Annotated in this window: 45 protein-coding genes and 1 other annotated feature (1 of these 46 running past the window's edge); of the genes, 12 read left to right on the forward strand and 33 right to left on the reverse strand. The window is 46.7% G+C overall.

All coding sequences use genetic code 11. The annotated features are described in order from the left end of the window. Positions 1 to 72: 72 nt before the first annotated feature. Together OCV77_RS00005 and OCV77_RS00010 are read right to left on the reverse strand one after the other, a co-directional pair. A complete protein-coding gene (locus OCV77_RS00005; protein WP_262572174.1) occupies positions 73 to 1398 on the reverse strand; it encodes an ATP-binding protein in 1326 nt (441 codons plus the stop codon). Positions 1399 to 1400: 2 nt separating this feature from the next. After that, on the reverse strand, positions 1401 to 2171 hold the full coding sequence (locus OCV77_RS00010) for a LytR/AlgR family response regulator transcription factor (protein WP_317246606.1): 771 nt from the start codon (positions 2169 to 2171) through the stop codon (positions 1401 to 1403). A 156-nt stretch (positions 2172 to 2327) separates the two neighbouring features. Here OCV77_RS00010 and OCV77_RS00015 point away from each other — a divergent pair, with 156 nt between their 5' ends. Then, the gene (locus tag OCV77_RS00015) at positions 2328 to 3656 is read left to right on the forward strand and encodes an MATE family efflux transporter (protein WP_262572176.1); all 1329 of its coding nucleotides are present in this window, start codon (positions 2328 to 2330) and stop codon (positions 3654 to 3656) included. A gap of 9 nt (positions 3657 to 3665) precedes the next feature. On the opposite strand, the gene OCV77_RS00020 is transcribed toward OCV77_RS00015, so the two are convergent. Genes OCV77_RS00020 through OCV77_RS00030 form a run of 3 tightly spaced genes read right to left on the reverse strand, consistent with a single transcriptional unit; the run spans position 3666 to position 5384 of the window. Further along, positions 3666 to 4664 carry a CPBP family intramembrane glutamic endopeptidase gene (locus OCV77_RS00020; protein ID WP_262572177.1) on the reverse strand — a complete coding sequence of 333 codons (999 nt, stop codon included), beginning with the start codon at positions 4662 to 4664 and terminating at the stop codon, positions 3666 to 3668. Further along, on the reverse strand, positions 4657 to 5169 hold the full coding sequence (locus tag OCV77_RS00025; RefSeq protein ID WP_262572178.1) for a DUF6773 family protein: 513 nt from the start codon (positions 5167 to 5169) through the stop codon (positions 4657 to 4659). Before OCV77_RS00025 ends, OCV77_RS00020 begins: the two co-directional genes overlap by 8 nt. A 5-nt stretch (positions 5170 to 5174) precedes the next feature. Beyond that, complete coding sequence (locus tag OCV77_RS00030; protein WP_118798403.1) at positions 5175 to 5384, reverse strand: helix-turn-helix transcriptional regulator; 210 nt, start codon at positions 5382 to 5384, stop codon at positions 5175 to 5177. Between the two features lie 208 nt (positions 5385 to 5592). Between OCV77_RS00030 and OCV77_RS00035 the strand changes: the two genes are divergently transcribed. Beyond that, the gene (locus OCV77_RS00035) at positions 5593 to 6348 is read left to right on the forward strand and encodes an exodeoxyribonuclease III (RefSeq protein WP_262572181.1); all 756 of its coding nucleotides are present in this window, start codon (positions 5593 to 5595) and stop codon (positions 6346 to 6348) included. A 2-nt stretch (positions 6349 to 6350) separates the two neighbouring features. Here OCV77_RS00035 and rsmH read toward each other — a convergent pair whose 3' ends face one another. Both rsmH and OCV77_RS00045 read right to left on the reverse strand, forming a co-directional pair. Next, entirely contained in the window at positions 6351 to 7418 is a 1068-nt protein-coding gene (gene rsmH, locus OCV77_RS00040; RefSeq protein WP_262572182.1) for a 16S rRNA (cytosine(1402)-N(4))-methyltransferase RsmH, read from the reverse strand. A gap of 15 nt (positions 7419 to 7433) precedes the next feature. Further along, positions 7434 to 9848 carry a Tex family protein gene (locus OCV77_RS00045; RefSeq protein WP_262572184.1) on the reverse strand — a complete coding sequence of 805 codons (2415 nt, stop codon included), beginning with the start codon at positions 9846 to 9848 and terminating at the stop codon, positions 7434 to 7436. A gap of 194 nt (positions 9849 to 10042) precedes the next feature. On the opposite strand from OCV77_RS00045, the gene OCV77_RS00050 reads away from it, so the two are divergent. The 3 genes from OCV77_RS00050 to OCV77_RS00060 all read left to right on the forward strand — a co-directional run bounded on the left by OCV77_RS00050 (position 10043) and on the right by OCV77_RS00060 (position 11845). Next, positions 10043 to 10480 (forward strand): hypothetical protein, encoded by a 438-nt coding sequence (locus OCV77_RS00050; RefSeq protein WP_262572186.1) that lies wholly within the window; start codon positions 10043 to 10045, stop codon positions 10478 to 10480. Positions 10481 to 10571: 91 nt separating this feature from the next. Continuing rightward, positions 10572 to 11111 (forward strand): hypothetical protein, encoded by a 540-nt coding sequence (locus tag OCV77_RS00055; RefSeq protein WP_262572187.1) that lies wholly within the window; start codon positions 10572 to 10574, stop codon positions 11109 to 11111. 17 nt (positions 11112 to 11128) lie between these two features. After that, complete coding sequence (locus tag OCV77_RS00060; RefSeq protein ID WP_262572189.1) at positions 11129 to 11845, forward strand: DUF975 family protein; 717 nt, start codon at positions 11129 to 11131, stop codon at positions 11843 to 11845. Between the two features lie 59 nt (positions 11846 to 11904). On the opposite strand, the gene prfB is transcribed toward OCV77_RS00060, so the two are convergent. Together prfB and secA are read right to left on the reverse strand one after the other, a co-directional pair. Next, positions 11905 to 13027 (reverse strand): peptide chain release factor 2 gene (prfB, locus tag OCV77_RS00065; protein WP_262572191.1). Its coding sequence is split into 2 segments (ribosomal slippage): positions 11905 to 12951 and positions 12953 to 13027, totalling 1122 coding nucleotides; the frame shifts between segments, so codons are not numbered across the junction. Between the two features lie 47 nt (positions 13028 to 13074). Then, positions 13075 to 15642, reverse strand: a complete 2568-nt coding sequence (gene secA / locus OCV77_RS00070) for a preprotein translocase subunit SecA (RefSeq protein WP_262572735.1) — start codon at positions 15640 to 15642, stop codon at positions 13075 to 13077. A 468-nt stretch (positions 15643 to 16110) separates the two neighbouring features. Here secA and OCV77_RS00075 point away from each other — a divergent pair, with 468 nt between their 5' ends. Next, entirely contained in the window at positions 16111 to 17211 is a 1101-nt protein-coding gene (locus tag OCV77_RS00075; protein WP_262572194.1) for a PD-(D/E)XK nuclease family transposase, read from the forward strand. Positions 17212 to 17341: 130 nt separating this feature from the next. Here the strand turns inward: OCV77_RS00075 and OCV77_RS00080 are convergent, their stop codons facing one another. The 7 genes from OCV77_RS00080 to aspS form a co-directional block, all read right to left on the reverse strand. After that, a complete protein-coding gene (locus OCV77_RS00080) occupies positions 17342 to 18730 on the reverse strand; it encodes a TrpB-like pyridoxal phosphate-dependent enzyme (protein ID WP_262572198.1) in 1389 nt (462 codons plus the stop codon). 105 nt (positions 18731 to 18835) lie between these two features. Beyond that, on the reverse strand, positions 18836 to 19891 hold the full coding sequence (locus OCV77_RS00085) for a threonine aldolase family protein (protein WP_262572201.1): 1056 nt from the start codon (positions 19889 to 19891) through the stop codon (positions 18836 to 18838). Between the two features lie 102 nt (positions 19892 to 19993). Then, complete coding sequence (gene buk, locus OCV77_RS00090; protein ID WP_118798384.1) at positions 19994 to 21061, reverse strand: butyrate kinase; 1068 nt, start codon at positions 21059 to 21061, stop codon at positions 19994 to 19996. Positions 21062 to 21070: 9 nt separating this feature from the next. Then, positions 21071 to 21991, reverse strand: a complete 921-nt coding sequence (gene ptb, locus OCV77_RS00095) for a phosphate butyryltransferase (protein WP_118798383.1) — start codon at positions 21989 to 21991, stop codon at positions 21071 to 21073. 111 nt (positions 21992 to 22102) lie between these two features. Beyond that, positions 22103 to 23542: a TrkH family potassium uptake protein gene (locus OCV77_RS00100; RefSeq protein ID WP_262572206.1), complete on the reverse strand. Its 1440-nt coding sequence runs from the start codon at positions 23540 to 23542 to the stop codon at positions 22103 to 22105. Between the two features lie 10 nt (positions 23543 to 23552). Next, entirely contained in the window at positions 23553 to 24935 is a 1383-nt protein-coding gene (trkA, locus tag OCV77_RS00105; RefSeq protein WP_118798381.1) for a Trk system potassium transporter TrkA, read from the reverse strand. 22 nt (positions 24936 to 24957) lie between these two features. Next, entirely contained in the window at positions 24958 to 26709 is a 1752-nt protein-coding gene (aspS, locus tag OCV77_RS00110) for an aspartate--tRNA ligase (protein ID WP_262572210.1), read from the reverse strand. A 109-nt stretch (positions 26710 to 26818) separates the two neighbouring features. Next, positions 26819 to 27111, reverse strand: a binding site (T-box leader). 311 nt (positions 27112 to 27422) lie between these two features. Here aspS and OCV77_RS00115 point away from each other — a divergent pair. After that, entirely contained in the window at positions 27423 to 28559 is a 1137-nt protein-coding gene (locus OCV77_RS00115) for a sodium ion-translocating decarboxylase subunit beta (protein WP_118798379.1), read from the forward strand. 36 nt (positions 28560 to 28595) lie between these two features. Beyond that, a complete protein-coding gene (locus OCV77_RS00120; protein WP_262572213.1) occupies positions 28596 to 28724 on the forward strand; it encodes a hypothetical protein in 129 nt (42 codons plus the stop codon). A 2-nt stretch (positions 28725 to 28726) separates the two neighbouring features. Here the strand turns inward: OCV77_RS00120 and OCV77_RS00125 are convergent, their stop codons facing one another. The 3 genes from OCV77_RS00125 to OCV77_RS00135 all read right to left on the reverse strand — a co-directional run bounded on the left by OCV77_RS00125 (position 28727) and on the right by OCV77_RS00135 (position 30944). Then, the gene (locus OCV77_RS00125; protein WP_262572737.1) at positions 28727 to 29230 is read right to left on the reverse strand and encodes an NUDIX hydrolase; all 504 of its coding nucleotides are present in this window, start codon (positions 29228 to 29230) and stop codon (positions 28727 to 28729) included. Positions 29231 to 29269: 39 nt separating this feature from the next. Next, positions 29270 to 30310 carry a GGDEF domain-containing protein gene (locus OCV77_RS00130; protein WP_262572214.1) on the reverse strand — a complete coding sequence of 347 codons (1041 nt, stop codon included), beginning with the start codon at positions 30308 to 30310 and terminating at the stop codon, positions 29270 to 29272. A gap of 79 nt (positions 30311 to 30389) precedes the next feature. After that, a complete protein-coding gene (locus OCV77_RS00135; protein ID WP_262572215.1) occupies positions 30390 to 30944 on the reverse strand; it encodes a TetR/AcrR family transcriptional regulator in 555 nt (184 codons plus the stop codon). Between the two features lie 141 nt (positions 30945 to 31085). On the opposite strand from OCV77_RS00135, the gene OCV77_RS00140 reads away from it, so the two are divergent. Further along, positions 31086 to 31463, forward strand: a complete 378-nt coding sequence (locus OCV77_RS00140; protein WP_262572216.1) for a CidA/LrgA family protein — start codon at positions 31086 to 31088, stop codon at positions 31461 to 31463. Next, positions 31460 to 32152, forward strand: coding sequence for an LrgB family protein (locus OCV77_RS00145; protein ID WP_118798376.1), 693 nt, complete (start codon positions 31460 to 31462; stop codon positions 32150 to 32152). The genes OCV77_RS00140 and OCV77_RS00145 overlap by 4 nt, the downstream gene beginning before the upstream one ends. On the opposite strand, the gene OCV77_RS00150 is transcribed toward OCV77_RS00145, so the two are convergent. The 9 genes from OCV77_RS00150 to OCV77_RS00190 form a co-directional block, all read right to left on the reverse strand. Continuing rightward, positions 32145 to 33914, reverse strand: coding sequence for a methyl-accepting chemotaxis protein (locus OCV77_RS00150; protein WP_262572217.1), 1770 nt, complete (start codon positions 33912 to 33914; stop codon positions 32145 to 32147). The genes OCV77_RS00145 and OCV77_RS00150 overlap by 8 nt on opposite strands. Positions 33915 to 34020: 106 nt before the next feature. After that, positions 34021 to 35211, reverse strand: coding sequence for a multiple monosaccharide ABC transporter permease (gene mmsB / locus OCV77_RS00155; RefSeq protein ID WP_262572218.1), 1191 nt, complete (start codon positions 35209 to 35211; stop codon positions 34021 to 34023). After that, positions 35208 to 36752: a multiple monosaccharide ABC transporter ATP-binding protein gene (gene mmsA / locus OCV77_RS00160; RefSeq protein WP_262572219.1), complete on the reverse strand. Its 1545-nt coding sequence runs from the start codon at positions 36750 to 36752 to the stop codon at positions 35208 to 35210. The genes mmsB and mmsA overlap by 4 nt, the downstream gene beginning before the upstream one ends. Before the next feature lie 174 nt (positions 36753 to 36926). Next, entirely contained in the window at positions 36927 to 38099 is a 1173-nt protein-coding gene (gene chvE, locus OCV77_RS00165) for a multiple monosaccharide ABC transporter substrate-binding protein (protein WP_262572220.1), read from the reverse strand. Between the two features lie 207 nt (positions 38100 to 38306). Further along, complete coding sequence (locus OCV77_RS00170) at positions 38307 to 39356, reverse strand: sugar ABC transporter substrate-binding protein (RefSeq protein ID WP_262572221.1); 1050 nt, start codon at positions 39354 to 39356, stop codon at positions 38307 to 38309. Further along, on the reverse strand, positions 39353 to 40957 hold the full coding sequence (locus tag OCV77_RS00175) for a helix-turn-helix domain-containing protein (protein WP_262572222.1): 1605 nt from the start codon (positions 40955 to 40957) through the stop codon (positions 39353 to 39355). Before OCV77_RS00175 ends, OCV77_RS00170 begins: the two co-directional genes overlap by 4 nt. Then, positions 40935 to 42452, reverse strand: coding sequence for a sensor histidine kinase (locus OCV77_RS00180; RefSeq protein WP_262572223.1), 1518 nt, complete (start codon positions 42450 to 42452; stop codon positions 40935 to 40937). The genes OCV77_RS00175 and OCV77_RS00180 overlap by 23 nt, the downstream gene beginning before the upstream one ends. Beyond that, entirely contained in the window at positions 42436 to 43488 is a 1053-nt protein-coding gene (locus OCV77_RS00185; protein ID WP_262572224.1) for a substrate-binding domain-containing protein, read from the reverse strand. Before OCV77_RS00185 ends, OCV77_RS00180 begins: the two co-directional genes overlap by 17 nt. A gap of 264 nt (positions 43489 to 43752) precedes the next feature. Then, positions 43753 to 44550 (reverse strand): polysaccharide deacetylase family protein, encoded by a 798-nt coding sequence (locus OCV77_RS00190; RefSeq protein ID WP_262572225.1) that lies wholly within the window; start codon positions 44548 to 44550, stop codon positions 43753 to 43755. 410 nt (positions 44551 to 44960) lie between these two features. Here OCV77_RS00190 and OCV77_RS00195 point away from each other — a divergent pair, with 410 nt between their 5' ends. After that, positions 44961 to 46823, forward strand: a complete 1863-nt coding sequence (locus OCV77_RS00195; RefSeq protein ID WP_262572226.1) for a glycoside hydrolase family 2 protein — start codon at positions 44961 to 44963, stop codon at positions 46821 to 46823. A gap of 150 nt (positions 46824 to 46973) precedes the next feature. Further along, on the forward strand, positions 46974 to 47681 hold the full coding sequence (locus OCV77_RS00200; RefSeq protein WP_262572227.1) for a LytR/AlgR family response regulator transcription factor: 708 nt from the start codon (positions 46974 to 46976) through the stop codon (positions 47679 to 47681). Positions 47682 to 47796: 115 nt separating this feature from the next. Here the strand turns inward: OCV77_RS00200 and OCV77_RS00205 are convergent, their stop codons facing one another. From OCV77_RS00205 to OCV77_RS00225, 5 genes are all read right to left on the reverse strand, one after another. Further along, a complete protein-coding gene (locus tag OCV77_RS00205) occupies positions 47797 to 48498 on the reverse strand; it encodes a hypothetical protein (RefSeq protein WP_262572228.1) in 702 nt (233 codons plus the stop codon). Between the two features lie 155 nt (positions 48499 to 48653). After that, on the reverse strand, positions 48654 to 50831 hold the full coding sequence (locus tag OCV77_RS00210; protein ID WP_262572230.1) for a clostripain-related cysteine peptidase: 2178 nt from the start codon (positions 50829 to 50831) through the stop codon (positions 48654 to 48656). A 222-nt stretch (positions 50832 to 51053) separates the two neighbouring features. After that, complete coding sequence (locus OCV77_RS00215; protein ID WP_118798361.1) at positions 51054 to 51653, reverse strand: 50S ribosomal protein L25; 600 nt, start codon at positions 51651 to 51653, stop codon at positions 51054 to 51056. Positions 51654 to 51805: 152 nt separating this feature from the next. Then, positions 51806 to 57229: a hypothetical protein gene (locus tag OCV77_RS00220; protein WP_262572233.1), complete on the reverse strand. Its 5424-nt coding sequence runs from the start codon at positions 57227 to 57229 to the stop codon at positions 51806 to 51808. A gap of 240 nt (positions 57230 to 57469) precedes the next feature. Then, positions 57470 to 57671: the 3' end of a GGDEF domain-containing protein gene (locus OCV77_RS00225; RefSeq protein WP_262572235.1), read on the reverse strand. It continues 986 nt past the right edge of the window; 202 of the gene's 1188 nt are visible here — the last part of the coding sequence; its start codon lies off the right edge, out of view — the gene reads right to left on this strand; its stop codon occupies positions 57470 to 57472.

Here is a 57671-nt window from a genome sequence, read left to right on the forward strand (position 1 = left end):
GCATTTGTATCGTCACTTTCACTGCTGTAATTTATTCTGTTTGTAATCAACTTTCCCCCTCACACGGGAATTTCAAAAAACTATTGAGGTTGGTATCAGGATCCGCATGGAAAAGAAGTGATCCTTTACTCCAAACTGTATGGTTCCTCCATACTTTTTCACTGTATAGCTGATACTTTTAATTCCAAATCCATGATTGGCAGCATCCTGCTTTGTTGTTACTGGAAAGCCATTCTTTATCTTTACCTCCCCGTTACAATAATTACGGACCTCTGCATAAATAAACTGTTTCCGCAAAGACACCTCCATGTGAATAATCCTTTTTTCCGGATCCGGAACCTGGATCACATGCTCAATGGCATTGTCCAGCGCATTACCAAAAATCGTACAGATATCCGTCACATGCATGAACTTCAGAAGCTCTCCATCTGCCACACAGGTAAAAGTGATCTGATGACTGTGGATCAGCGGCATCTTTCCATCTAACACCCCATCCAGTACCTGATTGCCGGTCTGCCGCTCCGGCTGGTATGCTGAAAGCTCTCCTTCCATCTGGTCGATCCACTGTGACCGTTTCTCCGGATCCTGTTCTGCCCGAAGTCCCGCAATCTGATGCTTCAGGTCGTGGTATTTCATATTGATCAGGTCGGTAACCTCCTGATAATTCCGGTAGCTGTCATACTGGGCGGTCAGCATGCTCTGGATCTTTGACAGTTCCTTTTCCGCGCTCACCTCATAACGAAGACTCTGATAGGCATAAAGGATCGCCAGTCCTCCAAAGTCCACCAGCGTCCTTATCGTGAAAATATCGGATGCAATGGTTCCGCTGAAAGGGGTATTGCGGTACACAAAGCTTAAGTTGCTGAGCATAAAAGCACTGAGTACGATCAGCAGGGTACTGCTAAGCTCCCTGACACTGATCTCCAGTTCTACCTCATCCCGTTTCATCCTGGATTCTATGATAAAGAGCACCAGTGCCACTGCGCCATAAACAAAAATTAGCGCCAGTACATTGAAAATCCCTCTCTCTTCCCTGCCACTGTGCACAAAGTATTCCAGCTGCCACTCCAGGGAGGCCATAAATTCCGCCGCCAGAAATGCTTTCATACAGCAGTAAGCCACCATTTTCCAGGTAATATCCATGATCAGCCAGAGAAATAGAAGCATGATTAAAATGGCGATTACCATACAAGGGATCCAGAGAAGTGTCGGAACCTCTCCCGTAAGCATCAGCCAGCCTGTCAGCAGCAGAAGCACTGCAGCCGCAATCCCTGTAAAAACAACCGGTTTTACTTTTCTTCTGTAGAAAAAGCAGAACAGCATACAGCACAGCCATTCTGCGATCGCCGTATAATATCTTGGTATATCCTGATAGGCACCTGTCAGTATTTCTTCCATGATTAATGTTCTCCCATATATTCTGCCAGTGCTGCCATGAAATCATTTTTTCTTGCCCGGCTGATCAGAAGCGCCTCTCCCAGGATCATACAGCAGCCATCCCTGACGCCGTCCACATATTCCAGATTCACAAGATACCCTTTATTGCTGCGGAAAAACCCAAGCGGCACAAACCTTTCCTCCGCATCCTGCATTCTGGCTCTCTCCTTCAGGTCTCCGTTTTCTGTATGATAGATCAGATTGTGGCCTTCGCTTTCGATATAATAAATAGAAGTGGCATCCAGCCTTACGACTCCCTCCTGTGTATTCACCTTCACCGGCCAGCCAGTCTTCTGTGGGATCCTGCTGATCGCACGCTCTAACTTTCTTGCAAAGGAAAAATAGGTCACTGGCTTCAGCACATAGTCCATGGCATCCACCTCGTAGCCACGGATCGCATAGTTTGTCATGTTGGTGATAAACATGATCACAACCTTAGTATCAAGCTTCCGTATTTCCTCTGCTGCTGTCATGCCATCCATAAACTGCATCTGGATATCCATCAGGATGATGTCATATTCTCCGGTATACTTTTCCACGATCTCATCCCCGTCTGTGAAGCGGATCACCCTAAACCGTCTGCCGGATTCCTGCTGATATTTCTCAATATATTCAGTAAGCTGCTTTGCGTAAGTTTCTTCATCTTCTACAATGGCAATGGTGATCATATCCTGACACCCTCCTGTCTGATTTTCGTACGCATCATTATAGCAGAACTTCTCCTTACTTTCCACCTTTCTTGACAGTCCCGGGAACATATGTTATAGTAAGCCGCATAAAACCCTGCGGGGTGTGGATTTTTCAAGAGTGATCTTCTTTTCGCCACACAGTAGCCTATACTGTATGGCTTTTTTTGTGGAAAAAATTGGAAATTACAGGAGTGAAAGAAAATGGATCAGAATTTTATGAAAGAAAAGAAAATATTGCCGCTTGTGATCTCCATGGCGCTGCCCATGGTACTCTCCATGGCGGTCAATTCCCTGTACAACATCGTGGACAGCTACTTTGTAGCCAGAATCAGTGAAAATGCCATGACAGCCCTTTCTCTGGTATATCCCGTCCAAAACCTGATGACAGCCATTGCGGTGGGCTTTGGTATCGGTATGAATGCAAGGATCGCCTTCTGTCTTGGTGCACAGGATCAGAAGCAGGCCGATCAGGCTGCTGCAACCGGTATGGTACTCAGCATTATCCACGGCCTTATATTAATGGTCATCTGTCTTCTTGGCATGCCAAAATTCCTGTCTCTGTTTACTGACAATGAAGAGATCCTTTCCATGGGGCTGACCTATGCGAACCGCGCCTTCCTGTTCTCCGTCATCATCATGCTTGGCATTTCTCTGGAAAAGGTATTTCAGGCTGTTGGACGCATGAAGGTATCCATGATCAGTATGATGTGCGGCTTTATCGCCAATATTATACTGGATCCGCTGATGATCTTCGGGATCGGTCCTTTCCCCCAAATGGGAATGGCAGGTGCTGCCTATGCTACCGGAATCGGCCAGTTCATCACACTGCTTGTTTATGTTGTGTTCTGCATTTTCCGGCCACTGCCGGTTTCCTTTGCAAGGGAAAATATTGTATGGAACAGAGCACTGCTGCAAAAGCTATATGCCGTTGGTATCCCGGCTTCCCTGAATATGGCCCTGCCGTCCCTCCTGATCTCTTCCCTGAACGGCATCCTGTCTGCTTTCTCTGGAACCTATGTCCTGGTGCTCGGCGCCTATTACAAGCTGCAGACCTTTATTTACCTGTCTGCTAACGGTATCATCCAGGGCATCCGTCCACTGATCAGCTTTAATTACGGTGCCGGGGAAAAGAAACGGATTCAGCAGATTTTTGGTACCACCCTTGCCCTGACAGCAGGTGTCATGGCTGTTGGTACCCTGCTTTCCTTCCTGATCCCCGGTCAGATGATCGGCCTTTTCACGGAAAATCAGGAAACTATCCAGATCGGTATCAAAGCCCTTCATATCATCAGCCTTGGCTTTATCGTATCAGCGGTGTCAGTCACCTGCTGCGGCGCGCTGGAGGCTCTTGGCAAGGGAATGGCTTCTCTGCTCATTTCCCTGTCAAGATATGCTGTGATCATCATTCCGGCTGCTTTCCTGTTCAGCCGCCTGTACGGAGCCGAAGGTGTATTTGCCGCCTTCCCCGCAACTGAGCTGCTGACTGCTGTCTTTGCATGGATTGTCTATAAAAGAAATCAAAGGTGCTGAAAAAATAGCTTATTTTTCCTCTTTATACTCTTTTGTAAAGAGGAATGGCAGATACACAATCCCGTTTACAATAAGAACCATCAGAAGATCCTTCCAGCTGTAAATGCGGCCTCCAAAGTCTGCACTGCCCGTCAGTACGGCGATCACGTTGTTATTGATGTAATGAAGCACTACTGCAGTCCAGATATTCCCGGTTCTGCTATAGGCAAAGCCAAAGAATACAGAATAGCAGATACAGGCAATGATCTGGATCAGGATGCTCTGCAGCCACGTATCCGGACTGTAATAAAACAGATTGATCGGCAGATGCCACAGTCCCCAGATCACACCAAGCAGAAGGACACCGCCCTTTAATCCGAACCGTTTCTGCAGAACGGGCTGCAGGAAATAACGCCAGCCATACTCTTCTCCGAAAAAGATGATATAACTCAGGAAGTAATTGATCACAAGCACCGGAAGCATGATGTAAAGAGACGGGTCTGCAAAAAGAGAACCGAATTCCCTGATCTGCCCCTCCAGAAGATAACTGAGCAGCAGTCTTACCACATAAAGCAGCAGAAACAGCAGCATGATCAGGAAGGAAGCCTTCACCTGATGTCCTCTAAAATTCAACCCTGCCGCTTCTTTTATTTCCCTCTTTTCCAGAAGGAGAAGGACAAGCGCAGCTACACCTCCAACGATAAACACGTAGTTCTGGATCACATACCAGCCTTCCCCTACGCCTATCACATTGCCAAGCGGAATAATTATGCTGAGTACAGCGCAGATCACGGTAAGTGCCAGCACCACAAAATATGTCACAAAAAACTTCATCGGCAGCTTCTGCTCTTTTTCTCTTGCTGCAAGCAGCACTGCCATAACTCCCGCTGCCGGATACAGCATCTGTGCCGCCGGAAAGCTGCTGATATCCCTTCCAAGGAAATAACCGATCCCCATCAGTACTCCCATTACCAGTGTCAGACCGAAATTAACACCAAAGAACAGTTTCACCTGTTTATTCTCATTCATCCTCGTCATCTCCCAGCATTTCATTTTCTATTTTCTGCTCCCTGAGCTTTGTCACCTTTCCCACGATCAGAAAAGCCACAAAACAGAGCACAAAAATGATGCCTCCATCACACGCCCCTGCGATCAGTCCGACCATCACTTTGTCAGACACCTTTTCCACATAAGGGTTCTGCGCCGCCGTGCAGACACCAAACAGGATCCCCCCAAGGACAGCGCCTGTCAGACTGTACAGCAGATATGCCTTCACACCCGGCACTTTCCTGTGCTGGAAATTCCAGACACCCTTCCACATACAGCCAACCACCACGCAGATAGACGCTATCATAAATGTGATCCATTCCCCCTGGATCTGCTCAAAGGGCATCCCTTTGATATTTCTCTGATAAATAATACTGATCAGCAAAAGCCAGTAGGTGATCCAGAAGCACGTATGCTCTACTCTGTATATTTCCTGCTGCTGTCTTTCATCAGCCTGCTTCGCAAATAATTTCTTCCAAAGTTTCATTTCACTTACTCCTCTCTCTCCTCATCTTCCCAGAAAAGTCCATCCAGCGTTCTGTCAAGTGCCCTGCAGATCGCAATACAGAGTTGCAGGGACGGATTAAATTTCCCTGCCTCAATCATTCCGATCGTCTGCCTGGTCACTCCTACCTTCTCTGCAAGCTGCTCCTGGGACAGATCCTTTTCAATCCTCGCAATTTTCATCCGTTTATTCTTCATATCATTATCTCTCTCCTCTTCCGGATGTTGTAATCTGACGTTACAAACCGAACAGGCAATTTTTTCTGTATCCGTCATAGATATAGTAATATTTCTTTTTCTTTTTGTCAACTATATTTTACATTTTGTAAACTACCATCCTGTTCCCATTGACCACCAGCCTGTTTTTGTGCATAATTTCATTATCATGCTGTGAGGTGACATTATTATGAAATTTATTTCCTGGAACGTAAATGGTCTTCGTGCCTGTGTGCAGAAAGGCTTTCTTGATTATTTTCACTCTGTGGATGCGGATTTTTTCTGCATTCAGGAATCAAAGCTGCAGGAGGGGCAGATTGCTCTTGACCTCCCCGGCTACCATCAGTACTGGAATTATGCAGAGAAAAAAGGCTACTCCGGTACAGCCATTTTTGCAAAGAAGGAGCCCTTTTCTGTCTCTTATGGGATCGGCATCGATGAGCATGACAAGGAAGGCCGTGTGATCACACTGGAATATGACAACTTCTATCTGGTGACCTGCTATACACCTAATTCCCAGAATGAGCTGGCAAGACTTCCCTACCGTATGACATGGGAGGATGATTTCCTCGCCTATTTAAAATCTCTGGATGTGAAAAAGCCTGTGATCCTCTGCGGTGACCTGAATGTGGCCCATGAAGAGATTGACTTAAAGAACCCCAAAAGCAACCGCCAGAATGCTGGCTTTTCAGATGAGGAACGGGCGAAAATGACAACCCTTTTGCAGGCCGGCTTCACTGATACCTTCCGTTATTTTTATCCTGCTGCCGAGGGGATCTACTCCTGGTGGTCTTATCGTTTCAAAGCACGTGAAAAGAATGCCGGATGGCGTATTGACTACTTTATTACCTCAGAGCGCCTTGCTCCGCAATTAAAAAAGGCAGCCATCCATACCGAGGTTTTCGGTTCGGATCACTGCCCTGTTGAGCTGGATATTGATTTATAAACTCATTCTTCTGCCAGGACCGCCCAGCGCATCTTGGTGGATTTCGCCCTTGGGTTCTTTGCGCATTCCTCGCTGGAAGGCCGGATCACATCTTCAGCGACCTCGCTGTAGATCCCTGCTTTCTTCCCTTCCTTGAAGGCACGCTTCACCAGCCTGTCTTCCCCGGAATGGAAGGTCAGGATAGCGATCCTTCCACCAGGTGCCATACAGGAAGGGAGCTTTGTCAGAAAGGCTTCCAGTACTTCAAACTCACTGTTTACATCTATACGGAGTGCCTGAAACACACGGGCACAGGATTTCTTCACTGCTTCCTTCCGTTCCTTTTCAGGCAGAAAAGCAAGTGTTTCCCCGATCAGCTCTGCCAGCTTTGTGGTGGTATCTATCTTTTGCCCTTTGCGGTTTCTTCCGGCGATAGCCCTTGCGATTTCTGCCGCATAGGGTTCGTCAGAATTGTCGATCAGCATTCCCTCGATCTCTTCCCGGTTCATTTTCCGTAAGCGTTCTGATGCAGGCTCACCGTTCTGTGGGTTCAGCCGGAGATCTAAGGGTCCTTCCTGTTTATAGGAAAATCCCCTCTCCGGATTATCGATCTGCATGGAGGATACACCAAGATCTGCCAGCAGGAAATCAAAGGAACCGTACTGCTCTGCCACCCTGTCAACATTAGCAAAGTTCTCGGAAATGGGAGTAAAGATCTCTTCTGAAAATCCTGCCTCCCTGAGCCTTTTTGTGGTCTTCACGATCTCGATCGGATCTACATCCAGTGCATACAGGTGTCCCCTTCCCTGCAGTGCCTCCAGCATCTTCCGGCTGTGTCCGCCATATCCAAGGGTAGCATCCAGTCCTTTCATACCCGGTTTTATCTGCAGGAAGGTAAGGATCTCCTGTACACAGATGGAAATGTGCATTCCCGCCGGTGTACTGCCCTTTCTGATCACCCTTTCTATCGTATCCTGATATTTCTCCGGATTGAGTTCCTTATATTTTTCACTGAATTTTCTGGGATGTGTCCCACTGTAACGCACTCTTCTCTTATGAGGCTTCTCATCCTTCTGCTCTTCTGTCCCCAATCCGTCACCTGCTTTCTATTTCTGATTGATCTTCATGGTCAGGGAGATCCTCTTCTTCGGTACATCCACGGAAAGTACCTGTACCTCTACAATATCCCCGACACTCACTGCCTCCAGTGGATGTTTGATATATTTATCTGTGATCTGGGAAATATGCACCAGACCATCCTGATGAACACCGATATCCACAAACACACCAAAGTCAATGACATTCCGCACAGTCCCCTTCAGGATCATGCCAGGCTTTAAATCCTTCATATCAAGGACATCACTGCGAAGGATCGGCAGCGGCATATTTTCTCTGGGATCTCTTGCCGGCTTTTCCAGCTCCTTTAAGATATCTGTCAGAGTGATCTCACCAATGCCAAGCTCCTCTGCCAGCTTCTTCTTATCCGTGATCTTCTTTTCCAGTGTTCCAACGTTGCTTCCCGCTGCATTTCCAGAAGCTGCTGCAATGTTTCCATTGTTTCTGTTTTTCTCATGGTTCTTGAAAGATCTGCTGCCCTGATCTTCAGCTTCCAATGTCATACCGCCCATGGCTGCAGCAAGCGCCATTCCCATGGCCGTTCCTGTATTACGGATCACAACCTTCTGCTTCTTCTGTCTGCTGCCAGCTCCGGCTCCTGCATTTCCACTGCTGTTTCCTGCCCTGCTGCCTGTGCTCTTCTGTGCAGCGGCTTCCTTCTGAAGTTTCCGTACATCATCCATGGTCAGATGCAGTCTGTCGAGAAGCTGCATGGCTGCCCCATAGCTTTCCGGATGGACACTGGTCGCATCAAGCGGATTGTCCCCGTCTGTGATCCTCATAAATCCGGCGCACTGCTCATAGGCCTTGGGACCGAGCTTTGCCACCTTTAAAAGCTGCTTTCTATCTGTAAAGCGGCCATTCTGTTCCCTGTACTCCACGATATTTTTTGCAATAGCTTTGGAAATACCGGAAATATATTCAAGCAGTGAAGCAGAAGCAGTATTTAAATCTACGCCTACCTTATTTACGCAGTCTTCTACTACACCACTCAATGCTTCTCCAAGCTTCTTCTGGTTCATGTCATGCTGATACTGTCCGACACCGATAGATTTAGGATCTATCTTGACAAGCTCTGCCAGCGGATCCTGCAATCTCCTTGCGATAGAAGCTGCGCTTCTCTGTCCCACATCAAAGTTCGGGAATTCTTCAGTAGCCAGCTTACTTGCAGAATAAACAGATGCGCCCGCTTCATTCACGATCACATACTGAACAGGAGTATCCAGCTCCCTTATCAGTTCCACGATCACCTGCTCTGATTCTCTGGAGGCAGTTCCATTTCCCACACTGATCAGGGATACATGATATTTGCTGATCAGACGCTTTAACTCCTTCTTTGCCTCCTCTACCTTATTCTGTGGTGCTGTAGGATAAATGACCTTCGTATCCAGTACCTTTCCGGTAGGATCTACAACAGCCAGCTTACAGCCGGTACGGAATGCCGGATCCCAGCCAAGTACCACCTTTCCTGCGATCGGAGGCTGCATCAGCAGCTGCTCCAGATTTTTGCCAAATACAGAAATGGCACCGTCCTCTGCCTTTTCTGTGAGATCATTCCGGATCTCTCTTTCAATTGCCGGTGCGATCAGTCTGTCATAAGCATCCTCGATCACTTCCTGCAGTACAGGTGTGGTATAGGGATTCTCTGCTGTCACGATCTTCTTATTCAGATACTGAAGGATCCGTTCTGTCGGCGCATTGACCTTTACAGTCAGAATCTTCTCATTTTCTCCACGGTTCAGTGCCAGGATACGGTGACCTGCTGCCTTCTTCAGTGGTTCCTCATAGTCATAGTACATTTCATAGACGCTTTCTGCCTTCTCATCCTTGGCACTGCTGCTGATAGAGCCTTCCTCCATAGTGATATTTCGGATATAAATACGGTAATCTGCCTCATCGGAAATACTCTCTGCAATAATATCCCTGGCACCCTGCAGTGCTTCCCTGACATCTGTAACACCCTTATCAGCATCCACATATTTTTCTGCTTCTGTTTCCAGCGGCTTATCTGTATTCTGCTCAAGGATAAACTCTGCAAGCGGCTGCAGCCCCTTTTCCTTTGCCACGCTGGCTCTTGTTTTTCTCTTTGGTCTATAGGGTCTGTACAGATCTTCCACCACCACGAGAGTCTCCGCCGCCAGGATCTTGGCCTTCAGCTCCTCAGTAAGCTGTCCCTGCTCCTCAATACTGCCAAGCACCTGCTCCTTCTTCTCCTCCAGATTACGGAGATAGTTCAATCTCTCATATAAGTCACGAAGCTGCTCATCATTCAGTGAACCGGTAGCTTCCTTCCGGTATCTGGAGATAAAGGGAATCGTGTTCCCCTCATCAATCAGCTTGACTGCCGCTTCTACCTGCCACTTTTCTACCTTGAGTTCTTCTTTGATCTTTTTGATGATATCCATATGTTTTTCCTTTTCCTGACTGCAAATTTGTTCTTTCAATCCGGAGCTCTTTCTCCCCGCATGCGAAAGTCCTCACTTCTATCATCATACAAAAAGCCGGTTCTTTTTTCAAGAACCTGTTCTCCTTGTTTTCTTTTCCAACTGGCGCTATAATAGAATCACTAAACTATTAAGAGATAAAAGTGAGATTTTCTATGGATTTCAATTTTCAGAGCAATGATCCAAACAGATATAACGGAGTCGATTATTCCTGCCGCAATCCAGGCATGGCCATGGCAACTGCCTCCCTGCTCCTTGGGCTGGCATCCTTTTTCACGATCATGACAGTGATCCTGCCTTTTATCTGCGGTGGTCTTGCGATCCTTTTTGCCCTGCTTTCCAAAGGCTATGGCAAAAAGCTGCTGACCCAGGCGAAGATTGGCATCATCTGCGGTATCGGCAGTCTCGTTATGACCGTTGGCATTCTGATCTCCTCTATAGCCCTTCTGCTGCAGAATCCAGATCTTCTGATCGGTATCGGCCAGCAGTATGACGAACTGATCGAAGATACCTACGGGGAATCCACAGAAGATATTTATGGTACCTCCTTCGAGGATATGATGAAGGAATATACCGTTCTGTTCCAGCAGTAAATACAGCTTTTCCATTGCTCTTGCCCCTTCCGGCAGGTACATGGAGCATAACAGATTTTTAACAGGAATATGACAGAAAGGAGACATTTCCATGATGGGTATTGGTGCAGTCGGCAGTTACGAATATGGATATGGATACGGATATGGTGTGGATATTTCACCATTTGGCTCTGCAGCGGCAGGCGGCACAGCCAGCGCAGACGATGAAAAATCTGGCGGTATTATCGTCAACCCCGGTGAATCCACGAAAGTAAGTCCGGGACGCAGATCTTCTCCGGCAGAATGTGAAACCTGTAAGAACCGGAAGTATCAGGATGGCTCTGATGAGATGGTCTCCTTTAAATCCGCTTCCCATATTTCACCGCAGGCTTCGGCTTCCCGTGTCCGTGCCCACGAGCAGGAGCATGTCAGCAATGCCTATAAGAAAGCTGCACAGGGAAACGGCAAGGTTCTCTCCGCTACTGTATCCCTCCGGACTGCCATCTGCCCCGAATGCGGCAGAAGCTACACAGCAGGCAGCACAACCTCAACTAAAATAAGCTACAGCGATGAATCCAATCCCTATCAGCAGAATAAGAAGTCTGCAGATGCAGCAGCACTGATCGGGCAGAATCTGGATGTAGCGGTATAAACAGGAGTTTTATTTTTATGAAAAATTATCTATCCTCTACCAGCCTGAAATCACAGGCTAAAGGACAGTTACTTGGCAAATACGGCACCCTTGCCGGAACCTATGCTATCCATGCACTCTGCGTTTCTGCACTGAGCGGCATCACTTCCCTTTTTCTGAATCCGGGATCTGTCATCGAATATATCATTTATTTTGCTGTTTCTTTCCTGATCAGCATTTTCAGTGGCCTGTTCTCTTATGGGGAAACTTATATTTACCTGAAAACATCCTGCGGACAGCAGCCTGTCCTCAGTGATCTCTTCTATGGTTTTAAACAGACTCCCGACAGGATCATCCGGGTAGCGGTTGTTTTTTCCCTGATCAGCTATCTCCTGAATTTACCCGTTTTCCTGCTCTCTCTGCTTCCGCAGGAAACACTGTTAAATGGATATGGCATGCTTCTGTTTTCCCTGCTGACAGTAGTCTGTGCTGTCATCGGTATGCTTCTGATGCTTACCTATTCCCAGAGCTACTATCTGCTCCTTGATTTTCCGGACTGCAGCGCCAGGGAAGCGCTCAGGAAAAGCCGTGATATGATGAAAGGCAGCAAGGGACGCCTGTTCTATATTGATCTGACCTTTGTCCCGCTGATGCTGCTGTGTGTACTGACCTGTGGGATCGGTCTCTTATGGCTGATGCCTTATATGCAGGCTACCAAAGCCAATTTTTATCTTGATCTTGTAAAGCAGAACTGATTTTGATCACTTTAAGCAGAAATCTGCTGGCAGAAATTCTCTTTCTGCCAGCAGATTTTTTATCCTTCGGTATTTGGTTTTACATTGATCCACTTCAGATAGGCATTGATAAACAGATCGATTCCCCCATCCAGAACAGCATCCACATTTCCGGTTTCTGCCTCTGTCCGGTGATCCTTTACCATAGTATAAGGCTGCAATACATAGGAACGGATCTGGTTTCCCCAGCCAATCTCCTTCACTTCGCCTCTGATATCAGAAAGCTTCTCTGCATTGGCTTCCTTCTGCAGCATATACAGCTTGGCCTTCAGCATCTGCATCGCCTTGTCCTTATTCTGGAACTGGGAACGCTCATTCTGACACTGTACTACGATTCCGGTAGGAATGTGGGTAATACGGATAGCCGATGATGTCTTGTTAATATGCTGTCCACCGGCTCCGCTGCTTCGATAGGTATCAATCCGGAGGTCATCCTCGTTGATCTCCACATCCAGATTCTCCTCAATATCCGGCATAACATCCAGTGATACAAAGGAGGTCTGTCGTTTTCCCTGTGCATTGAACGGGGAAATACGCACCAGTCTGTGTACTCCCTTCTCTGACTTCAGATAGCCATAGGCATTGATTCCATTTACCTGGAAGGTAACGGACTTGATCCCGGCCTCTTCACCGTCAAGGTAATCCAGTACTTCTACACTGAAGCCTTTCTTTTCCGCCCATCTGGTATACATACGATAAAGCATGCCGCACCAGTCACAGCTTTCTGTACCACCGGCACCAGCATTCAGCTTAAGGATCGCATTGTAGCTGTCATATTCATCAGAAAGCAGGGTACTGATCCGGATATCCTCAAAGGTCTTTATGAACTCATCCAGCTCATTTCGGATATCAGCTGCCAGCTCCTGATCTTCCTCTTCATTGCCCATTTCAATCAGGGTCATGATGTCTTCATACTGATCTCTTAAATGATCCATGGTTTCCACAAGATCCTTTAAGTTTTTCAGCTCTTTCATCTTGGTATTAGATACTTCCGGGTTGTCCCAGAAGCCGGGCGCTTCCATCTCACGCTCCAGTTCTTCGATCTTCTTTGACTTATTAGCTAAGTCAAAGTGAATCCCTCACTTCCGCTAAAGGGGTCTCATATGCCTGAAGTTCTGTCTTCATCTGGTCTAATTCTACCACTTAACGTTCACCTCTTTCTTATTTTGAATTCTTTATCACAAGCCTGATCAGGCTTTGCGTCCACAGCACTGCTTGTATTTCTTACCACTTCCGCAGGGGCAGGGGTCGTTGGGATAAATCTTGGCATTTTCTCTCTTTACAGGTGCCTCGCCAAGAGAATCATCCTTATTGGTACCGGTCACCTTGGCTACCTCTTCCCTCTCTACCTTCTGCTCTACACGTACATGGAACAGGACACGGACAGTCTCTTCCTTAATATTCTGGGTCATCTCATCAAACATGTCATAACCGCTTCTCTTGTACTCTACAAGCGGGTCTCTCTGTCCATATGCCTGCAGACCGATTCCCTGGCGGAGCTGTTCCATATCATCAATATGATCCATCCATTTCCGGTCGATCACCTTAAGCAGGATCACACGCTCCAGCTCTCTGATGGCCTCCGGCTCCGGGAACTCTGCTTCCTTTGCCTCATAAAGCCTGACAGCCTCTTCCTTCAGCTGCTGCTTCAGCGCATTCTTCTTCGGTGTATGGATCCTTCCACGGTTCACCGGCTTTAACGGAATGGTCGGAAGAAGCAGGGTGTTGAGTTCTTCCAGATTCCACTCATCGAAGTCTGTATCATCTCCGATAGAAATATCTACCGCATTTTCTGCAATATCAGTGATCATCTTGTAGATTGCATCACGCATGCTTTCTCCATCCAGTACACGACGTCTTTCTTCATAGATGATCTCTCTCTGCTCATTCATAACCTGGTCATATTCAAGCAGATTCTTTCTGATGCCAAAGTTATTACTTTCGATCTTCTTCTGGGCAGATTCAATGGCATTGGTCAGTGCCTTATGCTCGATTTCCTGTCCTTCCGGAATCCCCAGTGTATTAAACATATTGATCAGACGTTCAGATCCGAACAATCTCATCAGGTCATCTTCCAGTGAAATATAAAATTTGGATTCTCCGGGATCGCCCTGACGACCGGAACGTCCACGGAGCTGATTATCAATACGTCTGGATTCATGACGCTCTGTACCGATGATCTTCAGACCACCAGCGGCTCTTGCTGCATCATCAAGCTTGATATCCGTACCACGTCCTGCCATGTTGGTAGCAATCGTAACTGCTCCGTGTACACCGGCATCTGCTACAATCTCTGCTTCCAGTTCATGGAACTTTGCGTTCAGCACCTTATGCTGGATACCCTGCTTGGAAAGCAGACGGCTCAGTTCTTCAGATGCATCGATATTGATGGTACCAACCAGTACAGGCTGACCCTTTTCATGAGCCTCCTTGACAGCCTCCACAATAGCATGGAGTTTTTCTTTCTTTGTCTTATAAACAGCATCCTGCTGATCGATTCTGGCGATTGGCCTGTTGGTCGGAATCTCTACAACGTCCATGCCATAAATATCACGGAACTCCTTCTCTTCTGTCAGGGCAGTACCGGTCATACCTGCCTTCTTATGGAACTTGTTAAAGAAGTTCTGGAAGGTAATGGTCGCCAGTGTCTTGCTTTCTCTCTTGACCTTTACATGCTCCTTGGCTTCAATCGCCTGATGGAGACCGTCAGAATAACGACGCCCCGGCATGATACGACCGGTAAATTCATCAACGATCAGTACCTGATCATCCTTGACCACGTAGTCCTGGTCACGGAACATCAGGTTGTTGGCACGCAGTGCCAGATTGATATTATGCTGGATCTCTATATTTTCCGGATCAGCCAGGTTCTCGATCTGGAAGAAACGCTCTACCTTGGCAACACCCTGGGCTGTCAGGTTCACGATCTTGTCCTTTTCATTGACAATAAAGTCGCCCGTCTCTTCTCTTTCAATGCCCATGATGGCATCCATCTTGGACAGGTCTTCCATATCTTCACCACGCTGCATCTGCCTGGCGAGGATATCACAGACCTCATAAAGCTTGGTTGACTTGCCGCTCTGTCCGGAAATGATAAGGGGTGTTCTTGCTTCATCGATCAGGACGGAGTCAACCTCATCAATGATCGCATAATTCAGTTCACGAAGAACAAGCTGTTCCTTATAAATGACCATATTATCACGCAGATAGTCAAAGCCAAGCTCATTGTTTGTCACATAAGTAATATCACAGGCATAAGCTGCTTTTCTTTCATCCTGCTTCATGCTGTTCAATACAACACCTACGCTGAGTCCAAGGAATTTATGTACCTCTCCCATCCATTCCGCATCACGCTTTGCCAGGTAGTCGTTCACAGTAACAACATGAACACCTTTTCCTTCCAGCGCGTTCAGGTAAGCAGGAAGCGTAGATACCAGTGTCTTACCTTCACCGGTCTTCATCTCGGCAATACGTCCCTGATGCAGGATAATACCACCGATCAGCTGAACACGGAAATGCTCCATATTAAGGACACGCTTCGCAGCTTCCCTGACCGTTGCATATGCCTCTGGAAGAATATCATCCAATGTTTCTCCTGCAGCAAGTCTCTTTTTAAATTCTTCTGTTTTTCCTTTTAATTCTTCATCAGAAAGAGCCTGCATGGAAGGGCGGAGATCTTCAATCGCCTGTACAATCGGCTCTATCCTCTTCAGTTCTCTTTCACTATGGGTGCCAAAAATCTTCTGCACAAAATTCATATCTGTACCATTGCCTTTCTCTCCGATCCTGTGAAAACGGTAAATCCTGCCCTCTCTCATCCTGACCGGAAAAGTTTTCCTCTCACTGAGGCAAAAAACTGCAATTTTTATTGTAACAGATTCCTTTCGTTTATTCAACTGCCACTCTGTGAAGAACTCATAAGGATTCCTGAAATTTTTATAAAATTTATACTCATAACAGGAAATTTGCCATCTTTACACTTGCTCCCTGCCATCACCTGTGTTATACTTGCTTCATTCCCACCCGTTTCCGGGATTTCAGGAAGATCATGTTGATTCTATTATTTTTATCTTATGGCACTTCGCCGAATGTTTTCAGAACAGGTCTGCATGATGTAACTATTCACTTTTGTTTTTGGATATAATAGCAACAGTTTTCAGACCACCATGGTCTCGTCTATTCTGCATGCAAAAACACACGTCTATTTCACATAAGGAGGGCTGTCTATGGCCACAAATCTACTAAAATCTTATTTTCCAATGATCCAGAGCAGAGAAGAAATTCTCCAGCGAATCTACACAAATCCAAGAATGCAGCAGCTTTTTGAAAGCTGGACTGTCCTACAGCAGAAGGAATTCCTCGATTTCTGCTCCGGTGCCAGAGGCATCAAGGTTCTGTATGACTCCTTCTTCAAGGAGGTCATGAACCCGGAGTATGACCCTGCCAGACTGGAATCCTTCCTGACCGCCCTGCTAAACCGCAAGGTCAGAATCAAAGAGGTGCTTCCCAATGATTCCACCAGACTTTCTGACGAAAGCTCCCTGCTGATCACAGACATTATCGTTGAACTTGAGGACGGCTCTCTTGCAAATATCGAAGTCCAGAAAATTGGTTACGCTTTTCCTGGAGCAAGGTGTGCCTGCTATTCCTCAGATATGCTCCTGCGCCAGTATAAACGGGTAAGACAACGCTCCATAGATTCCGTTACCGGCAGGGACACTTTCTCCTACCGCAACATCAGCAAGGTTTATCTGATTGTTCTATACGAAAAAAGCCCGGATGAATTAAAGAAATGTCCTGACCATTGGATCCACCGTTCCAAAGTATCCTTCGATTCCGGACTTTCCATGGATCTTCTGCAGGATTATATTTTTATAAGTCTTGACATTTTCCGTTCAAAAATGCACAATAAAAAGGTAACTACATTGTTGGAAGCCTGGATGATATTTCTATCTATAGATGACCCGGATGAAATTATCCGGCTTATCACCAGCTTCCCACAGTTCAAGCCAATGTATGAGACACTCTATCAGATGTGCCGGAATGTGGAGAATATTATGGGTTTCTTTTCTGAGGAATTACGGGAAATGGACAGGAATACTGTCAGATATATGATCGATGAACTGCAGAAGGAAGTGGATGTACAGAATGCCACAATTGCAGAGAACACGGCTGTTATTGCTGAAATGAATGCTACTATTGCTGAAAAAGAGTCTCTGATCGCTGAAAAAGACTCCGCCCTCGCTGAAAAGGACTCTCTTCTCTCCAAAAGCGCTGCCACTATTGCTGCTCTGCAGGCAGAATTATCCAGACTTAAAAATTTATGATCCTGTAAGAAAAATCCTGCTTGCAGGATTCTCCGCCTGCGTTGGGTCGCTTTAAGTGACATCTACCCTTTTGCCGCAGTGCGATCCAGTCCGGCAGATAATCTGCCGGACTGCTCTTTATCATTCTGATTTAAAACTCATTCCCAGGGAACTTCGGAATCCCGGCAAATCCCTTTGCCAGCTCCTCATCTGTCGGAATATAATCCACCATCTCTCCATTATTGAAGCGTTCATAAGCCATCATATCAAAGTAACCTGTTCCGGTAAGTCCAAAGAGGATTGTTTTCTCTTCTCCGGTCTCCTTGCATTTCAGTGCTTCATCGATCGCCACCTTGATCGCATGGGAGCTTTCCGGTGCAGGAAGGATGCCTTCTACTCTTGCGAACTGCTCTGCTGCCTTAAATACCGCTGTCTGCTCCACACTCATGGCTCTCATGTATCCATCATGATAAAGCTGTGACAGGATAGAGCTCATGCCATGATAGCGGAGTCCGCCTGCATGATTCGGTGCCGGGATAAAGCCGCTTCCCAGTGTGTACATTTTCGCCAGAGGACATACCTTTCCTGTATCACAGAAATCATATACAAATTTTCCTCTCGTAAGGCTTGGGCAGGAGGCCGGTTCCACTGCGACAATATCATAATCTGCCTCACCTCTTAGCATTTCACCTGCAAAAGGAGAGATCAGCCCACCAAGGTTTGATCCTCCACCAGCACATCCAATGATCATATCCGGTTTGATTCCATATTTATCCATAGCCGCCTTGGCCTCCAGACCGATCACTGTCTGGTGAAGCAGTACCTGGTTCAGTACAGATCCCAATACATAACGGTAACCCTCTTTGGAGATTGCTGCTTCTACTGCCTCAGAGATTGCACATCCAAGACTGCCTGTTGTTCCGGGGAATTCCCTCAGGATCTTTCTTCCTACCTCTGTTGTTTCTGAAGGAGAAGGTGTCACCTTCGCCCCGTAGGTTCTCATAACCTCTCTTCGGAAGGGCTTCTGTTCATAAGAGCACTTTACCATATATACATTACAGTCAAGATCCAGATAGGCACAGGCCATGGAAAGCGCTGTTCCCCACTGACCGGCTCCGGTCTCTGTAGTCACACCCTTAAGTCCCTGCTTCTTGGCATAATAAGCCTGCGCAATGGCTGAATTCAGCTTATGGCTTCCACTGGTATTATTTCCTTCGAACTTATAATAAATCTTTGCCGGTGTCTGCAGCTTTTCCTCCAGACAGTAGGCTCTGACAAGCGGTGAAGGACGGTACATTCTGTAAAACTTACGGATTTCATCCGGAATTTTAAAATAGGGAGTGGTGTCATCCAGCTCCTGTTTGCAAAGCTCATCGCAGAAGATTCCTCTCATCTCTTCAAATGTCAGGGGCTTTTGCGTGCCTGGATTTAATAATGGCGCCGGCTTATTCTTCATATCCGCCCGCACGTTATACCAGCTGTCTGGCATTTCATTTTCTTCCAAATAAATTTTGTAAGGAATGTTATTCTTATCACTCATCTTATCAGATTCTCCTTTTCCCCTCTGTTGTTTAACTCATTTTATACCAGTATACAATTTTCTGTCAATCTGTGTCAAAGGCTGATCCACTTCGATTTTTCTTTTTCAGCTTATGGAAGCCAGCCTGCATTCCTTCAGGATCTGCAATAGCTCCCTCATATCCTCTTCTCTGGTTGCCCAGCTTGTACAGAAGCGGCAGACCACATGGTTTTCATCTACTCTGGCAAAGAGATCATAGCCTGCCCCCTTTGCTGTCAGTGTATCTGCCTCCTGATCAGTCAGCACAAGAAACTGCTGATTGGTCGGGGAATCCAGATAAAAGGTATAGCCCATATCCTTCAGTTCCCTTTTCAGCATCTCTGCCATGCCGATGGCATGTGCACTGATCTTAAAATAAAGTCCGTCCGTAAATAAGGTATCAAACTGTACGCCAAGCAGTCTTCCCTTGGCCAGCATGGCACCACGCTGTTTGATCTTTGTAATAAAGTACTTCGGCTCATTCCCCTTTGGAAATACGACTGCCTCTCCGCAAAGTGCCCCAACCTTGGTACCCCCTATATAAAAGACATCGCAGAGTCTGGCAAGCTCCGGCAGGGTCAGATCGGCTGCCGCGCTCATCAGTCCGTAACCGAGCCTTGCCCCATCTACATAAAGAGGAATCTGATATTCCCTGCACACCGCATAAATATCCGTCAGTTCCTTTTTCGTATACAGGGTTCCATATTCTGTGGGATAAGACAGATATACCATTCCCGGGATCACCATATGCTCATGGGAGGGATCCTTATAAAAATTCACCAGGTAATCCTTCAGGTCAGGTGCTTTCATCTTCCCCTCATATGCAGGAAGTGACAGCACCTTATGCCCTGTGTATTCAATAGCACCCGCTTCATGCACATTCACATGACCGGTATCCGCTGCCAGCACTCCCTCACAGCTTTGCAGCATCGTAGAGATCACTACTGCATTGGTCTGTGTCCCTCCTACAGTAAAGAATACGCTTCCTTCCGGACATTCACAGGCTGCCCTGATCTTCTCAGCAGCGCTGATACAGTAAGGATCGTTCTCATATCCCGGCATCTTTTCCAGATTGGTTTCTGCAAGCCTTTGCAGGATCTTCTCATGGGCTCCCTCCAGATAATCACATGTAAATAAAAGCATTTATTCTCTTTCCTCCTGTTCTTCCGTTTATTCGTAAAAAAGAAGACACAGCTTAGACCACTGTGTCCTCTGTATTTTCCTGTTTTCCTGCTACGGAACGGATTAATATTCCATTGCCTTTTCTTCGCCGTTTAATACACGGAGCGCACCCTGTGCCAGGGCAAGCAGCTCATCTTCTCCGGGATATACGGTGAATGGAGCAATAAATCCGGCTCTCTCTTCCATCTTGTCAACCACTGCCTTATTGTAAGCAATGCCACCGGTAACGATGATCGCATCTACCTTGCCTTTTAATACGCAGGACATGGAACCAATATTCTTGCAGACCTGAAGGATAAATGCCTCTCTTACCTCATCAGCATGTGTATCACCTTCATCGATCATCTTGGCAACATCACGCATATCATTGGTTCCAAGATATGCATTGAATCCGCCGCCGCCAACGATCTTCTTGTAAACTTCCTTCTCGGTATATTCACCTGAGAAGCACATCCTGATCAGTGCGCCTGAAGGAACTGCTCCGGCTCTCTCAGGTGAGAAAGCACCGTCTCCATCAAGGGCATTGAATACATCAATGACACGTCCCTTTTCATGGGCGCCTACAGAAACACCACCGCCCATATGTACTACGATCAGATTCAGGGATTCATAGGAAACGCCCTTCTCCTTCGCATATCTCTTGGCTACAGCCTTCTGGTTCAGGGCATGGAACACGCTCGTTCTTGGAAGCTCCGGTACACCTGAATATCTTGCGATAGGCATCAGCTCATCTACTACGACAGGGTCAACGATATAGGAAGGAACACCGATTTCGTCCCCGATCTCTCTTGCCAGAATGCCGCCAAGATTGGATGCATGCTGTCCCTGCTTACCGATCTTCAGGTCATGAAGCAGATCATCACTGACTGCATAGGTGCCACCCGGGATTGGCTTTAACATACCACCACGGCCTACAATTACCTGCAGGGATCTGATATCAAAGTCCTTCTCCTTCAGCAGGTCAAGAATGATCTGCTTACGGAAATCCTTCTGGTCTACGATAGACGCATACTGTGCGATCTCTTCGGTAGAATGACGAAGGGTTTCTTCAAATAACAGGGTCTCATCTTCGAATACACCGATCTTGGTGGAAGTAGAACCCGGATTGATGATTAAGCTCTTAACTGACATGATTACCTCCTACTGATTCTTTTTCATTTCTTCTGCTACCACTGCAGCAAGTGCAATGGAATTTACCTTGGTTTCAAATGTGTCAGAACGGGATGTCAGGATAACAGGAGCCTTGGTTCCTGTCAGGATACAGCCATTCTTTACCTTTACAAGATGAACGATTGCCTTATATACCAGATTTCCTGCATGGATATCGGGGAAAAGAAGGATATCGGCATCGCCTGTGATCTTACGATCCATGGCTCCCTTTTCTTCTGCTGCTGCCCTGTCAATGGCAATATCAAGAGAAAGCGGTCCGTCTACGATACAGTCCTTGATCTCGCCTTCCTCGTTCATTCTTGTCAGCTCTGCCGCCTCTACGGTAACAGGCATCTTGGGATTTACTACTTCTACCGCTGCAAGGGGAGCTACCTTCGGACACTCTACGCCGCAGGCCTTTGCTACCTCTACAGTATACTTAATGATAAACTTCTTATCCTCTAATGTGGGGTAAGGCATAAATGCAACATCTGTAAAGAAAAGCAGACGGTCGATCCCGGGAATCTCAAATACACACACATGGGAAAGAGGCTGTCCGGTACGAAGCCCGACTTCCTTGTTCAGCACGCTCTTTAAGAAAGTCTTGGAATCCAGAAGACCCTTCATATACATATCTGCCCTGCCATCGTGTACAAGAGAAACTGCCTTTAAGGAAGCCTCTACTACATCAGGCTCATTGATGATTTCATATTCATCCATATTCATGGAAAGGGAGGCTCCGATCTCACGGATCTCTGCTTCATTACCAACCAGAATCGCATCTGCAATACCACGCTCCTTTGCAGCCTTAACTGCCTCCAGCACAGCCTTATCCTGTGCCACTGCAACGGACAGAATCTTCTTACTGCACTCTGACACCTTGGACAATAAATCATCAAAATTCTTGCTCATTTGTTCACACCTCTTATTTTTATTTGTTAAATTTATAACATAATCACAATAAAGAAATCATAGCACATTTGCGGGAAAATAGCAATCCCATGGGCTTTTTTTCTGCCTTTTCTATCTGGTATGCATGGATCTTCCAAACAGAAGCAGCATAGGGAATATCTCAAGTCTTCCTGTCAGCATACAAAGGGATAGCAGTACCTGTGCCCAGTCAGAGTAAATCCCGAAGTTATTCATGGGACCTACACCGCCAAGTCCCGGTCCTATATTGTTAAAGCAGGACAGCACTGCTGTCACATTGGTCGTCAGATCCTTGCCATCCAGGGAAAGGATCCAGGTAAACAGACAGATCAGGATCAGATAAGCTGCTGCGTAGATCCTGATGGAATTCAGTGTTTCCTTATCAATAGGCTTACCATCAATCCTCACGGGATTGATCGCCTTCGGCGTAATGATATGCCTTACCTCTGCCATCATGGCCTTTAACAGGATGATCAGTCTTGATACCTTGAAGCCACCTCCGGTAGATCCGGCACAGGCACCGATAATCATTAGAAGTACAAGCGTATGCTTGGAAAATTCAGGCCAGAAATTAAAGTCCACCGTGGCAAAACCGGATGTGGTCATAATACTAGCCACCTGAAAAAATGCATTCCTGACTGTTGTTCCAAGTCCTGTCACCCGGCTGAAGGTATTGATAGAAATCAATACAGTGGCTGTAATTACAATTCCAAGATAAGCTTTTACCTCTTCCGATTTCAGTGCATCCTTTACCTTGCCGAGAAGCAGAAGATGGTATACATTAAAGTTTACGCCAAATAACAGCATAAAAATTCCAAGCAGGATCTCAATATAAGCACTGTGATAACCGGCCACGCCCGCTGACGACACTGCAAATCCACCGGTTCCTGCTGTTCCAAAGGCTATACAGAAGCTATCAAATAACGGCATTCCCCCAAGCAGGAGCAAAACAAGCAGTATCATCGTCATGGCTGCATATATACCATACAGGATCATAGATGTAGTCCGCATTCTCGGCACCAGCTTGCCTGCAGTAGGTCCCGGCACCTCTGCACGTACAAGATGCATGGAATTGTCATTTTCCATAGGCATGACCATCATTACAAATACCAGGACACCCATACCACCGATCCAATGGGTAAAGCTTCTCCAGAACAGAACGCCATGTCCAAGGAGCTCCGGCTGCGCCAGCACAGAAGCGCCTGTGGTGCTGAAACCGGATGCGATCTCAAACAGGGCACTCCAGTAGGAACGGAATCCCCCTGCCATATACAGCGGCATGGCACCGATCAGGGAAATGATGATCCAGGTCGCCGCCACGATAAAGTATCCATCCCTGCTGCTGAGTCTTCTGTCCGACTGCCTGACTCTTGCCATAAGTACCCCTGGGATCAGTGCCGCCAGGATCGTAACAGCAAAAACCCATGCATCTCCATCTCCATAATACAAGGCAACAAGAAGCGGCAGTACCATGAGAGCCGCTTCAATCAATATGATTCTTCCAATAAAACTGACTATTTTTCTTTTATTCATTTCTCTGCTCCTAGGAAGCAAATATGTCTTCCAGTCTTGCGATCTGTCTGTCAATGACAGCTACCAGTACCGTATCTCCTGGAAGGATCACATCATCACCCCTGGGAATGATGATCCGGAAATCACGGATAATACAGCCGATCAGCATATTCTGTTTCATTCTCAGATCCTTCAGTGGGGTATTCAGGTTCAGATCCCTGTCATCCACCTTAAACTCGATGATCTCCAGTCTGCCATCCATCAGACGGTACAGAGATTCCACCGCATCATTATCCTCTGCATTCAGAAGAGATCTGCTGTAGCCAAGAATTCTATCCGCTGCAACATCCTCTCTTGAGATCGTACAGATCTTGCTCCCCTCCGGCAGCACCTTAAGCCTTGATTTGGCTGCGATCCTGGAAATCACCTTGCTGATACCCTGGGACTCCCCATACATGGCTGCCACCAGATTATATTCATCATTATCTGTGATCGTAATAAATGCGTCTGTATTCTCGATATCCGACTGGGACATGGAATCAAAATAGGCAAGCGCATCATCGCATACCACGTTGATCCCTTCCACGGCTTCAGAAAGCTCTGTTGCCATCACCTTATTTTTCTCGATCAGGGTTACCTTCGCCCCCTGCTCCAGCACTGCCTCTGCCAGATAATAAGCTATCCGTCCGCCTCCTGCGATCATAACGGACTGCAGCGGCTTTACCGGAAGCTTGATCTTTTTGAAGGATTTACGGAATTCATCCGCAGCACCTGTCATATACAGGATATCCCCTCTGCTGATCACCGTATTTCCTTTTGGCACAAAGGCCTCCCCGTCCCGGACGATCGCACAGATCAGCAGGTTGATCCCCATATCCTGGTTCATCTCGATCAGGGAATGGCCGATCAGCGGGCTTTCATTCCGGACATTGATCTGGACAAGCTCCGCTCTGCCTCTTGCAAAGGTTTCCACACGGGTTGCCAGCGGGAAACGAAGCAGCCGGAAGATCTCCAGAGCCGTTGCCAGCTCCGGGTTAATGATCATGGAAAGCCCCAGCTTATCCTTGTAAAAATGATTCTGCCTTGCATAATCCACGTCCCTGATACGGGCAATGGTATGCTTGGCTCCCATCATATGGGCTGTCATACAGCTTAGTATATTCAGTTCATCGGACTCTGTCACGGCAATCCAGATATCTGCCTTGCCTGCGGAAAGCTCCTGCAGTGTGGTATAGGAAGCGCCATTACCTTCAAAGCAGATAATATCAAAGCTGTTGCTCAGGCTCTTTACCACATCCTGGTTTCTGTCGATCAGGGTCAGTTCATATCCATCCCTGGAAAGCTGTCCGGCAAGCGAACGGCCAATCTCGCCTCCTCCTACAATAAATATTTTTATATCACTGCGTGATTTCATTATGATTCCTCACTTTTGAGTCCTACGCTCTTACCTTAATATGAACCTCGCGAAGCTGCTGCTCCGTTACCTCATTCGGTGCCCCACACATCAGGTCCTGTGCTGTACCACTCATCGGGAAGGCAATGATCTCCCGGATATTCTCCTCATTGCGCAGAAGCATGATCATCCGGTCTACCCCGGGTGCCATGCCTGCATGCGGCGGTGCACCAAACTGGAATGCCTGATAGAGTGCTCCAAACTTCTGCTTCAGTACTTCTTCATCATAGCCTGCGATCTCAAAGGCCTTGACCATGATGTCAATGCTGTGGTTACGGACTGCTCCGGAAGAAAGCTCTACTCCATTGCAGACAATATCGTACTGATATGCCAGTATTTCCAGCGGATCCTTATTTAAAAGTGCATCCAGTCCTCCCTGCGGCATGGAGAAGGGATTATGGGTAAATCCGATCTTCTTCGTCTCCTCATCCAGCTCAAACATCGGGAAGTCATTGACAAAGCAGAAACGGTATGCGTTCTTCTCATAAAGGTCCAGTCTGGCACCAAGCTCATTACGGATCTGTCCGGCATAGCCTGCTGCCCGCTCTTCCTTATCTGCGATAAAGAAGATGGTATCTTCTGCTTCAAGCCCTGCTTTTTCACGGAGCTCTACCTTCATATCATCCGGGATAAACTTGTCGATCGGCCCTTTATAGGACAGATCCTCCTGTACCTCCAGATAGCCAAGTCCTCCCATGCCGATTCCGGTAGCAAACTTCAGCATCTTTTCATGGAAGCCCTTGGACTGATGTCCGTGGATCTTAATAGCTCTTACTGTCTTGTTCTGGAACGGCTTGAAGGTACAGCGGTCAAAGAATTCGGACAAATCAATAATTCTCAGCGGGTTCCGAAGATCAGGCTTATCGGAGCCGAACTCCAGCATGGCCTGTTTATAACTGATAACCGGATAAGGTGCCTGTGTAACCTGGAAGCCCTTCGGTGCGAATTTTTCAAAGGTGGCTGTCAGAACCTCCTCACCTACCCGGAATACATCCTCCTGGGTAGCAAAGCTCATCTCGAAATCAAGCTGGTAGAATTCTCCGGGAGAACGGTCTGCTCTTGCATCCTCATCGCGGAAGCAGGGTGCGATCTGGAAGTACTTATCAATTCCGGATACCATCAGGAGCTGCTTATACTGCTGGGGTGCCTGAGGCAGTGCATAGAACTTACCCTTGTAATGTCTTGACGGAACGATGTAGTCTCTTGCGCCTTCCGGAGAAGAAGCACACAGAATGGGGGTCTGCATTTCCATAAATCCCATCTCCGTCATCTTCTGGCGCAGGAATGCGATCACCTCGGAACGGAAGATCATGTTATCCAAAACCTTTCTGTTTCTCAAGTCAAGGTAACGGTATTTCAGACGTAAGTCCTCTCTGATCTCCTTGGAGGCTGCGATCTCAAACGGCAGCGGCTTGTAAACCTTACCGAGGATTTCGATAGAGTGTGCCTCCAGTTCAATCGTTCCTGTAGGGATCTTTGGATTGTAGGTTTCCTCATCTCTCTTCTCTACCTCTCCCGTGATCGTCACACAGTCTTCCTTACTGATTCCCTTCAGCAGGTCGGTATTCCTCATAACGATCTGCAGTACGCCGTACATGTCTCTTAAATCAATGAAGGACACACCACCATGGTCACGGATATTCTCTACCCAGCCGGCTACCTTCAGAACCTTACCGATATCATCTTCGGAAAGCCTGTCCAGTGTTCTTTCACGATACAGTGTTGATAATTCCATTTCTTTCTCCTCTTTCTTTTCTTTTTCATGACCCTGCTTAACAGGATAAGCACTTCACCGGGCTGCCTTTCTGCCATAAAATAAAAACACCCCGAATTGAAGTTCATCAATTCAGGACGAATCATGATCCGCGGTACCACCTGATTTACTGCATCTGCAGTCACTTAAACTGAATTACGGCCAGCTGCCGGCGTTCCTACTCTCCAACCCTTCTGAATACTTTCTGTGAGTTCCTGTAAAATATCATATCAGCCTTCTGGAAATCACCCTCAGCAAAACAGGTACGGCTTTCAGTCTGCAGCTCGGAAGTGTTATTCATATGAGCTCTGCTGCCGGGCTCCCACCTGTGCCGGCTCTCTGGAAGTGAATTCTCATACTACTTCTCTTCGTCATCGCTTTTCTCATTGTTTCCTTTTATGCTTCCTATATCATAAGGTAGAATAGCCATTTTGTCAATTTCTAATCCCCCGGAAAAATGCCACGAAAAATGCACTCTCAAAAACTGTTGACACAGCCACAGGAAACCGTTATGATATCATCATACAAAAGGGAGTAGCCGGCACTTCGGTGGATTTCCAGGCGTCATCACGGTTTGACAACCCGCCTGAAATTGAAATGGTAAGACTTTTATTACAGGGAACACTCTGTAATAAGGGTCTTTTTTTATACCCTGGTAACCCCTTAATATCACGATCAAGAGAAAGGATACTATTATGGATTTTCTGATTTCCGGCTTATTAGCCATCACCTGGAAGCAGCTTGTCATGTACCTGATCGGCCTGCTTCTGATTTATCTCGCCATCAAAAAAGAATACGAACCATCTCTCCTGCTTCCCATGGGATTTGGTGCCATTCTGGTCAACCTTCCCTTCAGCAGCGCACTGAATCAGGTCGTCAGCGGTGTTGGTGAAACACAGGGCATTGTAGAATGGCTGTTCCACATCGGGATTGAAGCTTCGGAAGCACTGCCGATCCTTCTTTTTATCGGTATTGGTGCCATGATCGACTTTGGACCTCTTCTTTCAAAGCCAGCCCTGTTCCTGTATGGTGCTGCTGCCCAGTTCGGTATTTTTGCTGCACTGATCCTGGCTACGCTCCTTGGCTTTGACTTAAAGGATGCCGCCTCCATCTCTATTATCGGTGCTGCTGACGGTCCTACCTCCATACTGGTTTCGCAGATCCTGCACTCTAACTATATCGGTGCCATTGCTGTGGCTGCTTATTCCTATATGGCGTTGGTTCCTATCATCCAGCCCTTTGCCATCCGGCTTGTCACTACCAAAAAAGAACGGACCATGACCATGAACTATCAGGCCTCATCCGTTTCCAAAAGAGTGCGTATTGCGTTTCCTATCGTTGTTACGTTTATTGTCGGGCTCATCGCCCCGACCAGTGTTTCCCTTGTCGGCTTCCTCATGTTCGGCAATCTGATCCGGGAATGCGGCGTCCTTGGCACCATGTCCGAGACTGCACAGAATACCCTTGCCAATCTGATCACCCTGTTTCTTGGCATCACTATTTCCTTCAGTATGCAGGCGGAAAGCTTCGTCAGAACCGATACCCTGCTGATCATGGCGATCGGACTCTTTGCCTTTATTTTCGATACCATTGGCGGTGTCCTGTTTGCCAAATTCCTGAACCTGTTCCTGAAGGAAAAGATCAATCCCATGGTTGGTGCGGCTGGCATTTCTGCCTTTCCCATGTCCTCAAGAGTAGTACAGAAGCTGGCTCTTTCTGAGAATCCTCAAAATATCCTGATCATGCATGCTGCCGGTGCCAATGTTTCCGGTCAGATCGCATCTGCCATCGCAGGCGGTCTGATGATCACCCTGGTTTCTGCTTACCTGTAAGCATCACATATATTATAGAAGAAAAGGAGATTTATGATGACGGCAAATCTTATTATCGCACTGAAAATCGCAGGTCTTGGCCTGCTTGGCATCTTCGTTTCCATCCTTCTGATCATGGGCGTCACCGCACTTGTCGCAAGGATCCCGGAGAAAAAGAAAGAATAACCTCAGTCCTCGAAGGCTGCCCTGATACTGTCATAGTGAAGGAAGATCCCCTCCGCTGCAAGAGCCCTGATTTCATCTGGTGTTGCCAGTCTGAAGCCAAGGGTCTCTTCCGGCTGCGGAGTCACATCTTCCTCTGTAAAGTCACCGGTAAAGCGGTACACATCCACAAAATAATTATCTCCCTTACCCGGGTTTTCCCTGTGGTAGGTAAACAGATACTCTCTGTCAAACTTTTCCACATCAAGTCCGGTTTCTTCCTGTACTTCTCTTTTCACTGCTTCCTCTGAGCTTTCTCCGGCCATTACACCACCACCGGATACCTCCCACCAGCCAGGCGCCCATGCCTTAGTCATGACTCTTCTTGTGATCAGGAATTTCCCGTCCCTTCTTCTGACAACACCAAGTACGGTCAGATGATATTCCCCATCCTGAAGGATCCAGTCATTCCGCTTCATAGTATGTCCTGTCAGCTTCTTATTGCTGTCATAAATATCCCAGAATTCTATTTTTTCACTCATAGCTTCTCTCCATCCTTATCCTGTACTCTATCCGATGATCTGCCTTTTTCCACTATTCTTTGCCTGATACAGCTTTTCATCCACTGCAGTAAACAGCTTATCAAGCGGCATCTCTTCCCGGTGGCTCTCCACACCACCGCTGAAGGTGATCTCCTGCCCCTTTGACTCCTGCCCGAAAGCCTTCAGTCTTTCCTGTATACGGCACAGACTTTCAAACGCTCCTGATACATCTCCATCTTCAAAAACGAGCAGAAATTCCTCTCCGCCAAACCGTGAAGCAATACCCTTTCCCTCGATCTCCTCCTGCATAAAGCCTGCCAGCTCAGTCAGCACCTGGTCTCCATAGGCATGCCCATAGGTATCATTCAGATGCTTGAAGTCATCAATATCGATCAGGGATATCAGGAACTCCTTCTCTGTATGCCGGATCAGCTCTGTCAGATACCTGACCAGATATCTTCTGTTGTATAACCCTGTCAGTCCATCATGGTTGGCAGCCTGCTCCAGTTTTTTCCCCATTTCCAGGATGTCCGTTTTCTGTGATTCATATCTTTCGATCAGTGCTTTCAGTACGCAGAAAACACTGAAGGATGCTATCACAAGAGAACAGAGTATGGCAAGTGCCAGACTATCTGCACCTCTCGTCACAATACCGTACACCCTTTCCCTGCATACCAGAACCACAGTACTGTCTATCAGAAGTGTGGCAGCAAAATAAAACCATAGATGCCTTCTTGGCAGAAATACTGCCACTGCCACCATCGCCATCACAAAATAAGGAAGGATCGTACTTCCATATACATAATATAAAAAAGGAAATTCAAACCAGGAAATGATTAAAACGATTCCCGCTCCTGCAAGATCAGCCCTTCCACCGGTACAGCCGGTGATCCCAATCAGCACGATCGTCAGAAAGCAGAGACCACAGACAACAGACGGTCCGGTCATGCCATACAGAAAAATATTGCAGATAAAGCCACACAGATTGGCAATGCCTCCGGTAATCACCAGAGGCCTGAACATTTTTTCCCTTACGTCAACAAAAAAACTCTCTTCGAAGTATTCCATATCATTTGTCCCATAATAATCTTACACACAATTTTCTCTATTATGGCACAAACATTTTTTGAGTACAACAAAAATTCATTTAACTCGCATATTTTTTCAGTGCCCTTGTGATATCACCACTTATGAGCACACTCAGCTTATCGATAATATCCCTCGGATCCTCCTTCATATCATTTTTGATCCAGTTCAGCATGATCCCTACAAATGCATATTTATAGAAGTCCGCAATAAATTTCTTTTCCTCTTCTCCTACGTTAAGTCCCTCAGCCCGCTCTTCCACCACACCGATCAGCAGTCCGTATGTCATATGATACAGATAATTTTCTACCTGCTCCCTGCTTACAGAGTGGTACACATTCATAATAAATGGCTTATTCTGTAATATCGCCTCAAAGATATTATAAAATCCCTGCTGCCAGGTATCATAGGTTTTATTCCCTTCCAGGGCTCTTACGGCATCCTCCACGCAGGTCCACTCCACAAGGTCATAAATATCCTTAAAATGATAATAAAAGGTCATGCGGTTGATCCCACATTCCTCTGTGATATCATTGATCGTGATCTTATGAAGGGGCTTTTTCAGAAGCTGATCCTTTAGTGCTGCTGCCAGTGCCTTTTTGGTTACCTGTGACATTTCCTGCCTCCTGCATCTGTTTCTTTTTGTTGATATTCACTCTTGTCCGTACAAAATCCCGGTGCTACAATAATCGCTGGTGTACCGGGAGCTCCTGGGCGCCATACCAATCTATCATGAAGAAAAAAGGAGTTTAATCCCGTGAAGTACTTAAAACAGTTCGTTATTATCCTGCTGGTATCCTTCCTTGGTGAGATCCTGCATTATCTGATCCCGCTGCCGGTTCCTGCAAGCATTTATGGCATCCTACTGATGCTGCTCTGTCTGCATTTCAGGGTATTCGCCGCAGAAGAAGTAAGAGAAACTGGCATCTTCCTGATCGAGATCATGCCTGTCATGTTCATTCCTGCTGCCGTTGGTCTGATGGAGTCCTGGTCAGTCATAAAACCGTCACTCCTTCCGTACATAATCGTGATCATCGTGTCTACCATTATTGTAATGGCGGTTTCCGGCCTTGTCACGCAAAAGATCATTAACAATTCTAAAAAAAGCATAAAGAAAGGAGATTCCAACTCATGAGTACATTCATTGAAACCTCCGTCTTTTTTGGTGTTGTGGTAAGCCTTCTTGCTTACGGCATTGGTATGCTTTTAAAGCAGCGCTTTCATCTCGGTGTTTTCAACCCTCTGCTGATCTCCATCGTGATCACTATTGGTGTACTGCTGCTGTGTCATATTGATTATAACACCTACAATGAAGGTGCCAAATATCTGAGCTACCTGCTGACACCGGCTACTGTTGCTCTGGCAATTCCCCTGTATGATCAGCTTGCTGTGCTGAAAAAGAACTGGAAGGCTATCTTGGCCGGTATTGCCTCCGGTGTACTTACAAGCCTTCTCTGTGTCCTTGCACTGGTTCTGCTCTTTGGGCTTTCCCATGAGGAATATGTAACCCTGCTTCCCAAGTCCATCACTACCGCCATCGGTATCGGCATATCAGAAGAGCTGGGCGGTTACGTTTCTATCACTGCCGCTGTCATCATCATCACCGGTGTCCTTGGTAATGTGATCGGAGAAACCATCTTAAAAATCTTCCGTATCACAGAACCCGTGGCAAAGGGTGTGGCACTTGGCAGCGCCTCTCACGCCATCGGCACAGCCAAGGCAATGGAGCTTGGCGAGGTAGAGGGTGCCATCAGCAGTCTTTCAATCGTAGTCTCCGGTATCATGACTGTGATCGGTGCCTCCCTGTTTGCAGGCATCATTTAAAGCACCGGATACTGTCCTGAAGCTGTTCCACTACTCCTGACATATCTTCAATGGAAGAAGAGATATCCTTCATTTCTTCTTCCATTCCGTGATTATTTTCCCAAACCACAGAAAGCATTCCGTTACTGTCATTTACGGTCTTTTCTATACTGTCATTTGCTGTATTGACATGCTGCAGACTTTCCTGTATCCTGCCGATCTGCTCTTTTACATCTGACATCATTTCATCTACATGATCTGCCGCTTCATGATAATTTTTCCCTGTATCCTCCAGTGTATCATAATCAGCAAGCACCTTTGTATTGACAAAGTTAAGCAGCCTTGTCGCATTATCGGAAAGCTCCTGTACACTCTCTACTACCCTGTCGCTGATCTCCTTGATATGGTTTGCCGATTCTCTTGAACTGTCCGCCAGATTTCTGATCTCCTCTGCTACAACAGCAAATCCCTTTCCTGCCTCTCCAGCTCTTGCTGCCTCTATGGAGGCATTCAGTGCCAGCAGATTTGTTGTGCCGGCAATTCCGAGGATATCCCCTGTCAGCTTGGTTATCTTATGGATCTGCTGACTGCTTTCGATCGAGCTGTTCACCGCCGCATTGATCTCGGAAAGCATACTTGTGGCCTCCTTCTTGCTTGCCAGAGCCACCTCCTTCATTTCTCCTGCTTTTCCCTTAATACCAGCCGCATAGCTGCTGCCTTCTTCTGCAACCTGCTTCATTCCCTCCACAGTCTGTCCAAGAAGCAGCGTATCCTCCTTTACCTCCTGTACGGCTCCGGATACCTTTTCCATTCCTCCGGAAAGCCTTGTCAGATTCTGTGTCGTGTTCGCCGCACTTTCATTTACCTTTTCCACGCATGCGGAAATACCTGTCTGTGTCTCCTGCATCCTTCTGCATCCGTTTTGGAGTGCTTCGATAATTTCCTGCATCTGGGAAACCAGATCATTGATCGCCATGGAAAGTCTGCCAATTTCATCCCGTGACCTTACCCGGATCCGTCTGGTGATATCCCCTTCATTATTCCGGATCCCTTCCACCAGTTCATCTACCTGCTTTGTAGCGCCCTTTACAGGATTGATCACCCAGAGCTTGATCCCGATCATGATCAGCAGCATTGTCAGGGCAAGGATCAGTGACGCCACCGCAACAATTCCGGGTACACTTTCTGCCCTCTCTTCCATGCCCGCATGGGCAATATCCATCTGTGTCTCCGTGATCTCAAGCATTTCATCCATGCAGGCTTCTATACTCTCGTTAAACATCGGCAGATTGGAGGTAGCCGATACATATGCCTGCGTCTTGTTCGCTGCACTGGTTTCCAGCAGACTTTCTACTGTTCTCTTGTACTTCGCATACACATCGTACGCAGACTGGAACGCATCCCTTCTCTGGTCATTTTCAGAAAGACATTTTGAAAATGCATCCATCTGTGTATCCATCTGCTCCATTTCTGCCAGGATCTTTGTCTTCAGCTCCTCCATGGTCACATTATTGGTCGTCATGACGTGCGTCAGTACCTGCCCGTTAATATAGGTAAATTCTCTGGAAAGCTCAGATATCTGCTCCTGCTCTGTCACCTGCTTTGTTACGATCTCATTGCTGACATTAGTTATTGACTGCAGCTTATTTACCAGGATAAAAATACAGCCAAAGGCTGCAGCTGCAAACAGAAGAATCAGCAGCATGATCTTCATTTCCAGTCCGATCCCCCGCTTTTTCCTCGTTTTTCGTATTTTCTTTTCCTTTTTTTCCCTTTTCCTCACAATTATTTCCTCCTGTAAATATGCGCAATATCGCTGCCGTATTCATATCCAAAAAGGGCCATAAAGTGCATATGCACCCGGCCCTCTTTGATTAGATATGCAGAAATTAATTTTTGGCAATTAATTTTCCACCACGTTTGGATACTACATCGAAGATAACTGCTGCCAGAAGTACAAGCCCCTTTACTACCTTCTGCATATTCTGGTCCACACCCATCAGAGACATACCAAGGTTGATCACACCCATCAGCACCGCACCAACAATAACACCGGGAACTGTTCCTGTTCCGCCATATGCAGAGGCACCGCCGATAAAGCAGGAGCCGATTGCATCCATTTCATAGTTCTGTCCATAAGTGGGCTGTGCGGATGTCATACGTGCGATTGTTACCATTCCGGCAAGAGCTGCTAAAAAGCCCATGTTCATATATGCCAGGAAATAAACCTTATTTGTATTGATACCAGAAAGCTTTGTCGCCTTCTCATTTCCTCCTACTGCATAGAAGTAACGTCCCACTGTTGTATTGGAGGTAATATAACCATACACCATGATAACGATCAGTACCCAGATCAGGACGCTCGGAATACCCTTATGCTGTGCCAGTCTGTAGGTAAAGGCGAGAATGACAACTGTGATGATCACCATTTTCACGATAGTAGAAGTAAGACCCTCTACCTCATAGCCCTTCTTTACCTTATCCATTCTTCCCTTGATCTGGATAAAAATATAGATCGCTGCTGCCAGAACACCGGCAAAGATACAGGTCATATTCAGGGAACCACTTCCGAAGAAATCCGGTATGTAGCAGTCAGCACCGCCGCCAAACAGATTTACAAAGGTTGTACAGTCCTTAATGGATACTGTCATACCATCCAGTACAACATTGCTTAGGCCACGGAAGGCAAGCATGCCGGCCAGTGTTACAATAAAGGGAGGGATCCTGACATAGGCGATCCAGAAGCCCTGGAATGCACCGATCAGTGTTCCTACAACAAACATGATCAGGATAGCCAGCCACATGTTCATCTTCATGTTTACCATCAGCATGGCACCGATCGCACCGACGAAGCAGACAACGGAACCAACAGAAAGATCAATGTTACCGCCTGTCAGGATACAGAGCAGCATACCGGTTGCCAGGATAAATACATAGGCATTCTGGGAGATCAGACTGCTGACATTCATAGGCAGCAGAATTGCTCCTCCTGTTCTCCAGGCAAAGAATGCTGTTACTATGATCAGTACGATTATCATTGTATATTTTTTAACAAAATCCACAGATTTTATTTTACTCATGCTGTTTGCTCCTTTCCTGCTGTGCCAAGAATATGAGACATGATCAGTTCCTGTGTTGCCTCACTTCCTGCCAGCTCTCCAACCATTTTCCCTTCGTTCATAATATAGATCCTGTCGCACATGCCCAGAATCTCCGGAAGCTCTGAAGAAATCATAATGACGGATTTTCCTTCTGCCACCAGATGATTGATGATGCAATAGATCTCATATTTTGCACCAACGTCAATTCCTCTTGTCGGTTCATCCAGTATCAGAATATCAGGATCTGCAAACATCCATTTTGCAAGAAGTACTTTCTGCTGATTGCCACCGCTCAGGTTTCCAACATTCTGTTCTACCGTCGGACATTTTGTTTTCAGTTTTTCTTTGTAGTCAACCGCCACATTATATTCTTTATCCTTATCGATCACAGTATGGCTGCTGACTGCATCCAGATTGGAAAGTGTGGTATTGATCTTGATCGGGTTGCTCAGGATCAGACCATTTCCCTTTCTGTCCTCCGTAACATAGGCAAGCTTGTTCTTGATCGCTTCCTGTACGTTGTTCAGATGGACTTCCTTTCCATTGATATATAATTCTCCACTGATGTTATCTCCATAGCTCTTTCCAAACAGACTCATGGCAAGCTCTGTTCTTCCTGCGCCCATCAGTCCTGAGATTCCTACAACCTCTCCCCTTCTCACATTGAGGCTGACATCATCCACCACCTTCCGTTCTGAATACAGCGGATGATATACATTCCAGTGCTTTACCTCCATCCGGATATCACCAATATGCGGCTCTCTCTTCGGGAAACGGTCGGAGATCTCACGTCCTACCATTCCCTTAATGATCCGTCCCTCTGAGATCTCATCCACCTTCTTATCCAGTGTTTCTATCGTAGAACCGTCCCGGATCACTGTGATCTTGTCAGCCACATAAGAAACCTCATTCAGCTTATGGGAAATGATGATGGATGTCATTCCCTGCTCCTTCAGCTGAAGCATCAGATCCAGAAGTGCTTTGGAATCTGTCTCATTTAAAGATGCAGTAGGCTCATCCAGGATCAGCAGCTTTGCATTCTTGGCCAGTGCCTTTGCGATTTCTACCAGCTGCTGCTTTCCTACTCCGATATCCTTGATCAATGTCTGCGGACCTTCATGGAGTCCTACCGTCTTAAGCAGTTCTGCCGCCCGTGCATTGGTCTCGTTCCAGTTAATTTTATATTTATGTCCCCGTTCATTTCCGAGGAACATATTTTCCCCAATTGTCATATAAGGAATCAGGGCCAGCTCCTGATGGATAATAACAATCCCCTTTTCCTCACTGTCCTTAATGGTATTGAATTTACAGACCTCACCATCGTAAATAATATCCCCTTCATAGGTTCCATAAGGGTATATTCCACTCAGTACATTCATAAGTGTGGATTTTCCAGCACCATTTTCTCCTACCAGTGCGTGGATTTCACCTTCCTCCACTTGCAGATTTACATTGTCAAGCGCCTTTACGCCAGGGAATGTCTTGGTAATATTTTTCATTTCCAGTAATATTTTTGCCAACTGTATCCCTCCCAAGTCTTACTGTTTCCGCATGATCTAATCAATTTATAAAATTATTTATAGAATTAAAATACCTTCTCCCGGGAATCTGCCTCCGGCAACTCCCTTCATTTTCCGATATAAAACTGGCAGGCGGGCAAGAACCCACCTGCCATAATCATCCTGCCAATTATTTTACTGTAAATCAGCTTCTGTGTAGTATCCGGAATCAACAAGCAGCTCCTTGTAGTTGCTTGCATCTGCGAATACAGGCTCGCACAGGTAAGAAGGAATTACACCAGTACCGTTATCATAGGTCTCTGTATCGTTAACAGGTGCCTCTCCGCCCTTCATAACTGCATCTACCATTTCTACTACCTTGGATGCCAGTGTACGTGTATCCTTGAAGATAGACATAGACTGTTTGCCAGCGATCATATTCTTTACGTTTGCGATATCACAGTCCTGACCGGTAATGATCGGCCACTCACCTGTGTAGTTTGCTTCCAGTGAGTTGGTAACACCAAGTGCTGTAGAGTCATTGGAGCAGAGAACTGCATCAAGCTTGGTTCCATCTGCATAGTTTGCAGAAATGATAGCATCCATTCTGGACTGTGCTGTTTCTGTTGACCAGTTTGCTGTTGCAACTGTTTCGAAATCTGTCTGACCGGACTTAACAACAAGCTTGCCTGCATCGATGTAGGGCTGAAGCACATCCATAGCACCACCGAAGAAGAATCTTGCATTGTTATCACCAGGATCACCTGTTACAAGCTCAATATTGAAGGGTCCGTCTGCATTGTCAAGATCAAGCTTTTCCTTGATGTATTCACCCTGCTTGGTTCCTACCATGTAGTTATCAAATGTAGCATAATATGTAACAGCATCAGAGTTCATGATCAGACGGTCATAAGCGATAACCGGAATATTCTTTTCCTTTGCCTGCTCAAGAACGGTTCCAAGGGAATCACCATCGATAGAAGCGATTACCAGAAGCTCACAGCCTGAGTTGATCATGTTCTCGATCTGAGATACCTGGGTCGGAATATCATTTGATGCATACTGGAGATCTACCTCATATCCGGCTTCCTTCAGCTGAGCTTCCATATTGGAGCCATCCTGATTCCATCTCTGAAGATCCTTGGTAGGCATTGCCACACCAACTTTTCCGCCGCCGGCTGCTGTGTCTGCTGCTGTGTCTGCTGCCGCATCAGTGGTCTCAGATGATGCATCCTCTGCCGGTGCTGCCTCCTGCGTATCTGTGCTTGTACTCGTACTTTCTGCTGCCCCCTGTGATGATCCGCATCCTACCAGCATGGAAGCTACCATTGCTGTGGTAAGAAGTACGCTCAGTAATTTTTTCTTCATAGAAATTTTACCTCCCTATTACTTTGTAGATTTTGTTTACAGTAGGATCATACCATAGAGGAAGCAGGACAAAATTATGACTTTCTGTATTTTTTTGATTCCCTCATGGTGTCAAAAAGGACTGTGCTAGCATTTTTTTGTGCTCGTCACAGTCCTTTTCCAAATTTAATCCTGTTCTGTTTTTATCGTCGCAGCATATCATCCCTCTTATTCCGGCATTTTCCCCGGTACATTTAAATAAACATCCTCCTTCAGATGAAAGCCGCTCCCTATGATCACCTCATTCATATTGTCCTCATTCACACTGATCGGCTCCAGTCCGATATAGGGGATCTCATAGGTTCCGTCATTCATTGACACGGTTCCCTCCAGTTCTTCTCCTTTTGCCAGCTTCACTGCACATTCTGCAGCCTTCTGGGCAAGCTTTTCTACCGGCTTGTATACTGTCATGACCTGGGTTCCCTCCACTATACGCTGACAGGCCTCCAGATCCGCATCCTGTCCTACCACAAGAATGTCTCCTGCCATCCGTTTTTCCTTAAGATTATGTACTACCTTGCTTGCCAGGTCATCATTACCGCACATAATGGCATCTGTTTCCGTCACAAGCTCCATATGATCATCCAGGTATGCTGATGCCAGCTCTGCCTTCCACCCTTCTGCGTGCATGGAGTCCAGAATCGTCACATTGTGTGCCCCCATGACCTTCCGGAAGCCATCTTCTACAAGGGGTACATTACTATCCGTTGCTGATCCGCCAAGCATCAGCACCTTGCCGCCATCGATTCCCTTTTCCACAAGAGCTTCTCCCATCATGTTACCGACCATTTCATTATCAAAGGAAATATACAGATCCACATCTGCATTCCGGATCAGTCTGTCATAGGCGATCACCTTGATACCGGCATCCTTCGCCTTCTTTACGCAGTCGCTCTGCGTATTGGAATCAATACAGATAATCGCGATCACATCCATTCCCTTATCAATAAAGTAATCGATCTGTTTTCTCTGCTGTTCAATATCTCCATTGGCATTCTGGACATTTACCTCCGCTCCAAGCTCCTTGGCCATAGATACGAAAATATCCCTGTCTCTCTGCCATCTTTCAATCACGAAGGAATCAAAGCACAGTCCTATCTGGATCTTGTCCTCCTTATCCTTTTCTCCCTCCGTCATTTCCTTTTCCATACTGCCACAGCCTGCCATAGTGATCAGCAGTATGAGCATCAAAAGAAAGCTGCCGATATGCTTTTTCATCCTACGGTATCCCCCTTATTTTCCTTATATTCTGTTGGCGTTACCCCTATATTTTTCTTAAAAGTCCTGCTGAAATAATTAGGATCAGCATAGCCCACCATAGAACAGATCTCCTTCATGGAGCTATCTGTCGTGAGTAAAAGCTCCTTAGCCTTATCCATCCTCAGATTAGTCAGATATTCAATAAAATTCTGCTCTGTACTGTCCTTAAAAAGCTTGCTGAAATAATAAGGACTGATATTTACCTCCCTTGATACCTCATCAAGGGAAATATCCCTGTTGTAGTTCTCCCTGATATAACGCATGGCCTCTTCGATCACACTTCCGGATTTCTCTGACCGTTTACTCTGGATATTTCTGCAGGCCTCTGCTATCTTATCCGTAAACCAGAGCCGCAGTCTCTCCGGATCCTCTATGCTCATGATTCCCGGCAGATAATCACTTCTGATATTCAGCTGATAGATCATACCTCCCTTTTCATAGGCAATGTGTTCTGACCACAATACAAATTCCAGTACCTTAAGCCGGATATCCATAAGCCCTGACCCACTTTCCATCATCCAGTCAAAGAAGCTCTTGGCAGAAGCTGTGGCATTATTTATTTCACCATTCTCAATTTCTTCAAATAATCTCTTCTCCAGCTTAATAGGATAATCCCCAGCATACTCACAGCGTATGGGGAGATCATCCACATGGGCAACGCTCCCTGTTGATTCCACCAGCACCCGTAGTGCCTGCGTATAGGAATCTGCCATATCCCGCATTTCACCTACACTTCCAAACCCGATCCTGAAGCTGATATCTGTCCGTTTTCTCAGATACCGCACTGCTTCCCTTGCCTTTTCGATCAGCTCGATACGCTCATTATAATCCATGGCTTCCTTTTCATAGGGCACCAGGACTGCCAGCTTATTGGCCATTACCGATCCTACATAGCAGTTAAAGTATTCCTTCAGGATCGTGCGTACCTCCTGATAATGATTCTGCATCCTGACACTGCTTCCTACCGCATTGGTCATATGATTCCCCTGCTGCTCATCCCCGCATACAACTGCCACCATGTAGGCATATCCGCTGTCTATCCCAAGCAGCGTCTTATAATTCTCTATATCCTCTTCAAAATGCTCCTGCAGAAGGATATTGGATATCAGCCCGCTCTCAATAATAGGAACTACCGTTTCCAGCTTTTCCTTGACCAGCAGCTCCCTTTTCCGCTTTTCCTTTTCCCTGTCAATGATCTCCATAGCTTTTTTCAGGACAGCCAGGATCCGCTTTCTCTCCATGGGCTTCGTAATATATTCAAGAACCCCAAGTGAAATGGCCTCCTGTGCATAGTCGAACTTATCGTAGGCCGACATCACGATAAACACTGTACTGCTGTTTGACTTCTTGATTTCCCTTATTGCGTCAATTCCATTGATACCAGGCATCTGGATATCCATGACCGCAATATCCGGCCGGAAGCTTTCCGCCAGCTCAATTACACTTCTTCCTGTTTTGGCATACTGGATCTCACAGAGATCCCCAAATTCTTTTTCAATGATAAATTTCAGTGAATCGATCACAATCCCTTCATCATCAGCCAGCATGATCCTGTACATGATAAGGCTCCCCCTCTTCCTTTTTCTTCAGGTATATAACAAACTCCGTTCCCTGATTTTCTCCGTCACTGTATATACTCATCACATCATCCATTTCTGAATATAGCTTAAGTCTTGCGATAACGTTATCCATACCGATCCCATTGGAACCTCCCACATGTTTTTCCTCCCGGTAAGTACCATTCAGAATCTTCTCTATCTTTTCCGGACTGATCCCCTTTCCATTATCCCGCACACTAATACAGACAACATCCTCTTCCTGATAAACCTTCAGCCAGATCTTCCCTTTGCCTTCCATCTCCCGTATTCCATGGTTGACGCAGTTTTCTACGACAGGCTGCAGGATCATTCCCGGCATCTGTATGGAAAGCAGGCTTTCCTCTATCTTCTTTTCATAATGGATTTCTCCCGAAAATCTAACGTTCAATATATAAATATAGTTGTCTACAAGTTCAATTTCCTCTCTTACAGTAACCGTTTCATTTCCCTTTTTTACATTATATCTGAAAAACTCTGCTACATTCTGGACATAATCGTAGGTGCGGTCTGCTCCTTCCATCATGGCAAGCTGGGCACCCGCATTCAGGGTATTGAACAGAAAATGCGGATTGATCTGTGCCTGCAGATATTTCAGCTGCGCATCCTTCAGATGTGCTTCCATCATCAGCTCCTTTTCCTTCAGTGACTGCTGGATCTCCATACTCTGCCTCAGTCTCTCAATATACTGTCTGATGCTGACCACCATCTGGTTAAAGGCCTTGGTCACGATACCGATCTCGTCTTCAGCCGCAACCGGTATCAGTTCCACGTCAAAATTTCCCCTGGCAACCTCGTCGGCCGATGTTGCCAAGCCTTTAAGCGGCCTGATCATGCCACCGGTAAACCGGATGATCAATACCACATTTCCCACGATCACAACAGTCAGCACCAGGATGCTGATCGTTTCAAAACGTCTGAACGCGTCAGACAGCCTGCTGTAATTCTCTGAGTTATTCCGAAACCGCTCATTGTTCAGACTGTTGATATAGGTATCAATATAGCCATACATCTGCGTGGCATTCTCATAACGCACCCTGTACTTCTCCACATTCCGTCCACGTTTAGCCTCGATCGTCTGCCCTACCACATCCAGATATTCCTGGGACATATACCGGATACTCCGTTCCATCCTCAGAAAAGCAGTACCAGCGATCTCATCATTCAGCTCTTCCACCATTTCAGTATAGGTCTGTTCATTCCGGTAAAACTCCTCCAGGGAATCACTGGTCTTGGCATTCAGATAATCGGTCATACTATCCTGCACTGACGTCAGTGCATCCGATAGCTCGTTCAGGTGCATATTGTCTTCATAAACCATATCTATTTCCCGGGACATACTGTTGATTCCAGTAAATAAAAGCAGGGTAACCAAAAATACCAGCATATTGGCCAGAATAAAAACACAGCTCATCTTCTCCTGAAGTGACAGCTTTTTCGGATTAATTTTCATCTTCATCACCGCCCTCCAGATACTGTTCCACATTACTTTTATCGATCAAAGTGACATCTGCCGTAAAATACTGACTGGTGTTTCCCAGCAAATAATATTCAGTCAGTGCATCTACACAAAATCCACCCATCTGCTCCGTATCTATGGAAATCGTTGCATTGACAACATTCCTGTCAATGGCATTGATAATAGTATCCGAATCATAATACCCCAAAATAGAAATCTGTCCAACCCGATTATAATCTACCACCGCCTGATAAACACAGGTAGTATTCAGCTCATTCAGACAGATGATGATATCCGGCAGCCTCTCTTCCATAAAAATATCCCGGATAGACTCCTCTACAGAAAAGGTATTGGTATCATCTACTGTGATATAGGAAACTGAGAACTTTGTTTCTCCCGTCTTTTCCTGTTCTATGGCATCCTGGATGCCAGAATAGATAATATTTTGTCCAGAATTCATCGTATAGGCATTTGTAAGGACAGCTACCTGTATTTCTCCCTTTTCTTCGGATTTCTCCTTCTTCTGTTCCTCTGCAATCTTCAGCACCTGTCTGCCATATTCCCTGCCAAGATTATAGCTTCCTACACCAACAAAGCTGCACCGTTTACTGTGGGTATTGTCACCATACAGCGTTACAACAGGAATATCCCTGTCTACAGCTTCATCGATCAGCTCTGTCAGCTCCCCACTTTCATCCGATTCCACAAAAATACCATCCACGCCTGAAGAAATCGCGATCCGCATCAGATCCTCTCTGGAATAATCCTCTGACAGATTTTCTCCAAGAAGATCTACATAGGCATTTTCTTCCAGTCCCCTCTGATAAGCACCCTGATAAACAGACTGCCAGAAAGAGGATTTCCTGTCCTTGGTGATCATCACGTAATACTTATCATAGCTGTCTGCATCTGCCACCTCACGAAAACCCTTGATATATGATAAAAACAAAAACATACATATACAAACTGCTATCACACATAAAAGAATCAGTATCCCACTGATCCAGACAGTCCGTTTTACATTTTTCTCCTTCATTCCCCGTTCCTCATTTATCTTCTATTCCCTGTAAATATATTCTCATATTGGCATTTTAACTTCATTGTTCCAGCAGCACAATCAGTTCGTTTTTATAATTATAACAGATTATCTGGTTTTCTGTTAGTTCTTCTTCAGGGGATTGCTATGCCATCGGAAGTAATAATTCACAAAAATATCCCATCACTTGCCAGTCTAAAGACCAGTCACCTGTAACCATAATAAATAAAGCAGGAATTTATTGCCGGGCTGATCCCCTCTCCCCTAATTTTTGATCTGTCTCCCCTCATGGTTCATATGATACTGATCCCGGTAGATCAGTTCTGACAATGGCACAAAGGTATACCCCTTTTCCTGCAGCATCGTGATCAGGGTATCCAGTGCATCCGCTGTATACTTTGCTCCATTATGGCAGAGAATAATTGATCCATTCCCCAGATGCTTATGCTCTGTTACCGTCTTCAGGATCGAATCCACGCCATAATCCTTCCAGTCAAGGGAATCCACATCCCATTGTATCGTATAATATCCACATTCCTTAGCCGTTTTCACCACGGCATTATCATAGTCCCCGTAGGGTGGCCGGAACAGGAACATTTCATAACCGGTCAGTGTCCGTACCTTCTCATGGACTGTCATCAGCTCCTGTTTCTTTTCCTCATCTGAAAGCTGGCTCATGTTCTTATGATTTTCACTGTGGTTTCCAAGATCATGCCCGTCAGCCAGAATCGCCTTCACATCGTCCGGATAGCTTTCCACCCATCCCCCTGTCATGAAAAACGTCACGTGTACCTGATGCTTTTTTAAAATTTCCAGTATTCTGGCTGTATCCTCATTTCCCCAGGCAGCATCAAAGGTCAGGGCAATCTCAGGCTCCTTCGTTTCCACACAGTAAATGGGAAGCTCCCTCCCATCCACCGTACTGCTTGTGAAAAAGCTCTGTCTGGCATTTATCACAATCCCTCTCACTGTGGCAAGCACTGTCAGTACAAGAACCCCATACTTTGCCATCAGGATCAGCTTCCTCTTTTTCTTCTCCAGTTTTTTCTGATAATCCGTCATACCAAATCCCCATTATCCCTGCTACTCCTGTTATTCCAGTGTATGTCAGCATGGCTTTGTCCTATCACCGGACATTTCTGTAAAGCTTCTGTTAAGGAACGCCACATTTTCTTGTAACCGCTGCCCTGACCTGTTATGGTAAGACCATGAGCAGGAGGTTTTATTATGAATATTGATGCATATTCCATTATTGCAATTATCATTATGGCTGTTGGTATGATCTGGGCCTTTTATGAAGAAAATATCCGGAAATAAGAGTTCGTTTGTCTATCCCTTTCTCAAAAATCTTCCGTGGCAGCGGAAGATTTTTTTTGTTTCTTTTATCTATTTGTCATATACTGTAAGTAGACCATTTTAATCAGCAGATGCCTGCCAGCCTTCAGGGTGCTGTGCAGGGAAAGGATGATTTTATGAATATTTCCGATGCAATCCGCAGTATCATCAAGCCTCACACCGATGATGTTCTTGCGCCGCTTTCCACAGTATTTTCTGAAACCATGGACAGAGAAAAGCCCTGGCAGGAATATCCCCGTCCCCAGCTTGTCCGTGATTCCTATTTCAGCCTGAACGGTCTCTGGGACTATGCTATTACCGGTAACAGGATGCTGCCCACCTCCTTTGACGGGCAGATCCTTGTTCCCTTTTCCCCGGAATGCTCCCTCTCCGGAGTCAGACGGAATCTGCAGCCCGGTGAATATCTCTACTATCACAGGCTTCTCCCGGAGGACTTCTGCCACCTTCCTTCCGGATACAGGCTTCTCCTCCATTTTGGTGCTGTTGACTACGAAGCTGATATTGTGCTGAACCACAAGCAGGTGCTCCATCATACCGGCGGATATCTCCCCTTTACTGCAGATATCACAGACTTTCTGCTTGATGGGGAAAATCATCTGTCCGTCCGCGTGCGGGATGATACGAACAGGACACAGCAGTCCCGTGGAAAACAGAGTCTTGAAAGGGGCGGCATCTTCTACACAGCCCAGAGCGGTATCTGGCAAAGCGTATGGCTGGAGCAGGTTCCAGGCAGCTATATTCAAGAGCTGTACTTTCTGCCCTCCTATGACAATAAGACCGTTACTGTAACTGCTGTGATTGCCGGTTCAGCTCCTTCGCAGGCACCATTTATCAGGGTCACTGCCGGTAACAGGGAGCTGCTGTCCACAGAATTATCCAGACAGAAGGCTGCCCTGTCCACATATACTGCCGTCTTCTCCATTTCTGAGGAAGACTTTCATCCCTGGACACCAGAGGATCCCTTCCTCTATGATGCCCGGCTTTCCTGCGGCAGGGATCAGGTTTCCAGCTATTTCGCCATGCGTCTTTATTCCATTGAATCAAAAGCGCCTGGAGATATCCCTGTTTTCTGCCTGAATCATACACCCTGCTTCCTGATGGGCGCCCTGGATCAGGGCTACTGGCCGGAGGGTCTGTATACAGCTCCCTCCGATGAAGCACTGATCTATGATATCAAAGTAATGAAGTCTCTGGGATACAACATGCTGCGTAAGCATATCAAGGTAGAAATGGCACGCTGGTATTACCACTGTGACCGTCTTGGCATGATCGTCTGTCAGGATATGGTTAATGGGGGCGGCTCTTATTCCATGCCCCTTGTAAGCTACCTTCCTACCGTTTCCCAGACCCTGTGCAATCAGATCCGTGATCACAATTATTCTCTGTTTTCCCGGAAGGATGAGACACACCGGAACCGTTTCGAGCAGGAATGCAGGGACACTGCCTCTTACCTGAAATTTTTTCCTTCCATTGCTATTTACTGCCCTTTTAACGAAGGCTGGGGACAATTTGATGCCATCCGCATCACAGACATGATAAGGCAGCTGGATCCCACGAGGCTGATCGACTCTGCCAGTGGCTGGTTTGATCAGGGATGTGGGGATTTTGTCAGTGTCCATAATTATTTCCGGAAGCTTTCCGTTCCTGTGGAACGCTTTTCCTGGAAACGTCTGAAGAACCATTCCTGCCCGGACGGTAGAGCCAGATTCCTGTCCGAATACGGTGGTCTTGCCTGCCAGATCAAAGGGCACACCAGTGTTGACCGGATCTTTGGCTATAAACACTATGACACTCTGCCACAATTTCAGGAGGCTTACAGCAGGCTCATACAGGATTCTCTCCTTCCCCTGAAGAAAAAAGGACTTTCCGGCGCAGTATATACACAGGTATCGGACGTAGAAGAAGAGGTCAACGGTCTTATGACCTATGACAGAAAGGTGATCAAGGTTCCCTTTCCGGTGCCAAAAAGAAGTGCATGAAGCCTGCTCAGAATACTGCTGATATCATTCTTGCCATGAATTTGTAAAAACATATATAATTATTCATATTTTTTTATGCTATAATAATAGGGTTAACCATTTTAAGTTACCCTGTTATTTTCTTAATTATATACTTACAAGGAAAAATTTATGATTATTTATATTTGCGATGATTCCCAGGCTGATCTGATGCGGCTTTCCCATTATCTGTCCAAGGTGATCTCTCACCTTAATACAGAAGTAACCATCCAGTCTTTTACTTCCGGCCAGGATCTGATTAAGGCCTTTATGTGTGCCGCAGAAAAACCTGTACTGCTCTTTCTGGATATTTATATGCCAGACAGTGATGGCATGCAGACTGCCGTCACGCTCCGTGAAAATGGTTTTACCGGCGGCATTATTTTTACCACCAGCTCCACCAGCCACGCCATGGACAGCTATAACGTAGACGCCCTGTATTATTTACAGAAGCCCTATGACAGCACAGACTTTCTGAATGCCATGAAGCGCTGCTCCAGTATTCTGAAGGATGCTTCCAAAACCTATACCTTTCTGTCCAAGGGCAGTGAAGTGCAGATTCCCCTGAAGGATATTCTTTTTTTTGAAACAGGCAGGCATGTGACCCTTCTGCATACTTCCTCCGAGGTGCTTTCGTTCACCAGAGTACTTTCGGAGGTCTGTACGGATTTTGCAGATAATCCTGATTTTATCAGAGTCGGTCACAGCTATCTGATCAACCGGCTTTATATTTCATCCTTTACAGAATCTGAGATCACCATGACCGATTCCACGGTGATCCTGATCCCGTCAAGGCTGCGCAAGGCAATCTGCCAGAATCTCCGGGAGCCCCTGGGCTGACCTGCAGCCTGCTTATATTTTTTCAAAAAAAGAGAGAGCCACCTCACTGGCAGTTCTCTCCTTTTCTGATATAGATCACTTTGTTTTCACCGAAAGCTGACAGCTTCCTGAATTTTTACATAGCATCTACAACGGCATCCAGTACATCAAGTAATGTAAGCATGGTGTCGTTTAATGTCTCAGCATCCAGCTCTGTAATCGTATCCTGGGAAATCTCTCCCATCTCATTGATTATGTCTGCGGTCTGGGCAAGTGCATTCTCGATCTCGTCATTCTGCTCGATCTCATCGGACATATAAGCATCATAAACCGTATTGTAAACATCAGTCAGTGTTGCGTAGTTGTCCTGAAGTGCTGCAAAGGTTTCATCAGAGCATGCCTCATCAGCTGTGCTCTCTCCATCTCCGTTTACTTCCATGGCATCAACGATACCTGAAAGTCCATCAAGGATGTCCATCATTGCACCATTTAAGGTTTCAGCATCTGCCTCTGTAATAGTATCCTGGGAAATCTCTCCCATTTCATTGATCACATCTGCAGCCTGGTTCATCAGATCTTCGATCTCAGCATCACCAGCGATCTCATCGCTTTCATACAGATCCTTCACCTGATTGTAAGCATCAACCATGACAGCATAATTATCCTGAAGTGTTGCAAAAGTCTCATCAGAGCATGCCTCATCGGATGCTGCGTCCTCTGTTGTTTCTACGTCTGCGGTTTCAGTGGTTTCTGCGGTTTCTGCAGAACCTCCACATGCTGTAAGCATGGACATTGCCATTACCCCTGCTAATACTACTGCTAAAATTTTCTTTTTCATTTTTTTCTCCTTTATATATGTTTATCTTTCACACAGATGTGATTATATGAAATTCCAAGCGATTTTACAATCCTTGACTGCCAATTTGTAGCGCAAACTGCCAAATTGTAAATAATCGGTTTTATTTTTGTGAAAATTCGTTTTATATACTGTGATCACATATCTTCCATATCATCCGGATAGAACCATATATTCCCTTCCTCATCTATTTCCTGCGTGATATAAGGTGTATAGTACACATTTCCATAAATATCATGAAGCTCAAAGCTGTAAAAATAATACCCTGCCGGCAGATAATCATACGTCAGCTCTACCTCCCCGTCTACTGTACAGGCATCTCCAAGATACCACTCTTCTGTATCATCATCCAGAGACGTCCAGTAATAAACCGGCTCGAACACATCGCCATCCTCCAGTTCGTAAACCTCACGTGAGGCTGCCCCGGTTTCCGGATCGATACCGTCCCATATCCCGATCACCGACCACTCTCCATACTCCCAGTCATATTCTATCCTGAGTGCTGTGTCGTATTCCCCGTTCAGCATGATCTCACAGGCATAAATGCTGCAGGTATCCGTACTCTCTGCCAGCTCAAGCGGCAGCATAACTCCATCTGCTGTCAGCCAGAGTCCATCGAAATCATCCCTGATCAGATTGTTTTCGTAATCATAATAAATTTCTTCTGTAGACCCCACATAAAAGATCCCATCCTCTCCATCATTCACAAAAACACTGCAGCAGGCATAGGCCAGCTCATCCATATCCTCAAATTCCACAACATAATTTCCATTGCAGTCAAAATAGATATCTGCGATCCCCAGTTCACTTTCGTCCACAGAAGCAAATTCCCCTATATTTGTCGTAGGATTGGAAATACCGGCTGCCGAAATTCCAAACAGCTCTGCCAGATCTGCAATATCCTGTAAAAGGGAGCTGTTGTCATAATCCTGTGCACTTCCCGTTCCGGCACCGTAAGCCACCTTATCCACCAGTGCATAATAATAATTGCACGGACACAGCTGCGCAAATGTCTGCAGCTCCTCCGATCCCTGGACAGAGATCGGATAATAAACAGAAAGTCCTCCGGCCTGCTTATGCAGCCGCCCGTTCACATTATAGACCACACACTCTTCCAGCTTTTCCCTTGCTCTTTCTATTTCCTCTCCATAATCAGACAAATTATCCAGCATCATACCAAGATCAACCATATTGGTATAACCCTCTGCCCTCGTATTTCCTCCAAAATTATCTGCCCCAAGGATCTTTCTTGCCGCATCTCCCAGGTCATCCTGTTCATATACCACCTGAAAAGCCTGATTACATGCCTGCACCAGATCATCGATCCCAGACAGCTCCGTTACAGAAAAGGTTGCCATTTGCTGTGCATCTGCCTCCCGGCAGTGGACATAATAATCCTCACAGATCTGCTTTCCCAGTGCCTTTCCGTCCGCAGCCGGATTTTCAGCCAGATAATCCAGCATTCCTGTATAGTCCCATCCCGTTCCAGGCTCATACTCTTCAGACGCATAGAGATAACGTGCATACGGTACCAGCTGATTAGCCACTTCCAGCGTACTCATCAGGCAGGCGTCAAAGCCGATAAATTCAAAACGGTCTGTCATACTGTCATAGACCCAGTCAAAGGCAGCCGCCATTTCAGCAATGCTCAGACTATCATATTCATACTGTTCATCAAAGCACACACCATTAATGCTGCCGCTTCCATGATCCCACAGAATCACTCCCATCCTTTCAGCCGGGTAATGCTGCACACCCCATATCAGAAACTCTGACAGTGTCCCTGCATCTCCCATATTGGCATTCGGTCTTTCATCTACCTTTTGCAGCTCTCCGTTTTCCAGCACAAACCGTTCCAGCCTTTCATCCGAAATATCCTGGTACCAGTAACTGGAGCCTCCCGTCTGATATACTACCCGTGTCTGCTGTGACGGATATGCAGCCAGTGCTTCCTCAATATCATCACTGGCAGCTCCTCCGTCAGACTCAAGATCACTTCCGCAAAGATACACAAAGATCGTCCAGCCATCCTCTCCCATCGGAATTTCCTGCTCTCTTGATCTTCTGTCGATCACAAGCTTCCCGTTTTCCTGGGATATGACAGTTCCCCTCTCTGACAGACTGACAGTGCTCCCGCTGTCTTCTGTTCCATCTTCTCCTTCTGTTTCCTGTTCTTCCTCATAGAAGTCTTCCTCATCCTCCAGAAGCCACTCAATAAAACCACAGCCACTGAGCATTCCTGTCAAAAGGCACAGCAATGCCAAAAGCCCCGGAATACTTATTCTTCTTTTCCAAACTCCTTTGTTTACCTTCATCCCTTTTCTGTAATCCCCTTCTTTTCCTGTCATTCTGCAAAGTTCAGTATAACTCCATATTACAGACTATACATGACATACGCTGTATGATACAAGAAAAAATGCCAGATTGTATCTGAAACTGCCAGATTGCCTGCTATGACGCAAAAAGACCTGACAGCTTTCACCATCAGGTCTTCTCTCTGTTCTTTATAAAATTCCGTTTCCGGCACTCCCGGAAATCTATTTGGCAGCCTTGTCATCCTCTGCTGCTTCCTCAGCTTCTGTCTCAGGTACTACATTGTGTACTGCTGTTACAGTAACAACTGGTGTGTCTGGATCTGTCATCAGAACGATATCTTTATCTTTGGCAATATCCAGATCTCTTACCTTAACGGTATCACCGATCTTCAGGGTGCTTAAGTCAACCTTAACGCTGTCTACCAGTGCAGAAGGCAGTGCCTTGTAGGAAACCTCCTTCAGAAGCTCCTGTGCAACACCAGCTGCCAGCTTATCATGGTTCACCAGAATAACCTCTGCAACAGAATGTACCTTCTCGCCCTGTACCAGTGCCTGAAAGTCGATCTCATCTACTCTTCTCGCCAGTGCATTGTAATCGATCTCCTTGATCAGTACATCATATGCCTTGCCATCTACCTCCAGCATAATCTGGCTGCCCTTATGATCTGTAGTAAGAATACGGTTTACTTCCTGCGCGTTCATCTTAACGGGAATAGATCCTTCGATCTCACGTCCGAAAACGTTGCCTGTTACATAGCCTTCTCTTCTCAGTCTCTTTGCTTTGATCTCCATGCTTCTTTTTTCAGCTTTTAAAGTATTCATTTGTCTTTTCCTCCAAAAATCTGAATTGCTTAGCATTCCTCGTGTTAAGTATTCTTTTTCCTTGTTACAGCTGTATTATAACACGCATATTCAAAACAGATTAACCAAAATTTTTTATTTTTTTGGAAAATAATTGTATAATTTTTCCGTTTTTATCTGTCTTTGCTTCTCTTTTTTGCTATAAATACTATCACTGCACCGCCAGCTATTCCGGCGCCAAGGACGGTCAGTAAGATGATCCAGAGGATCCGGCCACCACTGCTGTCAGCAGTTTTCCCTGTTTCCGTAGTGCCGGCGGTAGTTTCCGTAGTGCCGGTGGTATCAGGAGTACTCTCCGGCTCTCCAGAGCTGACCGTACTGTCTGCTCCGGGAACCGTTTCTGTCCCGCCAATATTTCCTGTGTCAGTCATATCCCGGTCATTCTTTGCCTCTTCGATATCAAGGAAGCTTCCCGTTGTCACAGCCTGGTCTTTCAAGCCTCCCTGCCAGATTCTGGCAATGCTTTGCTCTGCATCGCCGGTACCTTCCTTCCATTGCCTGAAAGCATCGGATCCCAAACGCTCTCCTGCTCCTGGATTTTGATCATGGCTGCCGTTCTCAGTAGCAGTATCCTTTACCGTCTGCCGCGCTATCAGTGCGAGCTGTGGTGCAGATTCATTTCCTGCACTGTCCTTTGCCGTCAGATACAGGGAATCACTATTTTCACTGTCATCCAGTACACCGGTGACAGTGAAGCTGCCATCGGCTGCGGCCCGGGTGCTCTCACTGCCATCTTTGCCGTAAAGGATCTCACTTCCCGCATCCGCCATTCCTGTGATCTGATATTTCCCCGTAGTCCTGTCGGCGTAGAACATCGGATCGGAAAGTGTAAGCATGGGCGCTGTATCGTCCCTGCTTACCAGCAGGAATTTACTGGTCACATCCTCAGCTGAACTGTCTTTTATCCCGATAATTCCATCAATCCTGAGCATCAGACTGCCTTCAAAACCGGGGATCGTATATTGGCCGTTCCCATCAGACGTAATCACGTTTCCTGTGTCCATTCTCGTTACCCTAAAGTATGCGCCCTGCACATTGCTGCTCACAGACAGCGTATTTGAAGCACCGCCAATATAAGCGTGGAACACACCGTTTTCATCAGGTGTACAATCTGTTCCATTGACCTTGAGCATAAAATCAAGCGGCTGATATTCCGGCAGATATTTATCAGCAGAATATGTCTCCTCACTGTAATACTTTCCCTTTTCAACAGTTCTGTATGCTCTCACACCGACTTTATATGTTTCATTTGCAGACAGGTTTTTGGATTCCCCTGTTTCTTCTCCGCCCACGGTCAGCGCCATATTGATGGAGGTTGTTCCCTTATCAAGGTCATAACCAAATCCGGTATCGATCCAGTCGTTTCCCTTCTGCTGATAAATCCGCACAGCATAACCATCAGCATCTGTTACGGCTTCCCAGCCGGCGCTCATAACCTCGTTTCCGGCAAGCTCCAGTGTCACATTTTGAGGCTTGCCTGGCTGATTGCTGTTTCTATAAGAAATCTGCTCATCAAACTGCTGATTGGCAATGGCCGCCAGGGCAGTTTCATCCACGTCATCCCCATCAAGATCAGCCGTTTTTTCCATCATCAGGAAGGAGGTCACATAGTAGCTGCCCGTTGGCGCCAGGGCACCATCCGTTGGGATACTGACTGAAATATTATCTGGATCATCAATCTGCCGTTCGTCAATCAGGTAATCTGCACCACCCTCAGTATTGGCAAAATATGTACGCAGCACATAGGTCGTATTTTTTGCTGGATGCATCACCTGACCGGCAAGCTCCTTATTGCTGCTGTCCAGCTTCAGCTTAAGCTCCTCGAACGGTTCCACATCAATTCCCTTCTCATCCGTAAAGCTCAACCCGTTTTCTGCACTGACAGAATAAGTGCCGCCGTTTTTCAGCCTCATAAGAGCCAGATGATATACCTTGCCATCATCCTCCGATTTCTTCATATTGGCAATGATCGTCGCATTGATCTCTGCATCAGGATCAGTGGGATCTTTCCCCTCTTCTATCCAGTTGATCTTGATATCAGCACCATCATCCTTCTGAATCTTCAGGTTATCCTTGATATCTTCCTCCGTGGCAGTACCGTCAAAGGCCAGCAGGATATACGGCGTTTTTCCTTCGCCTCCATCCACCGTGATTTCTGCCTGGGTTTTACCGCCATTTCTCGGTGCGGGAGCCTTTCTGACAGGACGCTTGCTTACATCCTCTACATCTTCCTCAGACACCAGTACTTCCTCTGTCTCCGTACCGGCTGTATTTCCGCTCACTGTGGTTTCTTCCTCGCTCTCCTGCGTCTCTTCCTGTGCTTCTGTCTTTGTTTCACTGGTGTTTTCCTGCACGGCTTCTTCCTGCACCTCTGTCCCGCCGATGACTTCCTGAGCGGCTGCTTCCTGCACTTCTATCCCGCCGATGGCTTCCTGTGCGGCTGCTTCCTGCACTTCTATCCCACCGATGGCTTCCTGTGCGGCTGCTTCCTGTGCGGCTGCTTCCTGCCCTGTGCTTTCCACGACAGGTGCAGCGGAAGGAGTCTCGACAAGTGCTTCGGAAGGAGTCTCGACAGGTGCTTCGGAAGGGCTCTCGACGGGTGCTTCGGAAGAGGTCTCGACAGGTGCTCCGGAAGGGGTCTCGACAGGTGTACCGGAAGGGGTCTCGACAGGTGTACCGGAAGGGGTCTCGACAGGTGTACCAGAAGGGGTCTCTGTGGCAGTCTCCCCATTTCCTTCCGTTGTGGATTCCGGCACGGCAGTTTCCTGCACGGCTTCTTCAGTATATATCTCCAGTACATCCTCTCCGCTGTCTTCTAACAGCATTCCCTGTACGACCGGCGTCACGCCTTTGTCCTCCCAGTTCCACTCGGGCAGATAGCCGAACACCTTGACCTCAATATCCCAGCCGCCGCCCTTTCTGAAGTCGGTTTCTACAATCTGCGGCACAAGTACCCACACCCTGGCATTGGCGAGCCAGTTTCCGACATAGGCCATCGCACCGATGTAAACATCGACATTTTCAAAGGCCTGCTTCATGCCTTCCTCAACACTGACGTTCCTGATCGGAAAGGTCGTCTGACCGCCCACGATGAGATTGATGTTTGCAACGTCAACACCAAGACCGCCAATAGCGCGTATATTCTCCGGGATCTGTACTCTTCCTCCTACTGTACCATTCGCCCCGATACCGAGATAAACCCAGTCATTACTGTCATTCACACCACCAAAGGCTCCAAGCCTGATCGCACTGTCCAGCGTGATGACTTTGATCTCTGTGCTGGGCAAAGCCACCTCTAGCTCCTTCGAGCCAACAAAATACACGCCCTTGTAGCTGACATTTCCGTAACTGCGCTCCTGCCCCTCAAGCTTAAGGGAGTAGCCAAAGCTATCCACGATCGATGCATTCGTTCCTACAAGTCCGACATCGGTCGCCTTAAGAGAGATTTCACTTGGTCCAAGAACCACATTGCCGGTTCCCTCGATCAAATGCATATAGGTGCCTGTCAGGGCACCGCGCAGCTTGATCGGCGGGATAGCGAAGTAGTCACCGTTCACTGTGCTTGCCAGATTTTTAAAGCCTGCGCCTCCTCCATTTAGCTGTCCGACAGGAATCGGAGGGATCAGGACGATACCCGGGCTCGCCTTGACATAAAACCACAGGTTATCCGGCAGCAGGGATCCGTCCTTTTTGCTGCGCACCAGTGCAAGCTCCGCTTCTGTTTCAAAAAGATCCATGGCATTCAGCTTCAGGCTGAAGGCGTAAAGCTCCCTGCCCTTGAAGGTATTGACCTCACCCTCCACCTCCGCAAGCTCCAGCCCTATCAGGCTGGCAGTATTGAATTTGCCCGTAGCATGGACACCGTTGACCTTAAACTCATGCTTCTCATTTAAACCATATCCCAGCTCTGTAAGGGAAAACTCCGCACCATCAAAAATTGTCTGAAAACCGATGTCCCCGTTAAAGACAAGATTTCCTTCTGTATCAGTATCCGCCTGCTTAAGCTTCACCGAAGCATAGGGAATATCCACAAAGACGATAGCATCGTTTTTACCAGGATCGATCCCGAACCGGAATCCCTCCTTTACAAGCGTAATCTTAAGCTCGCTCTCTCCACCGCTTTTAGGCTGATAAAACTTGAAGGTCGGTGCATTGAGACTCACGCCATTCTGTACCACACGGCCATCCCTATGGATGACAAGGCTTCCTTTAGTATCCCATGTTGCTGCGACAGAAGGGGAAAGCATGGCGGCACCGCCAGTGAAGGTAAAGGCTTCACCGTTTTTGCTCTCATAGTCTCCGTTAATAAGTGCAATGGGACTGGCACCGTACTGCTTTTTCAGTGCCTCCAGTGCAGCTCCATCTGCCACAGGCTCCACCCTCACACCGCCCTTTGGGTCAGCAAAGGCAGCAAGCTGCTTCGCATAGATGGAAGAATCAACCTTGTCCGGTTCAGAAGGCACCGTTACGGCTGCTGACTTCAGCTCACGGAATCCCCAAAGGAAGTGAGCCGATCCTTCTGAAATATCCTCCCGGCTAAACCCGATCCCAACACGGCTTTCGAACTCCACACGGGTATGTATAGGCTTATCACCCGGCTCTACACTGACAAACCTTGGAAGCTCCACACGGATTGGCTTGTCCTTGCCGGAAGAGGACTGGATCTCCTTTTCATAGTAATCCGACAGCCCTGCAAAGGGATTTGCCCAGGGATATGCATCCACATAGGCCTCCGTAATGTAGACACCATCTACATCTCCCCACTGGGAATACCCCTTGGGAACAGTCTTTGTATTCAGATTTTCCACCGGAGCGGTAAATACCGAAGTTTCCGTAGTGATCTTCAGCGGCTTTCCATCCTTTTTCTCTGGTACTGTCGTACGGCTCATTTTAATGGCCGGACCGCCCGGCTTTTCCAAAACAGAGCTGTGACCCATACCGGTAAAACCGTTGATCGAATACCCACAGGTAAAAGCAAAATCGCGATTTTCCTTTGGCAGGCTGTCCTTGTCAATGAGAATATCGCTGACCGAAGACAGCACTCCCCAGGTGCCCTCTTTGGACGACCCGCTCTCCTTAAGCTGCACAAGCTCATAATAGACCGTCATCGTTGCAGTGACGCGGTTCATTGCTGTCAGCAGGGAATATTCCGCCTTGATCGCCGATGTAGATCCGTTCGGTGTCCTGTTTGTAAATTCTGCCTTTTTCAGCTCCACCACCGCAGGATCGACAATCTCTTTACCACTCTCATACATGATGAAATTGCACCACATAATCTGGCTGTTACAGAAGATATTGTCCTCACCATCAGGCTTCGCGGTCGGAACTGTCGTAAGGTATGGTGTGGAGCCCAAAAATCTGCGCAGCGCCACACGGATATAACCGTTCTGCAGGACAAGCGCCCCATCATCCAGTGTGATCTGTTCCACGGTTGCAGGGTTTGTCGGCCAGATATCTCCTGCAAATGCCAGCGTCTCTAATGGCAGGGCGCTAAACAGCAGGATCAGTGTCAATAAAAAGGATATCGCCTTCTTCATAGTATATAATTTCTCCTCCTCTCCGGATCGTTCAGGTGAATCGTTCGGAACGTACGATAAAAAACATCTTATCTATATAGGTACATGAAATCTGAAAAACTCTCACCTCAGAATCAAATTTTTTTAAATGTTTTTCCTCCCCTTTACAAAGGAAAAGAGGGTTCCTTTGAACCCTCTTTGCAAGTGCCGTAAATTCAAGACCGCTACTGCTTATCCGTCTTTTTTATTATGCTGCGGTTATCATCTGCCTCTATTTTTTACCTCTCGGATCACATACTGGTTCCGTCCCTTTTCCTTCGCTTCATACAGCGCCTCATCTGCTATCCGGATCAGTTCCTCCACATCCGCCTGTCTGCCTCCAGCAAGGAAGGCACAGCCAACGCTTGCCGTCACCAGACTTCCCTCTTCACTCTTAAGGTGCATATCCTCTATCAGAAGCTGA

The organism is Suilimivivens aceti, from assembly GCF_025567405.1.
In the GTDB taxonomy this organism is placed as follows: Bacteria; Bacillota; Clostridia; order Lachnospirales; family Lachnospiraceae; genus Suilimivivens; species Suilimivivens aceti.

What these genes read in the sequence shown, in the direction of transcription:
- OCV77_RS00080 (WP_262572198.1), bottom strand. Translation starts at nt 18,730, where the DNA reads ATGAGTGATAAGAATAACATTCCTTACAAAATTTATTTGGAAGAAAAT.
- OCV77_RS00055 (WP_262572187.1), top strand. Translation starts at nt 10,572, where the DNA reads ATGATGGGTATTGGTGCAGTCGGCAGTTACGAATATGGATATGGATAC.
- ptb (WP_118798383.1), bottom strand. Translation starts at nt 21,991, where the DNA reads ATGAGCAAGAATTTTGATGATTTATTGTCCAAGGTGTCAGAGTGCAGT.
- OCV77_RS00035 (WP_262572181.1), top strand. Translation starts at nt 5,593, where the DNA reads ATGAAATTTATTTCCTGGAACGTAAATGGTCTTCGTGCCTGTGTGCAG.
- OCV77_RS00185 (WP_262572224.1), bottom strand. Translation starts at nt 43,488, where the DNA reads ATGAAGGAGAAAAATGTAAAACGGACTGTCTGGATCAGTGGGATACTG.
- OCV77_RS00020 (WP_262572177.1), bottom strand. Translation starts at nt 4,664, where the DNA reads ATGAATGAGAATAAACAGGTGAAACTGTTCTTTGGTGTTAATTTCGGT.
- OCV77_RS00100 (WP_262572206.1), bottom strand. Translation starts at nt 23,542, where the DNA reads ATGAATAAAAGAAAAATAGTCAGTTTTATTGGAAGAATCATATTGATT.
- OCV77_RS00210 (WP_262572230.1), bottom strand. Translation starts at nt 50,831, where the DNA reads ATGAAGGTAAACAAAGGAGTTTGGAAAAGAAGAATAAGTATTCCGGGG.
- OCV77_RS00220 (WP_262572233.1), bottom strand. Translation starts at nt 57,229, where the DNA reads ATGAAGAAGGCGATATCCTTTTTATTGACACTGATCCTGCTGTTTAGC.
- OCV77_RS00115 (WP_118798379.1), top strand. Translation starts at nt 27,423, where the DNA reads ATGGATTTTCTGATTTCCGGCTTATTAGCCATCACCTGGAAGCAGCTT.
- OCV77_RS00025 (WP_262572178.1), bottom strand. Translation starts at nt 5,169, where the DNA reads ATGAAACTTTGGAAGAAATTATTTGCGAAGCAGGCTGATGAAAGACAG.
- OCV77_RS00215 (WP_118798361.1), bottom strand. Translation starts at nt 51,653, where the DNA reads ATGAATACTTTAAAAGCTGAAAAAAGAAGCATGGAGATCAAAGCAAAG.
- buk (WP_118798384.1), bottom strand. Translation starts at nt 21,061, where the DNA reads ATGTCAGTTAAGAGCTTAATCATCAATCCGGGTTCTACTTCCACCAAG.
- OCV77_RS00050 (WP_262572186.1), top strand. Translation starts at nt 10,043, where the DNA reads ATGGATTTCAATTTTCAGAGCAATGATCCAAACAGATATAACGGAGTC.
- trkA (WP_118798381.1), bottom strand. Translation starts at nt 24,935, where the DNA reads ATGAAATCACGCAGTGATATAAAAATATTTATTGTAGGAGGAGGCGAG.
- OCV77_RS00045 (WP_262572184.1), bottom strand. Translation starts at nt 9,848, where the DNA reads ATGGATATCATCAAAAAGATCAAAGAAGAACTCAAGGTAGAAAAGTGG.
- OCV77_RS00015 (WP_262572176.1), top strand. Translation starts at nt 2,328, where the DNA reads ATGGATCAGAATTTTATGAAAGAAAAGAAAATATTGCCGCTTGTGATC.
- OCV77_RS00170 (WP_262572221.1), bottom strand. Translation starts at nt 39,356, where the DNA reads ATGAAAAAGCATATCGGCAGCTTTCTTTTGATGCTCATACTGCTGATC.
- OCV77_RS00075 (WP_262572194.1), top strand. Translation starts at nt 16,111, where the DNA reads ATGGCCACAAATCTACTAAAATCTTATTTTCCAATGATCCAGAGCAGA.
- OCV77_RS00145 (WP_118798376.1), top strand. Translation starts at nt 31,460, where the DNA reads ATGAGTACATTCATTGAAACCTCCGTCTTTTTTGGTGTTGTGGTAAGC.
- OCV77_RS00060 (WP_262572189.1), top strand. Translation starts at nt 11,129, where the DNA reads ATGAAAAATTATCTATCCTCTACCAGCCTGAAATCACAGGCTAAAGGA.
- chvE (WP_262572220.1), bottom strand. Translation starts at nt 38,099, where the DNA reads ATGAAGAAAAAATTACTGAGCGTACTTCTTACCACAGCAATGGTAGCT.
- OCV77_RS00120 (WP_262572213.1), top strand. Translation starts at nt 28,596, where the DNA reads ATGACGGCAAATCTTATTATCGCACTGAAAATCGCAGGTCTTGGCCTG.
- OCV77_RS00030 (WP_118798403.1), bottom strand. Translation starts at nt 5,384, where the DNA reads ATGAAGAATAAACGGATGAAAATTGCGAGGATTGAAAAGGATCTGTCC.
- OCV77_RS00085 (WP_262572201.1), bottom strand. Translation starts at nt 19,891, where the DNA reads ATGCTTTTATTTACATGTGATTATCTGGAGGGAGCCCATGAGAAGATC.
- secA (WP_262572735.1), bottom strand. Translation starts at nt 15,642, where the DNA reads ATGAATTTTGTGCAGAAGATTTTTGGCACCCATAGTGAAAGAGAACTG.
- OCV77_RS00190 (WP_262572225.1), bottom strand. Translation starts at nt 44,550, where the DNA reads ATGACGGATTATCAGAAAAAACTGGAGAAGAAAAAGAGGAAGCTGATC.
- OCV77_RS00195 (WP_262572226.1), top strand. Translation starts at nt 44,961, where the DNA reads ATGAATATTTCCGATGCAATCCGCAGTATCATCAAGCCTCACACCGAT.
- OCV77_RS00175 (WP_262572222.1), bottom strand. Translation starts at nt 40,957, where the DNA reads ATGTACAGGATCATGCTGGCTGATGATGAAGGGATTGTGATCGATTCA.
- mmsB (WP_262572218.1), bottom strand. Translation starts at nt 35,211, where the DNA reads ATGAGTAAAATAAAATCTGTGGATTTTGTTAAAAAATATACAATGATA.
- OCV77_RS00180 (WP_262572223.1), bottom strand. Translation starts at nt 42,452, where the DNA reads ATGAAGATGAAAATTAATCCGAAAAAGCTGTCACTTCAGGAGAAGATG.
- OCV77_RS00200 (WP_262572227.1), top strand. Translation starts at nt 46,974, where the DNA reads ATGATTATTTATATTTGCGATGATTCCCAGGCTGATCTGATGCGGCTT.
- aspS (WP_262572210.1), bottom strand. Translation starts at nt 26,709, where the DNA reads ATGGAATTATCAACACTGTATCGTGAAAGAACACTGGACAGGCTTTCC.
- OCV77_RS00130 (WP_262572214.1), bottom strand. Translation starts at nt 30,310, where the DNA reads ATGGAATACTTCGAAGAGAGTTTTTTTGTTGACGTAAGGGAAAAAATG.
- OCV77_RS00135 (WP_262572215.1), bottom strand. Translation starts at nt 30,944, where the DNA reads ATGTCACAGGTAACCAAAAAGGCACTGGCAGCAGCACTAAAGGATCAG.
- OCV77_RS00005 (WP_262572174.1), bottom strand. Translation starts at nt 1,398, where the DNA reads ATGGAAGAAATACTGACAGGTGCCTATCAGGATATACCAAGATATTAT.
- OCV77_RS00205 (WP_262572228.1), bottom strand. Translation starts at nt 48,498, where the DNA reads ATGAAAAAGAAAATTTTAGCAGTAGTATTAGCAGGGGTAATGGCAATG.